This window comes from Pseudomonas sp. GM25, assembly GCF_000282255.1.
Lineage (GTDB): Bacteria > Pseudomonadota > Gammaproteobacteria > Pseudomonadales > Pseudomonadaceae > Aquipseudomonas > Aquipseudomonas aphyarum.
This window is the reverse complement of the sequence record NZ_AKJQ01000035.1, coordinates 281735-338222: the sequence shown is the minus strand read 5'-3', so window position 1 is coordinate 338222 and position 56488 is coordinate 281735. Positions and strand designations below refer to the sequence as shown.

Genomic DNA, 56488 nt, shown 5'->3' with positions numbered 1-56488 from the left:
ATGTACTCGAACACCTGCTTCTCGACCCGTGGGTGAATCAGCTCCACCGGCCGCCGGCCGTTGGGGCACGGCAAGGTCTGGGTGGTGCCGAACAACCGGCAGATCAGCGGCCGCTCGTCATACACCGTGCAGCCATTCGGCCCCAAATGCACACAGTTGAGCTCTTCCATCGCTGCGTCCTGCTCGGCGCGGGTCTTGCGCGGCAGGCGGGACATTTCCTCAGGCGAGGTGGTCACCGGCCCGCAACAGTCATGACAGCCCGGCACGCATTCGAACGTGGGAATCTGCTGACGCAGGGTGCGGATTTTCTGACTGTTGCAGCTCATTGAAGCGGTAACCGGAGCGAAATAGGCGGCAATTGTGCCGCAAAAGCCGTGATCCAGACACCGTGGGCCGACCAATGTTGCCCGGCCTCGGGCCTGCGGCTTATGCTCCGTCAAATTTTCTCGACACCCGCTCAGGATGACGCCCATGAATGCCCGCGCCCAAGCCACCGCGAGCCAACCCCACGTTGCCTCTTATTACGCCGCCAGCAGCCTGCCGCAGCCCGATCATCCGGTGCTGCAAGGTGAACAGATCGCGGACGTGTGCGTGGTCGGTGGCGGTTTCTCCGGGCTGAACACCGCGCTGGAACTGGCTGAACGGGGTTTGAGCGTGGTGTTGCTGGAGGCGCACCGGATCGGCTGGGGCGCCAGCGGCCGCAACGGCGGGCAACTGATTCGCGGGGTCGGTCACGGCCTCGATCAGTTCGCCAACGTGATCGGCGCCGACGGCGTGCGTCAGATGAAACTCATGGGCCTGGAAGCGGTGGAAATCGTCCGCCAGCGCGTCGAAAAATTTCAGATCCCCTGCGACCTGACCTGGGGTTACTGCGATCTCGCGAACAAACCTTCCGACCTTGAAGGATTTGCCGAAGACGCCGAAGAACTGCGCGGCCTCGGTTACCGCTACGAAACCCGTCTGCTGCAAGCGAACGAGATGCACACCGTGGTTGGCTCCAAACGCTATGTCGGCGGTTTGATCGACATGGGTTCCGGGCACCTGCACCCGTTGAACCTGGCGCTCGGCGAAGCTGCGGCAGCGCAGCAACTCGGGGTGAAGCTGTTCGAGCAATCGGCGGTCACCCGCATCGACTACGGCCCGGAAGTCCGGGTGCATACAGCGCAAGGTTCGGTGCGGGCGAAGACCCTGGTGCTGGGCTGCAATGCCTATCTCAACAATCTGAATCCGCAACTCAGCGGCAAGGTACTGCCGGCCGGCAGCTACATCATCGCCACCGAACCCCTGAGCGAAGAACAGGCCCACGCCCTGCTGCCGCAGAACATGGCGGTCTGCGACCAGCGGGTGGCGCTCGATTACTACCGCCTCTCGGCGGACCGTCGCCTGCTGTTCGGCGGCGCCTGCCATTACTCGGGGCGTGATCCGAAAGACATCGGCGCGTACATGCGGCCGAAGATGCTCGAAGTGTTTCCGCAGCTCGCTTCAGCGAAGATCGCTTATCAGTGGGGCGGGATGATCGGCATCGGTGCCAACCGTCTGCCACAGATTGGCCGGCTCGCGGATCAGCCGAATGTGTATTACGCCCAGGCTTATTCCGGTCACGGCGTGAATGCCACGCACCTGGCGGGCAAGCTACTGGCCGAGGCCATCAGTGGTCAGCACAGCGGCGGCTTCGACCTGTTCGCCAAAGTGCCACACATCACCTTCCCCGGCGGCAAGCATCTGCGCTCGCCGCTGTTGGCGTTGGGGATGTTGTGGCATCGGCTTAAAGAGTTGGTCTGATGTTTTTGTCGAGGCCCTGAATACGCCTTCGCGAGCAAGCTCGCTCCCACAGGTGACCGCGCTCCACCTGGAGAACACGGTCGAATGTGGGAGCGGGCTTGCTCGCGAAGGGGCCGAAACAGGCACCGAAGATTTCAGATCCGCCAGAACGGCTTCAACCCCTCCTCCAGCGCCTGCTCGCGGGTCAGCCCGATGTCCTTGAGCTGTTCCGGCGTCAGGCGCAACAACGCCTTGCGCGTGTGCAGACGATGCCAGAACAGGCCCCAGCGACTCAGGCCGGACGGCGCGTTGCGCATGATCTCGTTGCGCGCGTTGTCCTGTTGCCCTGCCTCCAGTTCCTGACTGTGTAACGTCAGCCGCACATCGCTCAAACCGTTCATTTTCATTGCTCCTGTTTACTTGGGTAGCCAGAGATTCCATGATGCGCGGGCGAGCAAAAGCATTACAGATTCAACACATCTGTATTATTTCCATACAGATTTGCTGTCTCTGAGACTGAATTGTCGATTTACGCCGCATCTGTACTGGTTTAACGAATCATCTGCATCGAGGCAGTGCCATGACGCTCTATGTGAATCTCGCCGAACTGCTCGGCACCCGCATCGAACAAGGCTTCTACCGTCCTGGTGATCGCCTGCCGTCGGTGCGCGCCTTGAGCGTAGAACACGGGGTCAGCCTGAGCACGGTGCAGCAGGCCTATCGGATGCTGGAAGACAGCGGCCTGGCCACGCCGAAACCCAAGTCCGGGTATTTCGTGCCGGTGGGGCGTGAGTTACCGGAGCTGCCGGCAGTCGGACGCCCGGCGCAACGGCCGGTGGAAATTTCCCAGTGGGATCAGGTGCTGGAACTGATTCGCGCCGTGCCGCGCAAGGACGTGGTGCAACTCGGTCGCGGCATGCCGGACATCTCGTCACCGACGATGAAACCGCTGCTGCGCGGGCTGGCCCGTATCAGCCGCCGTCAGGACATGCCCGGTCTGTATTACGACAACATTCACGGTACCCTCGAACTGCGCGAACAGATCGCCCGGCTGATGCTCGATTCCGGCTGCCAGTTGAGCGCCAGCGATCTGGTGGTCACCACCGGTTGCCACGAAGCGCTCTCCACCAGCATCCACGCGATCTGCGAACCCGGCGACATCGTCGCGGTGGATTCGCCGAGCTTCCACGGCGCCATGCAAACCCTCAAAGGCCTGGGCATGAAAGCCCTGGAAATCCCCACCGACCCGCTCACCGGCATCAGCCTCGAAGCCCTGGAACTGGCGCTGGAACAATGGCCGATCAAGGTCATCCAGCTCACGCCCAACTGCAACAACCCGCTCGGCTACATCATGCCGGAGTCGCGCAAACGCGCCCTGCTCAACCTGGCCCAGCGCTTCGACGTGGCAATCATCGAGGACGATGTGTATGGCGAACTGGCCTACACCTACCCGCGTCCGCGCACGATCAAATCCTTCGACGAAGACGGCCGTGTCTTACTCTGCAGTTCGTTTTCCAAGACCCTCGCGCCGGGGCTGCGCATCGGCTGGGTCGCGCCCGGTCGCTACCTCGAGCGGGTGCTGCACATGAAATACATCAGCACTGGCTCCACTGCGCCACAGCCGCAGATCGCCATCGCCGAATTCTTAAAGGCCGGGCACTTCGAACCGCATTTGCGGCGGATGCGCACGCAATACCAGCGCAATCGCGACGTGATGATCGACTGGGTAACGCGCTATTTCCCGGCCGGGACCCGCGCCAGCCGCCCGCAAGGCAGCTTCATGCTCTGGGTCGAACTGCCGGAAGGTTTCGATACCCTGAAACTGAATCGTGCGTTGCACGATCAGGGCGTACAGATTGCTGTCGGCAGCATCTTTTCCGCCTCGGGCAAGTACCGCAATTGCCTGCGCATGAACTACGCGGCCAAACCGACAGCACTGATCGAAGAGGCCGTGCGCAAGGTCGGCGCGGCCGCGATCAAACTGTTGGCCGAGGTCGATTAGCCCACCGTAAATGCGCCCTGACCTTCAAACCGCTCCGGATCGACGGGGCGGCTTGAGGCGTCATCGACCCGCGCATCCAGTTCCATCTCCACTTCCAGCAGGCTGCCCCGGGCACCGGCGTCCGCCTGCCACGGCACAACATGAATGCCCGGTCGCAGGAAATCACCTTCGACCGGTTGGCCGCTGTCCAGCCGCCAGTTCACCGCCGCACCGTCGAGACGCACAGCCACGATACGCAGTTGCAACGTGCCCGCCGCCCAACGGAAACGTTGCGGATCAGCCGGGGGCGCGGCGAAAGCCCAGCGCATCAAGCGCACGTCGGGACAGTGCACCCGCAAGTGCACGCTGCGCAGACCAAAGCCCGGGCCCCGGCCATCAAGCGCCGTGCGTTGCAGCAGGTCGGCGCGCGTTACGCTACCCAGGTTCACGCTCGCGGGCGACAGGCTCGACTGACACGCTTCGGCGCCCGACGCCGGTTCAAATACCAGGCACAGCAGCACGACCAGGACCAGCAGAAATTTCATCAGATGCACTCGTTCAGGACAGCTCGGCCGGCGCGCAGGTGGCATCGACCCGCTCGATGAGCGCACTGTCGTCAGGGGATTCGGAAAGCGGGAAACGCAACTCGCACTGCGTGTTGTCAGGGAGCTGCACATGCAGGCGCTGACCCGCTTTTGCGTCCGGCAGAAAAATCGTTCCGGCGTCCTGGACCGTTGTCAGGTAGCGGCCCTGCTCATCGTGAACACTCAACCCCTTGGCCAGCCATTGCCGGTCGACGGTCATGGCGTTGAGCAACAATCGCCGGACGGTGACGAGGGAAAAGTCCAGATGCTGCACCGACCCACGGGCCGGCTGCACTTCCTTCACCCCGTCGAGCACTTCGACGTTGCGCGACAGGCTGAGCGGGTCGACTTCCAGCCGTGCCGTCGACCAGGCCGGCAGGCTCGCCGCGACTGCGTGACCCGAACCATCGGTCCAGACCGGCCCTTGAGGCGTGTTCAGTTTTAAACCCGATCGATCACCGGCCTTGAGTACGCCGAAGGTGTCGCGCAGGGGATAAGGCGACAAGGTTGCGCCGTCGCGATGCAGCGCCACACCACCGCGCAGCCCCACATCGTAATCGGTCGCGCCGGATCGCTGGCCGACGCCAACGTCCAGGCTGGTGTAGCGCGGCAGCGCATTGAAACGCACGCCGTAACTGGCCGCAGTCTCATCGCGGTACTCCGCGTTGGCGTTGTAGGCCAGGTTTTCACCCAGTACGTCGCTGACGGCCACGCCCCGGCGCAGGCCGGATCGATCATCACGGCGCAAATAGCCGCGCAGCCTTCGCTGGCCACCGAGCGCCATTCCCAGCGTCAGGTAAGCGGAGTTGCCCAGGCGATCAGATGCCGTGTCGCCGATGGCACGTTCCAGGTTCAACGACAGGCTGATGCGCTCAGGTAATGTGCGCGACCACGACAGGCCAAGACGCGACTGCGACGGTTCATTCTGGGTCGAATATCGCGACCAGGTCGCCCCGAATGCCCCCCATTGATCCACCGATCCGGTGAGAGAAAACACCAGGTGATCGCGACCGGGGGATTCGGCCCGGTGGAGCTCCTGATCCCAGCCGGTGTCTGACAGCGTGCGAAAATTCCGGCTCTGTCGCACTGCGACCAGGCTCGTCGACAGGCTCTCGGACAGCGGCGCACTGAGCGTCAGTTGTGTCTGGCTGCCTCCCGCGCCACTGGAGCGGTCATCGGACAGCACCTGTCGCAGGCCCATTGCGTAGCCGCCGGCCCACTGCCGCTGCAGGCCCCAGCCTGTCGACAGGTAGTCGGTTGCCGCGAGCAAACCGGCGCTCAGTCGGGTGGCCTGCCCCCAATCCCAATCCTTGCTGAGCGCCGTGAAAGAAGGCGTCTTTCGGTCGTCCGAGCCCAGCCGTCGCACCGTGCCCAGCGCAAAGTTGAACCCGCTCGGCCCGGCCCATTGTGCTTCGTGGAGGCTGGCCGCCGGCACGCGCAAGCGCCGCGCCTGCCCATCCTGTTCGTGGACAGTCACCTCCAGATCAATCCGGTTGCTCAGCAGCGGCAGTGCTCGCAGCGTGAACGGCCCACTCGGCACCATGGTGGTGTAGATCAACACGCCGTTCTGCCGGACTTCAATGCGGGCCGGCGAATACGCGACACCTTCCACCTGCCCGCGCGCGCCGTCCTGCGCCGCGCGCAACTGGGTGAATGCCGCTTCCGGCACGATCTGCACGCCGTTGAAGGATTCGCCGGCAAACAAGCTCGACGCGAGATTCAATTGCCCGACCTGCAGGCTGGCTTCGGCGTCCTCCAGGGTTCGCGCACCGTAGGCATACAGGTGCTCGAACCGTGAGTTGCCGGAGGTCGACGTGTAAGACTGCCGGCTGCGCAACACCCAGTCCCCGGCATTCAGGCCGACCTCCGAACCGAGGCTTTGAAACCTGTCGTGCCGACCTTCATGCTGACTGCCGACCATCAACGCGTCGTAATTGAAAACGCCGGCCGTACCACCATGGGCGAAGTTGTTTGGCGCACGCTCCGCCAGCATCAGACTGTCGGTCGGTACCAGCAGGTCAATCCGTTCGCGTCCCGGGTCCAGTCGCACGATTGCTTCGGGAAATCCCTCCGCCAGCGTCATGCACTGCTCCGGTCGCAACTTGTCCATCGAGGTTGGCGGGCGTACTCCAGCAACGTTCAGCCATTGGGGGTGCAGGCACAGTTCACCGCGCTCGTTGAACGATACCCGCACACGGCCTCTGGCCTGTCCGTTGACCTCAAGCGCCACGGAATGCTCGCCTTGGATGAAGCGCGGCGCCTCACGAAAGTACGCCGCCAACGCGGGATCGATGCCACGGTCTCTCAACACACGGGCGTCGAACTCCAGTGACTCGGCCGCCAGCGCACTGCAGTGGGCCGCAAGCAGCAACACGCTCCAACGAACGCAGACCTTCATCAGCGGGTAACCGGCGCGTCGTAATGGTCGACCGCAAAGCCGTAGGTGGTGGCCGGGAAGATCCTCACCGCCATCGTCTGGGCCGAGGTGTGCAAGGGCAACTCGGCGTGCATTCGCTCGCCGGGCAGGATGTAAGTCTTGGGCAGGTTCACCGAGCGGGTGCCCGGCAGAGGCACAATCGTTTTCGCCAGCCGCACCACGTAGGGGCTCGAATTGACGACCTGTACACCGTTGGCATCCATTGACCAGGTCAGCCGCTTCCAGGGTTCACGTTCGACCGGCAACCCGGCAGGGCGCAAAATCACTGGCAGGTTCTGGCGTACACCGAGAGCAACCCGGGCTCCGGCAGCGTCACTGGCCGGACTGATCCCCTCAAAGATCACCCGTTTGAGGCGTTCGGTTTTCAACGGTTGCCGGTTTTGCAGAATGAATCGCACTTGCTGAATACCGCCCGGTTCGACCCGGGCAATGGGCGGGGTGAAGATCAGCAGTACATCGTCGCGGTCCTCGATGTTCTCAACAGTGGTGTGCAGCAGTGCGGGATGCGTGTCGGTATTGCGCACGTTCATCACCGCCTCACCCATGCCCTCCTCGACCAACAGCACGGGCGTCTGCGGAACCATTCCGGCGGCGTGGGCCAGCGGCATTGAAAACCATGCGGACAGGCACAGCGGCGCCGTCCTGAGAACAGACTTGAAAGAAATGAGCATCGGGATAATCCGTGAAATCCTGGATGCGATCCGGCAGATGCCGGACCGCGCTCGCGTGCGTCAGTCAGTCCCGGTGCGTGAGAGGCACCGGGACGCCGCCGTCAGAGGTAGAACATGTCGAATGTCACGGAGCCGTCCAGCGGGATTTCGTTGGCAATCGGTAGAGCGTTGCTTGGCCCGATGATCGGCAGCAGGTGCATCGGGAAACCGTGGTGACGGGCGGCAACCGGACCGGTCGCGGCGCTGGCGCCCCACGAGTACAACTGCGGTGCATTGCTGACCAGCGTACTGGTCGGCACACGCCATGTCGGGACCGCCAGCGTCCGGGTCAGCAATGTCTGCGCATTGCCGTCAGTCTCGGGAATGCCGTGACGCAAGGCGAAACCACCAATGGGCGTACCGTTGATGTCACCCAACCCGTAGAACAGCGCCGGATCACTCTGCCCGGCACCATCACTGATGCCCGGCAGCTTGGTGCCGGCTCGGTTATCGCGCACCGATACTTCCACAGGAGCCGGTGCATCGCAATTGATGTGCAGGGACACATCGCGACCGGCCAGCAAGGTCTGGGTGGTCGGATTCAAAGTCGCCGCCGAAATCTTGCGCAGATCCACCGTGCTGCCACCGGCGAAGGCCGGAATGCAGGACGTCGGAATAATGGTGCCGATGACATTCAGGTCAACGCTTTCTGCCATTGCCATTGTTGGCAGCAGCGCCGCCGCCAGTACTGCAAGACGGTATGTCTTTTTCATAAGCCGTAATCTTCCATTTGATTGACAGTTCAGTCCCTACAAACTTGGTATGTAAGTAAGCGGGCTGATGATTGCGGCTTATGAGAGATAAATCTGTAGGAAACGGGAGCGCTTAAACAGCGAAATCACGACTGGTTCAATAGGTAATTTGAGCTTGGTGGCGGGATCCTACGCTGCCGTGGCCCGATGCTTTGAACCGCCATGTTTCCGGGGTCCGAGATTCAGTACGCCTGAAAGCGCAGATCGATCCCGAACCGGGTCAGATCGGCAACCCGGGTCTGCGCTGACCCTACCCGTCCTTCAAGTTCCACTTCGACGTCCATGCGCTGACCTTCCAGTGCAACGCCCGCCCGCGCGGGAATCAGGCTTTGCCCGGCGGGCCAGACAGCCGCGCCGGATGCGACACCCGGTTCAAATCCAAGCCACTGCACGGCCTTGCCATCCACCCGGACAGCCATCACATGGACCCTCAACGCCCCCGCGCCAAACCGATAGTCCACGGTATCCGCGGCCGGCGCCGCCAGGTCGAGTCGCAGCGCAACTGTCCGTTCACACTGAACGGTGATCTGCACCCGTCGGCGCCCGAAACTCAGCTGGTCATTGTCCAGGGGCTGCTGCAGCAACTGACCGCGCGTCATCGCTCCAAAGTCGATGGAAGGCTGCCCCAGCCTGACTGCACAGCCCGACTGCGCCTGTGCCTGATCGGCGATAAACACGGCACTGAGCAATGCCAGACCAATCGTGCCGGTATTCAAACGATGCATGGTGACTGACTCCTAAACCGCGTGGCAGGTGGCTTGAGCTGTTTCGTACAGCGATTGGGTGTCGGGGGGTTCGCCGAGGCTGTAGACCAACCGGCAGCGAATGCCATCGGGCAGCACCACGTGCAAACTCGTGTCTGGCCGGACATCGGGCAAGAAGATCGTGCCGGCCTCCAGTACGTTGGTGATGTACTGTCCCTGCGCGTCGAAAACGGCTCCGCCCTTGCGCAGAAGAACGTTGTCGGCGGTGCGCGCCTGCAACAGCACGCGCCGCGCGGTGACCATGTCGAACGCCAGATGCGCGAAGGCGCCACGCCCGGCTTCGACCTCTTGAAAAGCGTTGTGCACATCGACATTGCGCCCCAGGCTGGCCGTGTCCAGCTCGACCCGCCCTTTGCTGTACGCCGGCAGACTCGCTGCCACGGCGTGCCCGGAATGATCGGTCCAGACCGGGCCACGCGGGGTGTTCAACCTGACGCCGGCGCTGTCGCCGGCCTTGAGCAAGGCGAAGGTTTCGCGCAGCGGATAAGGCGACAGCGTTACGCCACCACCGTGCACCAGCGCACCGCCACGCAGGCCGATGTCATAGTTCTGGCTATCCGCATCACTGCGCGAATAGCCCATATCCAGCTGGCTATAGCGGGGCAACAGATTGACCCGTCCGTTGAACCCGGCGCTGCCGTCATCCGGTCGCTCGGCGCCGATGCTGTAGGCCAGGGTGTCGCTGAGCTGTTCATTGAATCGCAGACCGCTGCGAGTGCCGCTCACGTCGTCGTTACGCACGTAACCGCGCAAGGTCTGGCGCGCGCCCAGAGGCAAGCTGACACTCAGATAGGCTGCTGTGCCACGGGCATCGTCGGAGGCCCCGGCGACATCCCGTTCAACCGTCAATGTCACATTGGCCCGCCGAATGCTCTGCGACCAGGCCAGGGCGACTCTGGACGTGGCCGTCCCATCAAACATGGAGAAGCGCGAGTAGCTGGCAGAAAAGCCTCCGTACACCGGACTGCTGGTGCTGAGGTTTGCCGTCAGTTGATTGCGTACTCGCTGGAACGGTCGATCATTGCGCGAATCCCAGGTGGTGTCCGACAGCGTGCGGAAACCCTGGGTCTGCTGGGTCAGCGCAACACTTGTCGACAACCGTTCACTCAACCGACCGCTGGCCGTCCACTGCAATTGCGTGCCGGACACGGCCTGATCCTGTGCCCGGGAAATCACCTGGCGCCCACCGAGTATCAGCCGATCACCGATGCCGCCCTGCATTGCCCAGCCCAGCGACTGATAGCCTGTGCCAAACATGGCGCCGGCCGTGACCTGCCCGCGCGAGCCCAGCCGCCAGTCCTTGCTGGCAGCGGCAAAGGACGGCGCATCACGCTCGTCACCGGCGTAGCGCCTCACCTGACCGACCGCCAGCCCATAGCCTGCCGCCCGGCCCGTCATCCCGCCCCGCAACTGCGTCGCCGGCACAATGAAACGCCGCTGCTGACCGTCCTCTTCGTGCACCGTCACTTCCAGGTCCACGCTCTGGCTGAGCAGCGGCAAACCCACCAGCGTGAACGGCCCACTGGGCACCACCGTGGTGTAGATCAACGCACCGCTCTGGGTGACTTCGATTCGCGCGGCGGAATAGGCAATGCCTTCAACCCGCGCACCGGAGCTGTCATCGTCCAGCGCCATCAGGGCCAGTTCCGGTTGCACCTGGAAGCCGTTGAAGGCCTCACCGGAAAACAGCGGCGAGACCATGTTCAACTGACCCAGTTGCAGGTTGGCCTGATAGCGTTCCGAAGTGTGCGAGGCGTAGGCATACAAATGCTCGAGGCGATTCTCTCCGGCGAACTCGCTGTACACCTGGCGACTGCGAAACGACCAGTCCGCCGCATTCAGGCCCAGCTCGGCATTCAGATTGCGGAACTGCGAAGACTGGCCGGCGAAACGGCTGCCCAGCAGCAAGGCGTCGTAGTTGAACAGACCTGCCGTACCCCCGTTGAGGAAGCTGCGACGAACCGGGCGATCAGGCACCAGCGCATCGGTGGGCAACAGCAGCGAGATATGTTCCTGCGACGGATCGGCTTGTACCACCGCACCCGGAAAGTACCGGGCGAACAGTTCGCATCCCGAATCACCCGTCGACTCGACGTGATCCGCCGCCCGAAATCCGCCCCGCTCCGGAAGTGAAGGCGTGAAACACAACTCGCCTTCGGCATTGAACGTCACCTGCACCCGCCCCTTCGGCACACCGTTGACCGACAGCGCAACCGCCTGCACGCCCTCGCGAAAGCGCGGCGCCTGGCTGAAATATTCGGCCAGGCGCGGATCCAGCCCACGGGATTTCAGTACATCCGGATTGAACTGCACGGATAGCCCTTCGGCGCTTCTGGCGACAGGGGCGGTGCCGAGAACGATGATCAACGCGGCGCCGGCCAGACAACCTCGGTGCATCAATCCGTCACCAAAGGAGCATCGAAGTGCGCAATGGCGAAACCGTAGGTGGTCACTGGAAACAGCCGTACCTGAAGCGGTGCATGACCCGGATCAGGCGTTCCGCTCAAGGTCAGCTGCTCGCCGGGCAGCACATAGGTGCGGCCCAGATCCATCTCTTTGTTGTCGGGCAGCAGCGTCACCGAATGGCCCAGCCGCACCACGTACGGGCTGGGATTGCGCACCTGGATATCAGTGCCTTGTCGCGTCCACACCAGATGCTTCCAGGGCTCGCGGTCGACCGGCAGATTCGCCGGACGCAGGATCGCCGGAATGTTCTGGCGCAGGCTCAGACTCACCTGCGCCTTGCCCGTCGAGTCCTGCGGAGCGATCCCCTCGAAGATCACGCGCTTGAGACGCTCGGTCTTCAAAGGCTCCGCACTGCGCAGAATGAAACGCACGCGCTGCGTTGCCCCGGGCTCGACCCGTGCCACCGGCGGTGTCAGCAGCAGCAATGACTCGGTATCTTGCGGCACGTCTTCGACAGACGTGTGCAGGAGCGCGGGATGCGACTCGCTGTTGAACACATTGATACCGGCCTCACCCACGCCTTCGTCGAGCACAACGACAGGCGTCTCGGGAACCATTCCCGCCGCCCGGATCGGGCCGGGCACCCAAAAAGAAACCAGCAGCACACTGGCGATGGCTTTTCGCACAAAGGCGTTCATGACGTTGTCCACGGGCGAGCGCGCAGCCGGCATCCGTGCCGGGCCACAGGCCAGCCGATAACATTGATTGGAAAGGACAGGCCCCGGAAGCGACCGGTGCCTGTCGATGATTGGCGCGTTGCGCGCTCTGTCAGAGGTAGAGCAGCTCGAACGTTGCCGAGCCGTTGAGCGCGATTTCAGAAGTAATCGGCAGGTTCGCCGACGGGCCGATGACCGGCACCAGCGTCATGGGAAAGATGTGCACGACGCCCGGCGTCGGGCCTGCGGCCAGGGATCCTCCCCACGAATAGCGAAGATTGCCGCCATCCGCATTTTTTCCGACCAGCGTGGCCGTATCGGGGGTGTCCCAGTTGGCCATGCCCCCTTGCTTGTACATGATCATCGACGGCTTGCCATCGACGGTGGGTGTACCGTATCGCAGGCCGTAACCACCGATCTTGGCGCCCGCGACTTGTCCGATTCCGTAGATGTACATCGCCCAATCGGTGCCATCCACGACGATACCGGGCAGTTGGGTATGTGCCTGGTTGTCATGCACTTTGATGGCCATCGGCGCATTTGCCGAACAACGGATGCTCAGCGTTACATTGCGGTTTTGCAGCTCGGTCTGCCGGTCGCGATTCAGTGACCCGGCGGGGATATCCCCTAACTCGACCGTATTACCGTCAGCAAAGGACGGCGTACACGAGGTCGGGATGATGGTGCCGGTGATGGTCAGGTCTGCACCATCGGCCATGGCCAGTGCCGGACACAGGGCGCTTGCGACAGCGATTGCACGAAAGGTCTTGCGCATGAAAATTCTCACTCCATAAGAATCGAAAGATGACAGCCAGCTGCGCTTCTTCTGCTGAAAAACAGGAAACGTCCTGCTTCAGAATCAGCGTTGTCATTATTCCGATTGCCTCCCGGCAGTGATGTAAGGCGAGGGTGTATTGCGCGCTGGAAAAATCGCTGCGGGGCGTAGCTGATGAGAGCCGGAAAAATCCGCCATTTGTTTAAAAAACTGCGTCCTGCCGACAGCCATGAGCTACAAACCGCTCTGCTTCAGGGATCGGATTGACTGCTCTTTCGAACAGGCAACAGGCGGCGTGCGCCGTGCCATACTCCTGACCTCGCCCACACCCGGAACGACCCGACTTGAGCCCCAGACATTCCCTGCCATTTGCACTGATGTTCGTCCTGCTGCTCGCCGGGTGCGCTTCGCTGGATGTCCCGCGCGAACCGAGCCAGGCACTGCCGGCGTCCGACTCCGCGTTCGGTCGTTCGATCCAGGCCCAGGCGGCGCCCTACAAGGGCCAGTCCGGTTTTCGCCTGCTGTCCAACAGCACCGAAGCCTTCACCGCCCGCGCCGAGCTGATCCGCAACGCGCAACGCAGCCTCGACTTGCAGTACTACATCGTCCATGACGGCATCAGTACGCGAATGCTGGTGGAAGAAGTATTGAAGGCCGCCGACCGGGGCGTGCGGGTGCGGATCCTACTGGATGACACCACCAGCGACGGCCTCGACCTGATCATCGCCACCCTGGCGGCACATCCGCAGATCCAGATCCGCCTGTTCAATCCGCTGCACCTGGGGCGCAGCACCGGCGTGACCCGGGCGGCCGGGCGACTGTTCAACCTGTCGCTGCAACACCGGCGGATGCACAACAAGCTGTGGCTGGCGGACAACAGCGCAGCCATCGTCGGCGGGCGCAATCTGGGCGACGAATACTTCGATGCCGAGCCCAACCTGAACTTCACCGATATCGACATGCTCAGTGTCGGGCCGGTCGCCGAACAGCTCGGGCACAGTTTCGATCAGTACTGGAACAGCGCCCTGAGCAAGCCGATCGACGAGTTCCTCTCCAGCAAACCCTCGGCCAAAGACCTGCAGAACACCCGCACGCGCCTGGAAGAATCACTCGAAGAAACCCGCAAACAGAATCACGCGCTGTATCAGCAGTTGATGACCTATCGCACCGATCCGCGCATGGACATCTGGCGCAAGGAGCTGATCTGGGCGTGGAACCAGGCGCTGTGGGATGCGCCGAGCAAGGTGCTGGCCAAGGGCGAACCCGATCCGCAACTGCTGCTGACGACCCAACTGGCACCGGAGCTGACCGGCGTCAGCAAAGAACTGGTGATGATTTCTGCCTACTTCGTGCCGGGGCAGCCGGGGCTGGTCTACCTGACCGGCCGCGCCGATGCCGGTGTGTCGGTGAGCCTGCTGACCAACTCGCTGGAAGCCACCGACGTGCCGGCGGTGCACGGTGGTTATGCGCCGTACCGCAAGGCGTTGCTGGAACATGGCGTGAAGCTGTTTGAGCTGCGGCGCCAGCCTGGGGATAACTACGGCAGCGGCCCGCACCTGTTTTACAGCAAGTCCTATCGCGGCTCGGACTCGAGCCTGCACAGCAAGGCGATGATCTTCGACGGGAAGAAGTCGTTCATTGGCTCGTTCAATTTCGACCCGCGCTCAGTGCTTTGGAATACTGAAGTCGGCGTGTTGGTGGACAGTCCCGAACTGGCAGCCCACGTGCGCGAACTGGCCTTGCAAGGCATGGCGCCGGCGCTCAGCTACGAAGCGAAACTGCAGGACGGAAAAGTGGTGTGGGTCACCGAGGACAATGGCCAGATGCACACGCTGACCAAGGAGCCGGGGAGTTGGTGGCGGCGCTTCAATGCGTGGTTCAGCACCACCGTGGGACTGGAGCGGATGCTGTAGCAGCCCGCTCCAACCGTATCAAGCAGGCTCCGGCACCTTGCCGAACGCCCCTTGCCGCGACAGCAGTATCACCAGCCCGAATGCACCGGCCGCCATCAACCACGGCAACGCATGCCCGCTGATCCACTGACTGCCGGCCCCCGCCATCAACGGCCCGATCAGACAACCGACGCCCCACAGCTGCGCGACATGGGCGTTGGCGCGCACCAGCGCATCATCGCGGTAGCGCTCGCCGATCAGGATCAACGACAGGGTGAACAGGCCACCGGCACTGGCGCCGAACAACACCCACAGCGGCCAGATCAGCAAAGTGTCGAGCAGCATCGGGATCGCCAGACTCGACAGCATCAGCACCACAGCGCAGCCGGTGAACAGGGTCCGCCGTGACAGATAATCGGCCAATGCGCCGATGGGCAATTGCAGCAGTGCATCACCCACCACCACGGTGCTGACCATCGCCAGCGCGATTTCGGCGGTGAAGCCTTGTTGCAGGCAATACACCGGCAACAGGGTCAGGATCATTGCTTCGAACGCGGCGAACAGCGACACCGCCCAAGCGATGGCCGGCAGCTCTCGAGCGAAACCCCACAGATCGCCGAAGGTCACGCTGCTGGCCTCGCTGCTGGGCGCGCCGCTGCGACCCAGCAGCAGAAACGGCGAAGCGATCAGCAGACCGACACCCACCCAGAAACCATAATCGTGATCGGTGCCCAGTGCGCCCAACAGCAACGGACCAGACAGTTGGCTCAACGCATAACTGCTGCCATACAGCGCCACCAGTCGCCCGCGCCAGTGCTCGACCACCAGTTGATTGATCCAGCTCTCGCCAAGGATGAACACGATGGTCAGGATCACGCCGATCATCAGCCGCAGCACCAGCCAGATCGGGTAGCTCGGCAGCAGCGCCAGCAGGCCGATGGACAGTGCCCCGGCCCACAGGCACAGGCGCATCAGGTTCGCCGTGCCGAAACGCGCCGCCAGATGACTGGAAATCTTCGCCCCCAGCAACACGCCAATGGCCGGCATTGCCGCCATCACACCAATGGCGAACGAGCCGTAACCCCAGCCCTCCAGGCGCAACGACACCAGCGGCATGCTGACACCGAGGGCCAGGCCAACACTCAAGACAGACGCCAACACGGCGAAATACGTCGCCCAACGCATGGTCCACGCTCCTGTGGATAATTTTTATGTGCACCACAAAACACTGTGGGAGCGAGCTTGCTCGCGATAACGGTTTCACATTCAGCAAATGTGCTGACTGATACACCGCTTTCGCGAGCAAGCTCGCTCCCACAGGGATCTTTGTATCGTTCGGGAGCCCGCCTCGGCAGGCTCCCTCAGCGATTTACAGCTTGATCCAGGTCGCCTTCAGCTCGGTGTATTTGTCGAACGCGTGCAGCGACTTGTCGCGGCCGTTGCCCGACTGCTTGAAGCCGCCGAACGGTGCGGTCATGTCGCCGCCATCGTACTGGTTGACCCACACGCTGCCGGCACGCAGCGCCTTGGCGGTCAGGTGCGCCTTGGAGATGTCCTGAGTCCACACCGCTGCCGCCAGGCCGTAAGGCGTGTCGTTGGCGATGTTGATCGCTTCCTCGGCTGTGTCGAAGGCAATGACCGACAGTACCGGGCCGAAGATCTCTTCCTGGGCAATCTTCATCGCATTGCTCACGCCGTCGAAAATCGTCGGCTCGACGTAGGTGCCACCGGTTTCCTGAAGAATGCGCTTGCCGCCGGCCACCAGTTTGGCGCCGTCGGTGTGGCCCGACTCGATGTAGGACAGCACGGTGTTCATTTGCTGGGTGTCGACCAGCGCGCCAACGTTGGTGGCCGGGTCCAGCGGGTTGCCGGGTTTCCAGGTTTTCAGCGCCTCGATCACCATCGGCAGGAATTTGTCCTTGATCGAACGCTCGACCAGCAGACGGGAACCTGCGGTGCAGACTTCGCCCTGGTTGAAGGCGATGGCGCTGGCGGCGGACTCGGCGGCGGCCTGCAGATCCGGGGCATCGGCAAACACGATGTTCGGGCTCTTGCCGCCGGCTTCCAGCCAGACGCGTTTCATGTTCGATTCGCCGGAATAGATCATCAGCTGCTTGGCGATCTTGGTCGAACCGGTGAACACCAGCGTGTCGACGTCATTGTGCAGCGCGAGCGCCTTGCCGACGGTGTGGCCATAGCCCGGCAGCACGTTCAGCACGCCTTTCGGAATGCCGGCCTCGACCGCCAGTTCGGCGATACGGATGGCGGTCAGCGGGGATTTTTCCGACGGCTTGAGGATCACCGAGTTACCGGTCGACAGGGCCGGGCCGAGTTTCCAGCAGGCCATCATCAGCGGGAAGTTCCACGGCACGATGGCGCCGACCACGCCCACTGGTTCACGGGTTACCAGACCCAGCTGATCGTGCGGGGTAGCGGCGACTTCGTCGTAGATCTTGTCGATCGCCTCACCGCTCCAGCTCAACGCCTGCGCAGCGCCCGGCACGTCGATGTACAGCGAATCGCTGATCGGCTTGCCCATGTCGAGGGTTTCTAGCAGGGCCAGTTCTTCGGCGTGCTGCTTGAGCAGGCCGGCGAAACGGATCATGGTGGCTTTGCGTTTGGTCGGCGCCAGGCGCGACCAGACGCCGGAATTGAAGGTGGCGCGGGCGTTTTCCACGGCGCGCTGGGCGTCGGCGGCGTCACAGCTGGCAATCTTGCCCAGCAGACGGCCATCGACCGGGCTGATGCACTCGAAGGTCTCGCCGGAGACGGCATCGGTGTACTCGCCATTAAGGTAGGCGCGGCCTTCGATCTTCAGGTCGCGGGCGCGTTGTTCCCAGTCGGCACGAGTCAGGGTGGTCATTCGAGTGTCCTCCTCTTGTTCAATACGAGCGCCGCGATCGTCGCGGTCGTCCTCAGGAATACTGCCCGGCCAGCCTGCTTTTCGGCCCAAGGCATCCGCCACCCTAAACCAGCGGCCGGGGTTGTTTCAATATATTTGACATAAGCTCGCCATACGGCCTTGCGGCGTTCAATTTAATCAACATAGACTTTGGCCCTTTCACGCCATCGCGCCGTCATCACGGGAGAAAACAACAATGAACATCCAGAACGTCGTCGACATCAGCCTGACCACAACCGAAGCCGAACGCTATCGCCCGGACCCGGCCAAAGTGCTCAAGGGCGATCCCGAGCAAGCGGTGTTCAATCAATACGACAGCCCATGCGGGCAAATGGGCGTCGGCGTTTGGGAAGGTGCGGTGGGTCAGTGGACGGTGAATTACACCGAACACGAATACTGCGAAATCCTGCAAGGCGTTTCGGTGCTGCGTGATGGCGAAGGCAATGCCAAGACCCTGCGTGTCGGCGACCGCTTTGTGATTCCGGCCGGTTTCCGTGGCACCTGGGAAGTGCTGGAGGCTTGCCGCAAGGTCTATGTGATCTTCGAACAGAAGGCCTGATCCGACACAAGTGGTGACTACGCGAGTAAGACGCGTGCAGTGCTTCTGAGTGAAACTTCGCGGCAGCGCTCATACATCGGGCAATTTCCTACCGAGGCAGGATGTCTCGGCAGGACTGACCGGCGAGCGCTTCCAACCGAATGAAACGCAAGGAGGCACCGTGCCTGATTTCTGCAATATCAACGCCGCGCAATTCGCTGTCGGCCAAGTCGCAACCCCTGAAACCCTGAGCGCCATCCGTATTGCAGCCGGGGTGCAAAAGCATCGGCTGGAACGGCCGGAGGATCTGTTCAATCTCCTGCCCAAACCTGACCGGATCAGGGTACTGGTCAACGAACGCAATGAGATCGATGAACTGATCTGCGGTTGATCATCTGGCAACAAAAAAGGCCCGTATTTTCAGATACGGGCCTTTTTTGTTGCCAGATGATCCGCACAGGGAAGCACCGCGGGCGCAAAAAATAACTATATACCGCAGCCCCTGCCGAAGCCGGCCACACACTTGGTGAGTTCAGCCAATGGACATCTCAATCACGCAAAGGAAATGCGAACATGAACAATGAACAAGTAACTCACCAGGTACGCCATATGATTGGCAGTCGCTACGTAGCCAGCGTCAAAGCTTATCTTGCCGAGCTGACCGGCCGGGACGTACGCGGTGGTACCGGGTATCTCACCGCAGATCTCAGCCCTGGACGCCTGACAATTCACCTTGATGCTCAAGGCAACATCGAGGCGATCGAAATTGATCGCTCCAACGAGCAAAAAGCGTGAAGCTTCGGATCAACCGGGCAAGACCAGCTGGAGCGTGAGTCGACTGCACTGAATCACGCGTAACAAAAAAGGCCCGTATCGTGAGATACGGGCCTTTTTCGTAAGTCGGGAAAAATCAATTACTTGATTTTGCCTTCCTTGTAGATCACGTGCTTGCGAACAACCGGATCATATTTCTTGATCTCGATTTTGTCCGGGGTAGTACGCTTGTTCTTGTCGGTAGTGTAGAAGTGACCAGTACCGGCGCTCGAGATCAAACGAATCAATTCACGCATGATTAGCTCCCTTAAACCTTGCCGTCGCGACGCAGCTCGGCCAGCACAACGCTGATGCCACGCTTGTCGATGATACGCATGCCTTTGGCGGAAACGCGCAGGCGTACGAAACGTTTCTCTTCTTCAACCCAGAAGCGGTGATGCTGCAGGTTCGGCAGGAAACGACGACGGGTTTTGTTGTTTGCGTGGGAAATGTTGTTCCCAGTCACCGGACCCTTACCGGTAACTTGACATACTCTAGACATGCCTCAGCCCTCTAAAACCACATGCCCAACCCGGCATGGGTTGGCCGCTTAATCTCTAGTCATTGTGGCGCCAGGCGCCGCGATTCTTTAGAGGTCTTACCGGCTACACCTACAAGCGAAGGAACCGGGCCCCTAGAAAAGAGCGCTGCTTTATACCAGAAAGACCACGGAGCAACAACTTTCCGTGTGCAAAGAATGGCTAAAAAGCCGCTTTTTCTGGCTGGGAGCGCCTTAGGCAAAGGCTGCCGGCAATTTTTACCATTCGTCGCAGAGAACCAGCTTCGACAGTGATTGCGGATTTTAACGCAATCGTTTCCTACAGATCTCGCCAGCGTCACGCCCCGAAAATGCAAAAAGGGGATAGTCATTTGCAATCGCGACCACTAGGGTAGGCCTTTTCCAGACTGCACTTGCAGATGGGCCTTCGATCTGTAAAGGAAGCCGACCATGCGCCTCGCTGCCCTCCCCCTGCTCTTCGCCCCGCTGTTACTGAGTCCACTGGCCCAGGCCGCCGCCCTGAGCGTCTGCACCGAGGCCAGTCCCGAAGGCTTCGACGTGGTGCAGTACAACTCGCTGACCACCACCAACGCATCGGCCGACGTACTGATGAATCGCCTGGTGGACTTTGACACCGCCAGCGGCAAGGTCGTCCCGAGCCTGGCCGACAGCTGGGAAGTCAGCACCGATGGCCTGACCTACGTATTCAAGCTGCACCCGCAGGTGAAGTTCCACACCACCGACTACTTCAAGCCGACCCGCGAACTGACCGCCGAAGACGTCAAGTTCAGCTTCGACCGCATGCTCGACCCGGCCAACCCGTGGCACAAAGTCGCCCAGAGCGGCTTCCCGCACGCCCAGTCGATGCAGTTGCCGAGCCTGATCAAGAAGATCGACGCGCTGGACCCGCTGACCGTGCGCTTCACCCTCGATCACCCGGACTCGACGTTCCTCGCGACCCTGAGCATGGGCTTCGCCTCCATTTATTCTGCTGAATACGCCGACAAGCTGCTGAAGGCCGATGCCACCGACAAGCTCAACAGCCAGCCGGTCGGCACCGGACCGTTCGTGTTCACCCGGTTCCAGAAAGACGCGTCGATCCGTTACAAGGCCAACCCGGACTACTTCCGCGGCAAGCCTGCGGTGGACCCGCTGATCTTCGCCATCACTCCGGACGCCAACGTGCGCCTGCAAAAACTGCGGCGCAACGAGTGCCAGATTGCCCTGTCGCCAAAACCACTGGACGTACAGGCGGCGAAGCAGGAGCCGACGCTGAAAGTCGAAAAGACTGACGCGTTCATGACCGCATTCGTCGGCATCAACAGCCAGCATCCGCCACTGGACAAACCGGAAGTGCGCCAGGCGATCAACCTCGCCTTCGACAAGGCCAACTACCTCAAGGCTGTATTCGAAGACACCGCCGAAGCCGCCAACGGTCCATATCCGCCGAATACCTGGAGCTACGCGAAAAACCTGCCGGGTTACGCCCACGACGTGGACAAGGCCAAGGCACTGCTCGCCAAGGCTGGATTGAAGGACGGTTTCCAGACCACCATCTGGACCCGCCCGTCCGGCAGCCTGCTGAACCCGAACCCGAGCCTCGGCGCGCAATTGCTGCAATCGGATCTGGCGGAAATCGGCATTCAGGCAGAAATCCGCGTGATCGAATGGGGCGAACTGATCCGCCGCGCCAAAGCTGGCGAGCATGACCTGCTGTTCATGGGCTGGGCCGGCGACAACGGCGACCCGGACAATTTCCTGACCCCGCAGTTTTCCTGCGCGGCGGTGAAGTCCGGCACCAACTTCGCCCGCTATTGCAACGCCGATCTGGACAAACTGATCAGCGCCGGCAAGACCACCAGCGAGCAAGGTGTGCGCACCAAACTCTACGAACAGGCGCAGGCGCAGATTCAGCAGCAGGCGCTGTGGCTGCCGCTGGCTCATCCGACGGCATATGCGCTGACGCGTAAGGACGTGCAGGGTTATTCGGTGAGCCCGTTCGGGCGGCAGGATTATTCCAAGGTCACCCTCAAATAACCCGCCACAACACAGAACCTTTGTGGGAGCGGGCTTGCCCGCGAATGCGGTGGATCAGCCAACACAGTTGTCGACTGACACTCCGATTTCGCGGGCAAGCCCGCTCCCACAGGGATTAGCGTTTGTACTAGAAAGCTACATCCAGCCGCACTCCGCCATCGACAACGGTTCCCCATCGCCAACGATGAAGTGATCCAGCACCCGCACATCGATCAACTCCAAAGCCTTCTGCAAACGCTTGGTCAATAATCGATCAGCCTGACTCGGATCGCTGTTCCCCGACGGGTGGTTGTGGCACAGGATTACCGCCGCCGCATTGTTGGCCAGCGAACGCTTCACGACTTCTCGGGGATGTACGGCGGTGTTGTCGATCGAGCCGCGAAACAGCGTCTCGAAGGTCAGTACCTGGTGTTTGGAGTCGAGAAACAGGCAACCGAACACTTCGTGCGGTTCGTGGCGCAGCATGGCTTTGAGGTAATCACGGACCACCTGCGGGTTTTCCAGCGCCGTTTTCTGGCGCATGCGCTCGGCCAGGTGTCGCCGGCCCATTTCCAGCACGGCCTGCAACTGGGCAAACTTCGCCGGGCCCAGGCCCAATTGCTCACTGAACGTTGCGAGATCAGCCTCAAGCAAGGCTCGCAAGCTGCCGAACTGACCCAACAGGTGTCTCGCGACATCCACTGCGCTTTTGCCGGATACACCCGTGCGCAGAAAAATCGCCAGTAATTCGGCATCGGAAAGACTTCCCGAGCCCTGTTCCAACAGCTTCTCCCGCGGCCTTTCCGCCGCCGGCCAATCGCGAATACTCATACACCTTCCTTGTCTGTGGGCGCCGCTGTTCCGTAGCGGTCGCTGTGATATCGTAGCCCATCTTTTTTGCGGGCGAATTCACCCTGGGGAGGGGGTTTCGCCACGTATGTCACCAACGAAATGAAAGGCAGACCTATGCAGCGGCTGTATCGGAAACGCATCGTTCTGGGCGTCGGCGGCGGTATTGCTGCCTACAAGAGCGCCGACCTCGTGCGCCGCCTGATCGATCAGGGCGCCGAAGTGCGCGTGGTCATGACCCGTGGCGGCAGCGAATTCATCACCCCGCTGACCATGCAGGCGCTGTCCGGCCACCCGGTTCACCTGGATTTGCTCGACCCGGCTGCTGAAGCCGCGATGGGCCACATCGAACTGGCCAAATGGGCCGATCTGGTGCTGATCGCCCCGGCCACCGCCGACCTGCTGGCCCGTCTGGCCCAAGGCATCGCCAACGATCTGCTGACCACGCTGGTGCTGGCCACCGACGCCATCGTCGCTGTCGCTCCGGCCATGAACCAGGCCATGTGGCGGGATCCGGCGACCCAGGCCAACCTGCAACTCCTTGAAAGCCGTGGCCTGAAAACCTTCGGCCCGGCCTCCGGCAGCCAGGCCTGCGGCGACGTCGGCATGGGCCGCATGATGGAAGCCACCGATCTGGCCCAGCTCGCGGCGGACTGCTTCCAGCGCCAGGCGCTGACCGGCAAGCACGTGGTCATCACCGCCGGCCCGACCCAGGAAAACATCGACCCGGTGCGCTACATCACCAACCACAGCTCCGGCAAAATGGGCTTCGCCCTGGCTGAAGCGGCGGTGGAAGCCGGCGCCCGCGTGACCCTGATCAGCGGCCCGGTACACCTGCCGACCCCGGATCGGGTCACCCGGATCGACGTGGTCAGTGCCCGCGACATGCTCGCTGCGTGCGAAGCCGCGATCCCTTGCGACATCTTCATCGCCTCGGCGGCGGTGGCGGACTACCGTCCGGAAGTCGTCGCCCCGCAAAAATTAAAGAAAGACCCTACGAGCGGTGACGGCTTCGTCCTGCAAATGGTGCGTAACCCGGACATCCTGGCCACCATCGCGACCCGTCCCGACCGTCCGTTCAGTGTCGGCTTCGCCGCCGAGACCGAACACCTGCTCGACTACGCTGCACGCAAGCTGAAGGGCAAGAATCTCGATCTGATCGTCGCCAACGACGTCGCCAACCCGAGCATCGGTTTCAACAGCGAAGAAAACGCCTGCAGCGTCATCGACCGTGCGCTGCACGCCACGGTTTTCGCCCAGACCAGCAAGAGCAAGATCGCTCGCCAGCTGGTCACTTTTATCGCCGAACGTCTGAACCAGGTTTAATTTACATGCACGCTTTGCAAGCCAAGATCCTCGACCCACGCATCGGTACCGAATTCCCGCTGCCGCAATACGCCACACCGGGCTCCGCCGGCCTCGACCTGCGCGCCATGCTGCAAGAGGACATCGTGATCAAGCCGGGTGAAACCGTGCTGATCCCGACCGGTCTGTCGGTCTACATCGGCGACCCAAACCTCGCCGCGCTGATCCTGCCGCGCTCGGGCATGGGCCATAAGCACGGCATCGTGCTGGGCAACCTCGTCGGTCTGATCGACTCCGACTACCAGGGCCCGCTGATGGTGTCCTGCTGGAACCGTGGCCAGACCGAATTCACCATGCCGGTCGGCGAGCGCCTGGCGCAGCTGGTGCTGGTGCCGGTGGTACAGGCGCACTTCGAGATGGTTGAAGAGTTCGTCGAAACCGAGCGCGGCGCTGGCGGTTTCGGCCATTCCGGCACCAAGTGATTGGTTTTGTGGCGAGGGAGCCTGCTCTCTCGCCATAAAAATACGCAGAATCATCTGGAAGCTTTAACGCTGAAAATCAAGGCATTGGCTGGCCAAAGCCAGGCCGCACAAGGCGTCATGGCCCTTTCACACCACGAACTCTCTGTGAAAACCGCCGTCATACCCTTCAGTTTGAGCTTGCCGTCGAATGAGTCGTCGGTGTGTCCAGCCACTTTCGAGATGGAGCATTTTCGCAGATGAGCACCCCCGCCCAAGTCGCCCCGAAGCTTCCCGACAGCATCTTCCGCGCCTACGACATTCGCGGCACCGTGCCGGAATTCCTCAATGCCGAAACCGCCTACTGGATCGGCCGCGCCATCGGCTCCCAGAGCCTGGCCCAGGGTGAACCGAACGTGTCCGTCGGCCGTGATGGCCGCCTGTCCGGTCCCGAACTGGTTGCAGAACTGATTCGTGGCATCGCCGAAAGCGGCTGCCATGTCAGCGACGTCGGCCTGGTGCCGACGCCTGCGTTGTACTACGCCGCCAACGTGCTGGCCGGCAAATCCGGTGTGATGCTCACCGGCAGTCACAACCCGTCGAACTACAACGGCTTCAAGATCGTGATCGCCGGCGACACCCTCGCCAACGAGCAGATCCAGGCCCTGCACGAGCGCCTCAAGACCGGCAACCTGAGCAGCGGCACCGGCAGCGTGACCCAGGTTGAGATCCTCGACCGCTACAACACCGAAATCGTCCAGGACATCAAACTGGCCCGACGCCTGAAAGTCGTGGTGGATTGCGGCAATGGCGCGGCCGGCGTGATCGCCCCGCAACTGATCGAAGCGCTGAACTGCGAAGTCATCCCGCTGTTTTGCGAAGTCGACGGCAACTTCCCGAACCACCACCCGGATCCGGGCAAGCCTGAAAACCTCGTCGACCTGATCGCCAAGGTCAAGGAAACCAATGCTGACATCGGCCTGGCCTTCGACGGCGACGGCGACCGCGTCGGCGTGGTGACCAACACCGGCACCATCGTGTTCCCGGACCGTCTGCTGATGCTGTTCGCCCGTGACGTGGTGGCGCGCAACCCCGACGCGGAGATCATCTTCGACGTCAAATGCACCCGTCGCCTGATCCCGCTGATCAAGGAATATGGCGGTCGGCCGCTAATGTGGAAGACCGGTCACTCGTTGATCAAAAAGAAAATGAAACAGTCCGGCGCACTGTTGGCCGGCGAAATGAGCGGGCACATTTTCTTCAAGGAACGCTGGTTCGGTTTCGACGACGGCATTTACAGCGCCGCACGGCTGCTGGAAATCCTCAGCAAGGAAAAATCTTCGGCCGAGGAGCTGTTCGCGACCTTCCCGAACGATATTTCCACGCCGGAAATCAATATCCATGTGACCGAAGAGAGCAAATTCAGCATCATTGATGCACTGCACGATGCGCAGTGGGGCCCAGGCGCCGACCTGACCACCATTGACGGCGTGCGGGTCGACTACGCCAAAGGCTGGGGCCTGGTGCGCGCGTCCAACACCACACCGGTGCTGGTGCTGCGCTTCGAGGCCGATGACGAGGCTGAATTGCAGCGCATCAAGGCTGTGTTCCATGCCCAACTGAAACGCGTTGCACCTGATCTCCAACTACCGTTCTGATTGCTGATTCACCCGGAGCCCTGAATGACCCTCGAACGCGATGCCGCCGCCAACACTGCCAAGGTCCTGTCCGAAGCGCTGCCTTACATCCGCCGATACGTCGGCAAGACCCTGGTGATCAAATACGGCGGCAACGCGATGGAAAGCGAGGAGCTGAAAACCGGCTTCGCCCGCGACATCGTGCTGATGAAGGCCGTGGGCATCAACCCGGTGGTCGTGCACGGCGGTGGCCCGCAGATCGGTGATCTGCTCAAGCGCCTGTCGATCGAAAGCCATTTCGTCGACGGCATGCGCGTTACCGACGCCGCGACCATGGACGTGGTGGAAATGGTCCTCGGCGGTCAGGTCAACAAAAGCATCGTCAACCTGATCAACCGTCACGGCGGCAGCGCCATCGGCCTGACCGGTAAAGACGCCGGGCTGATTCGTGCGAAGAAGCTCACCGTCACCCGCCAGACCCCGGAGATGACCCAACCGGAAATCATCGACATCGGCCATGTGGGCGAAGTGGTCGGGATCAACACCGAACTGTTGAACCTGCTGGTCAAAGGCAACTTCATCCCGGTGATCGCGCCGATCGGCGTGGGTGAAAACGGCGAGTCGTACAACATCAACGCTGACCTGGTGGCCGGCAAGGTTGCCGAAGCGCTGAAAGCCGAGAAGCTGATGCTGCTGACCAACATCGCCGGCCTGATGGACAAGTCGGGCACCGTGCTGACCGGCCTGAGCACCCAGCAGGTCGACGACCTGATCGCCGACGGCACCATCTACGGCGGCATGCTGCCGAAGATCCGCTGCGCACTGGAAGCGGTTCAGGGCGGTGTCGGCAGCTCGCTGATCATCGACGGCCGCGTACCGAACGCGATCCTGCTGGAAATCTTCACTGACACCGGTGTGGGTACGCTGATCAGCAATCGCAAGCGTCCGTAAGCGTTCGCGCAAACAAAAAGACCCCGCTCAGCCTGGCTGAGCGGGGTCTTTTTTTTGCCTGAAGCTGCGATCAGACGCCGAACTGGGCGCGATAGGCTTCAACGGCTGGCAGGTGCTGCTTGAGCTGCGGATCGTCAGCCAGGAACTCCAGCACCTGGTTCAGCGACACGATGCTGATGACCGGGATGCCGAAATCACGCTCGACTTCCTGGATCGCCGACAGCTCGCCGTTGCCGCGCTCCTGACGGTTCAGAGCGATCAGCACACCGGCAGCCTTGGCGCCGTCCTGGGAAGCGATGATCTGCATCACTTCACGGATCGCGGTGCCGGCGGTGATCACGTCGTCGATGATCAGCACTTCGCCGGTCAGCGGCGCGCCGACCAGGCTGCCGCCCTCGCCGTGGGCCTTGGCTTCCTTGCGGTTGAAGCACCATGGCAGATCACGGTTGTGGTGTTCGGCCAGCGCCACGGCAGTGGTTGCCGCCAGCGGGATGCCTTTGTAGGCCGGGCCGAACAGCACGTCGAACGGAATGCCGCTCTCGGCGATGGCTGCGGCGTAGAAACGACCCAGCTGCGCCAGTGCGGAACCCGAGTTGAACAGGCCGGCATTGAAGAAGTAAGGACTGGTGCGCCCGGACTTCAGGGTGAACTCACCGAAGCGCAAAACGCCGCGATCGATGGCAAAACGAATGAAATCGCGCTGATACGCTTGCATGAAAAAAACCCCAAATACCACGGATTTAGCTAATTAGCTTGACGCCGTGTATCATACACGCACGCGATTTTTGGGGCCATTTATGCGGATCATCAGTGTGAACGTCAATGGTATTCAGGCTGCAGTCGAGCGCGGTTTGCTCAGTTGGCTGCAGGCACAGAATGCCGACGTCATCTGCCTGCAGGACACCCGTGCCTCCGCCTTTGAACTGGACGACCCAGCCTTCCAACTGGATGGCTACTTCCTTTATGCCTGCGATGCTGAAGTCCCTGCCCAAGGCGGTGTGGCTTTGTATTCGCGGTTGCAACCGAAGGCTGTCATCAGCGGTCTCGGATTCGAGACGGCCGACCGCTACGGGCGCTACCTGCAAGCAGATTTCGACAAAGTCAGTATTGCCACCTTGCTGCTTCCTTCGGGAATGAACGGCGATGAGGACTTGAACCAGAAGTTCAAGCTCATGGACGACTTCGGCAAGTACCTGGACAAACAGCGGCGCAAACGTCGCGAGTACATTTATTGTGGCTCGCTGTACGTCGCGCAGCAGAAGCTCGACATCAAGAACTGGCGCGACAGCCAGCAATCCCCGGGTTTCCTGGCGCCGGAACGCGCCTGGATGGACGAGATTGTCGGCAACATGGGCTACGTAGATGCCCTGCGCGAAGTCAGCCGCGAAGGCGACCAGTACAGCTGGTGGCCGGACAACGAACAGGCCGAGATGCTGAATCTGGGCTGGCGCTTTGACTACCAGATCCTGACCCCGGGCCTGCGGCGCTTCGTGCGCAGTGCACGCCTGCCGCGTCAGCCACGGTTCTCGCAGCACGCGCCGCTGATCGTCGACTACGACTGGACGCTGACCATCTAAGCGGCCTTTCGCAGACACAAAAAAACCGACATCTCTGTCGGTTTTTTTGTGGGCGATCGTTCGTTATTTGATCAACCGCCAGGTGAACGGATAACGGTACGGGAAACCTTCGTTGGCTTTCACCCCGCCGATAATCGTCAACACCAGCGCCGCAATGGCCAGCAGGCCAAACAGCACGAACCCGATAAGCAACAGCATCAGCACGAAGCAGATCATCGAAGCGATCGCCACGGTGATCTGAAAATTCAGCGCTTCTTTACCCTGTGCATCGATGAACGGATCCGTCTCGCGCTTCATCTGCCACAGGACCAGCGGCCCGATCAGCGTACCGAACGGAATCCAGATCCCCAACAAGGCGGACAAGTGACAAAACATGGCCCATTGGCGAACCTCCTGGCTCGGCTTGGGCAGCAACTCTTGCTCATCACTCATCGCGTCCTCCTTGCGGGTTACGAACCTGCTCAGTCGGCCAGTGCAGCCTTTTGCAGTTCGAATATCTCGTTCATGCCTTTCTTGGCCAGTTCCAGCATCGCGTTCAGCTCTTCAGGCTGGAACGGCGCGCCTTCGGCGGTGCCCTGCACCTCGATGAAACCACCGGTGCTGGTCATCACCACGTTGAGGTCGGTCTCGGCAGCGGAATCTTCAAGATAGTCCAGATCCAGCACCGGCTCGCCCTGGTACATGCCCACGGAGACGGCGCCGATCATTTGCTTGAGCGGGTCGCCACCTTTCAGGCCGCCACGCTTCTTGATCACTTTCAGTGCATCGACCAGCGCAACCATGGCGCCGGTGATCGACGCGGTGCGGGTACCGCCATCGGCCTGGATCACGTCGCAGTCGACGTACAGGGTGACGTCGCCCAGCTTGGACATGTCCAGCGCGGCGCGCAGGGAACGACCGATCAGGCGCTGGATCTCCAGGGTACGACCGCCCTGCTTGCCACGGCTGGCTTCACGCTGGTTACGCTCGCCGGTGGCGCGCGGCAGCATGCCGTACTCGGCGGTCAGCCAACCCTGGCCCTGGCCTTTGAGGAAACGCGGCACGCCGTTTTCGACGCTGACGGTGCAGATGACTTTGGTATCACCGAATTCGACCAGTACGGATCCCTCGGCGTGTTTGGTGTAGTTGCGGGTAATGCGGATCGAGCGGAGCTGATCGGCAGCGCGACCACTTGGACGTTTCATAGGAGATACCTGTACTGGGGACGGAAAACTGCGGAGCATTATAGAGCCGCGCACCGCGCCTGGGCACTCGTTAAAAAATCCGGCCGACGACCGAAGGCCCTGAAACGCACTTCGCCGACGGCCTGCAGCCCTTTGTCACACCGTGTGTTTGGGCGCATCTGCCGCACTGCGCTACAATCCTGCGCCTTTGCTGCCAGTCGGCTTAAATTCATTGATATCGAGCTGCGGAGCTTCAATTCGCGCCGATCTGTATCGCGAGGTCACCCCATGGTGCACAGCATGACCGCCTTCGCCCGCGTCGAAAAAGCCGGCGTTCAGGGCACCCTGAGCTGGGAGCTGCGCTCGGTCAACAGCCGCTACCTGGAACCCCACCTGCGCTTGCCGGAGTCGTTTCGCGACCTCGAAGGCGCCGTCCGCGAAGCCCTGCGCCAGGGCCTGTCGCGCGGCAAACTGGAATGCACCCTGCGCTTCACCGAGGAAAGCACCGGCAAGCCGCTGCAAGTGGATCGCGAGCGCGCTGCACAACTGGTCGCAGCCGCCGAAACCGTCGCCGGCCTGATCAAGAACCCGGCCGCGCTGAACCCACTGGAAGTGCTGGCCTGGCCGGGCGTACTGGTCGCCGACGCCACCGACCCGCAGGCGTTGAACGCCGAGGCGCTGGCCCTGTTCAATCAGGGCCTGAAAGACCTCAAGGCCGGCCGCGAGCGCGAAGGCGCGGAGCTGGCCCGCCTGATCAACGATCGCCTGACCTCCATCGAGGAAGACGTGGTGACCCTGCGCGAACTGGTTCCGCAGATGCTCGCCACTCAGCGCCAGAAAGTCCTCGACCGCTTCGCCGACATGAAGGCCGAGATGGACCCGCAGCGCCTGGAACAGGAAATGGTCATGCTCGCGCAGAAGAGCGACGTGGCTGAAGAACTGGATCGCCTGAGCACCCACATCATCGAAGTTCGCCGGGTGCTGAAATCCGGCGGCGCCGCCGGTCGGCGCCTGGACTTCCTGATGCAGGAGCTCAACCGCGAAGCCAACACACTGGGCTCCAAGGCCTTCGACCCGCGCAGCACCCAGGCGGCGGTCAACCTCAAGGTGTTGATCGAGCAGATGCGCGAACAAGTGCAGAATATTGAGTAAGGCTACCCCGACATGACCCACAGCACCGGCACCCTGTACATCATTTCCGCCCCTTCGGGCGCGGGCAAGAGCAGTCTGGTCAAGGCCCTGACCGACGCCAACCCGGAAATCCGCGTCTCGATTTCCCACACCACCCGCGCCATGCGCCCGGGCGAAGTGGACGGCGTGAACTATCACTTCGTGACCCGCGAAGAGTTCGTGAAGATGGGCGAACACGGCGATTTCCTCGAACGCGCCGAAGTCTTCGGCAACTTCTACGGCACCTCGCAAAGCCGCCTGCAGCAGACCTTGGACGAAGGCCACGACCTGATTCTGGAAATCGACTGGCAAGGCGCCGAGCAAGTGCGCAAGCTGATGCCGCAGGCTCGCTCGATCTTCATTCTGCCGCCATCGCTGCAGGCCCTGCACCAGCGCCTGACCAACCGTGGCCAGGACAGCGACGAGATCATCGACGGCCGGATGCGCGAAGCCGTCAGCGAGATGAGTCACTACGTCGAGTACGACTACCTGATCATCAACGACGATTTCGCCCACGCGCTGGACGATCTGAAGGCGATTTTCCGCGCCAATCAGCTGCAACAGAAACGCCAACAAGTGCGTTTCGGCAAATTGCTGGCGGAATTGCTGGGCTGAAACAGCACTTCCCAAAACCGCTGCAAGGGCTTTACATTGGCACTTGCAGCGCGTTGAAGAGTCTGGTCAAAAAATCAGCGCTTCCCTAATCGCTGGTGATTTTTTAAACTGTTGAGTCCGCTCGCCCAACCGGGCAGCGCGCATATTGCATTCGCTCCGAGGAATACCATGGCCCGCGTAACCGTTGAAGACTGCCTAGAACACGTGGAAAACCGCTTTGAGCTGGTCATGCTCTCTACCAAGCGTGCCCGTCAACTGGCCACCGGCGGCAAAGAGCCCCTGGTTCAGTGGGAAAACGACAAACCGACCGTAGTTGCGCTGCGTGAAATCGCTGAAGGCCTGATGAGCTACGAGTTCATCGCCGAGCAGGAAATCGTCCACGAAGACCCTGTCTTCGCTGCGTTCGAGGACGAGTCCAACGAGGCCGTCTAAGCCTATGCCTGGTCGACGTAGCACGGCGCGGGATCACAGCCTACGGCAGGAGACATCATGCCGAGCATAGACGCCCTCGCCGATCGCTTATCGACCTACCTCGGCAATGACCAGGTCAACCTGGTCCGCCGAGCGTATTTCTACGCCGAACAAGCCCACGACGGCCAGCGCCGCCGCAGCGGCGAGGCGTACGTCACGCATCCTCTTGCCGTGGCGAATATTCTTGCCGACATGCACATGGACCATCAGAGCCTGATGGCCGCGATGCTGCATGACGTGATCGAAGACACCGGTATCGCCAAGGAAGCGCTGCAAGCGCAGTTCGGTGAAACCGTGGCCGAACTGGTCGACGGGGTCAGCAAACTGACCCAGATGAACTTCGAGACCAAGGCCGAAGCCCAGGCGGAAAACTTCCAGAAAATGGCCATGGCCATGGCGCGCGACATTCGCGTGATCCTGGTCAAGCTTGCCGACCGCCTGCACAACATGCGCACGCTGGAAGTGCTGTCCGGCGAAAAACGCCGGCGCATCGCCAAGGAAACCCTCGAGATCTACGCACCCATCGCCAACCGATTGGGCATGCACGCGATCCGCATCGAATTCGAAGACCTCGGCTTCAAGGCGATGCACCCGATGCGTTCCGCGCGGATCTACCAGGCCGTCAAACGCGCCCGGGGCAACCGCAAGGAAATCGTCAACAAGATCGAAGAATCCCTTGGCCACTGCCTCGCCATCGACGGCATTCAGGGTGAAGTCAGCGGTCGCCAGAAACACCTCTACGGCATCTACAAGAAAATGCGCGGCAAGCGTCGGGCCTTCAACGAGATCATGGACGTCTACGCGTTCCGGATCATCGTCGACAAGGTCGATACCTGCTACCGCGTGCTGGGTGCTGTACATAATTTGTACAAACCGTTGCCGGGACGCTTCAAGGATTACATCGCGATCCCCAAGGCCAACGGCTATCAGTCGCTGCACACCACTCTGTTCGGCATGCACGGTGTACCGATCGAGATCCAGATCCGCACCCGTGAAATGGAAGAGATGGCCAACAACGGCATCGCCGCCCATTGGCTGTACAAATCCAGCGGTGACGAGCAGCCGAAAGGCACTCACGCCCGCGCCCGTCAGTGGGTCAAGGGCGTGCTGGAAATGCAGCAACGTGCCGGCAACTCGCTGGAATTCATCGAGAGCGTGAAGATCGACCTGTTCCCGGACGAGGTCTACGTGTTCACGCCCAAAGGCCGGATCATGGAGCTGCCCAAAGGCTCCACGGCGGTCGACTTTGCCTACGCGGTGCACACCGACGTCGGCAACAGCTGCATCGCCTGCCGGATCAACCGTCGTCTCGCACCGCTGTCCGAACCGCTGCAAAGCGGCTCCACGGTCGAGATCGTCAGCGCTCCCGGCGCACGACCGAATCCGGCGTGGCTCAACTTCGTGGTCACCGGCAAGGCGCGCACGCACATACGCCATGCGCTGAAACTGCAACGCCGCTCCGAATCCATCAGCCTCGGCGAACGCCTGCTGAACAAGGTGCTCAACGGCTTCGACAGCGCGCTGGAACAGATTCCGGCCGAACGAGTGAAGGCGATGCTCACCGAGTACCGCCTCGAACTGATCGAAGACCTGCTCGAAGACATCGGCCTGGGCAACCGCATGGCCTATGTCGTGGCACGCCGCCTGCTCGGCGAAGGCGAGCAACTGCCAAGCCCGGAAGGCCCGCTGGCGATTCGCGGCACCGAAGGCCTGGTTCTCAGCTACGCCAAATGTTGCACGCCGATCCCGGGCGACCCGATTGTCGGTCACCTGTCGGCAGGCAAAGGCATGGTCGTGCACCTGGACAACTGCCGCAACATCAGCGAAATCCGTCATAACCCGGAAAAATGCATCCAGCTCTCGTGGGCCAAGGATGTCACCGGCGAATTCAACGTCGAACTGCGCGTCGAGCTGGAACACCAGCGCGGCCTGATCGCCCTGCTGGCCAGCAGCGTCAACGCAGCCGACGGCAATATCGAGAAAATCAGCATGGACGAACGCGATGGCCGCATCAGCGTTGTCCAACTGGTGGTCAGCGTCCACGACCGTGTGCACCTGGCCCGCGTGATCAAGAAACTGCGCGCCCTGACCGGGGTGATCCGCATCACCCGCATGCGTGCATAACCACCCCATTACAAGGAGTCATTCATGACCAAAACCGTTATCACCAGCGACAAGGCCCCGGCCGCCATCGGTACTTACTCTCAGGCGATCAAGGCCGGTAACACCGTTTACATGTCGGGTCAGATTCCCCTCGATCCAAAAACCATGGAACTGGTCGAAGGCTTCGAAGCCCAGACCGTCCAGGTGTTCGAGAACCTGAAAGCCGTGGCCGAAGCCGCCGGCGGTTCGTTCAAGGACATCGTCAAGCTGAACATCTTCCTGACCGACCTGAGCCACTTCGCCAAGGTCAACGAGATCATGGGCAAGTACTTCGACCAGCCGTACCCGGCGCGCGCCGCCATCGGCGTGGCAGCCCTGCCAAAGGGTTCGCAGGTTGAAATGGATGCCATTCTGGTCATCGAGTAATGCGCACGGCGCGGCCTCAGACGCCGCGCCGACTGCTCTGCGGTAAAGAAAAGGTTTTGAAAGGATTCCACCATGCGCAAAGCGCTTGCTCTCTCGCTGCTCGCCATTTTCCTCGGCGGTTGCGCCAGCAACCCTGCCGACCGTGACATCAGCGGCACCTGGATCAATCAGGTCGCCATTGATGCCGCTGCCAAGGGCGGCCCCCTGCGCGAAGCGCTTCAGGCTTACGGCCCGAACCTGGAGTGGGACGTCAACACCAAGGCCGGCCAGGCCCGCTACACCAACGGTTTCGAAAACGTCGAAGGTCGCTTGCTCGGCGAACAGTCCGGTGCCTGGAAAGTCGACTTCTATGGCAGCTCCGCCAGCGAGCTGAAACGTGACGGTGGCCAACTGCAACAAGCCGCCAACGAAAACGAACCGGAACAGGTCTTCGATCGCGCGCAGATCCCGGTGCCGGAAGGCGCACCGATCGGCGCCAGCTTCGAACGCGCGCTGTATTCCGCTTATCTGGGCGGCAACTGGACGATCACCAGCGGCCAGGGCGAAGGCGCCACCGTGCAATTCCAGGCGGACGGTCAAGTCTCCGGCCTGCCGGGTGCCGACCGCTATGCGCTGTGCCTCGCAGGCGATTGCGCATCGATGAGCAGCGGCAACGACAGCATGTGGTTGCAGCAGAACGGCCAGGGCAATAACTGGATCTTTGTGCGCAAGGGCAAAGAGCTGGAAATTCTGCAGGCCGTGAACACCGCGCTGGCGGACGAACAACCGCAGTTCACCCCGGGTGAACGCAAGTGGTTGCTCGAGAAGCAATAACCCACCTTTGAAAACACAGTAAATCGAATGTGGGAGCGGGCTTGCTCGCGAATGCGGTCTGTCAGGCAATCAAGATGCCGCCTGACACGACGCCTTCGCGAGCAAGCCCGCTCCCACATTTACTGTGCAATGCCTGAAAGTCAGCAGCGCCCCTCAAGAATCGCGGCATACCCCTCGCGATAACTCGGATACTTCGGCACCCAACCCAGCGCCTTCGCCCGGGCATTGCTGCAACGCTTGCTGCCGGTGCGACGCACGCTCTCGTCTTCCGACCATTCGGTGACGCCGAGATACTCACGCAACCACGCCACCACTTCGGCCAGCGGCGCTGGCGCATCGTCAACGCCGATATAGATGTCATCCAGCGACCCGCCTTTGCGAGCTGCTTCCAGCAGAAACGCCATCAACCCCGCCGCATCATCGGCATGGATGCGATTGCCATACAGCGGCGGCTCGACCGCAACGCGATAGCCACGACGTACCTGAGTCAGCAGCCATTCACGGCCGGGGCCATAAATACCCGTCAGGCGCACGATACTCGCCGGAATGCCGCTGTTGAGCGCAACCTGCTCGGCCTCCAGCATCACCCGACCGGAATAACCCGCAGCGACGGTTTCGGATTTTTCATCAACCCATTCGCCGTTCTGCTGGCCATAAACACTGCTGCTGGAAACGAACAGCAGCCGCTCAGGCTCCTGACCGTAATCGTTCAGCCAACCCAGCACATGCTGCAAACCCTGCACATACGCCGCGCGATAACCGGCCTCATCGTGATCGGTGGCCGCCGCGCTATACACCAGGTAATCGATAGCACCCACTGGCCACGTCTCGGGGCAATCCTCATTGAACAAGTCACCGGCCACACCGATAACGCCGTCCGGCAAACGCGAAATATCACGGCGCAGGCCATAGACCTGGAAGCCGGCAGCCAGCAATTGCGTGGCCAGACGGCTGCCGACATCACCGCAACCGGCGATCAAAACAGAAGGCGCGGACATCAAAAATCTCCCATCGGAAAGCGACAGACTAGCCTCGGCAAGGGACGAGCGGCTAGCAATGAAGGAAAAAAAGCAACTCTATTACTTCTGTTAACAAGAATTACTTGCAATAATGCACGCCACTTTTGTTCTCGGCCTCACGAGGCCTGGAAGAGCATTACCGTTTTTCTATCTCAGGTCCGGCCAGCATGACACGCATTCAAAACTCCGCTTCGCCAACCAACCGACCTCGCGCCTGGAGCGCCGTGGCTGCCCTGCTGCTCAGCCTGATGCTGGCGCCAGTTGCCGCATTCGCTGACGCCCAGGCCCCGGCCGCGCCAGCCGCCACCGAGCAAAGCGCTCCGGCCGCCGCACCTGCCGCGACCGACCCGGTGCAGGCCGTAGAGGCCAGCGCCGCCGACGCGCCGGAAGTCCTCGAAGCCGACAACACCCTGGGCATGGCCCACGACCTGTCGCCATGGGGCATGTACCAGAACGCCGACGTGATCGTTAAAGCCGTGATGATCGGCCTGGCCATCGCCTCGATCATCACCTGGACCATCTGGATCGCCAAGGGCTTCGAGCTGATGGGCGCCAAACGCCGCCTGCGTGGCGAGATCGCCGCCCTGAAAAAAGCCGCCACCCTCAAAGAAGCCAGCGCCACCGCCGCGAAGGAAGGCACCCTCGCCAACCTGCTGGTTCACGACGCGCTGGAAGAAATGCGCCTGTCGACCAACGCCCGCGAGAAAGAAGGCATCAAGGAACGCGTCAGCTTCCGCCTCGAGCGTCTGGTTGCCGCCTGTGGCCGCAACATGAGCAGCGGCACCGGCGTTCTCGCCACCATCGGTTCCACCGCACCGTTCGTCGGTCTGTTCGGCACCGTGTGGGGCATCATGAACAGCTTCATCGGCATCGCCAAAACCCAGACCACCAACCTTGCCGTCGTAGCACCGGGTATCGCTGAAGCGCTGCTGGCTACCGCACTGGGTCTGGTTGCCGCGATTCCTGCCGTGGTCATCTACAACGTCTTTGCCCGCTCCATCGCCGGTTACAAGGCTCAGGTGTCCGATGCGTCGGCTCAGGTGCTGCTGCTGGTCAGCCGCGACCTCGACCACCAGCCTGAGCGCAACAGCTCGCAACCGCACATGGTGAAAGTGGGGTAATCGGCCATGGGCCTGCATTTGAAAGAAGGCGCAGACGACGATCTGGCCGAGAACCACGAAATCAACGTCACGCCGTTCATCGACGTGATGCTGGTGCTGTTGATCATCTTCATGGTGGCCGCGCCGCTGGCCACCGTGGACATCAAGGTTGACCTGCCTGCCTCGACCGCCAAACCGGCGCCGCGGCCGGAGAAACCGGTGTTCCTCAGCGTGAAGGCTGACCAGCGCCTGTTCCTGGGCGAAGACGAAGTGAAAGCCGAAACCCTCGGCGCCGCACTCGACGCCAAGACCCAGGGCAAGAAAGACACGACGATCTTCTTCCAGGCCGACAAAGGCGTGGATTACGGCGACCTGATGAGCGTGATGGATAACCTGCGCGCCGCCGGTTACCTGAAGGTCGGTCTGGTCGGACTCGAGAGCGCAGTCAAGAAATGATCACGACGCGCCATAAGCTGACGCGTTACAGCGGTAGCCTGGCCGTGGTGCTGGGTGTTCACGCGCTGGCCATCGCGCTGGCGCTGAACTGGACCGCCCGCCCGCCCATCGAATTGCCGCCGCAGGCAATGATGGTCGAGCTGGCACCGGTTCCGGCCCCGCCACCGCCCGCACCGCCGAAAGTCGTCACGCCACCGCAGCCACCGGCTCCGGTTGAAGAACTGCCGATCCCGAAACTGGCCGAAGCGCCAAAAGCCGAGATCGCGGTGCAGAAACCGAAACCCAAGCCGAAACCAAAACCGCCGAAGCCGATCGAGAAAAAACTGCCCGATCCGCCGAAGGAGAAACCGTCCGAAGAGAAGCCGGCCGATACCCAGCCGACTCAGGCCCCGACGGAGAAATCCGCCCAGCCTGCACCGGGCCCGTCGCCTGCACAAATGGCCGCCAAGGCCAGCTGGCAAGGCACCCTGCTCGCGCACCTGGCCAAGTACAAGAAGTACCCGGCCAGCGCTCAGGCGCGGGGCAAGGAAGGCTTGAACCGGTTGCGTTTCGTGGTCGATGGCGAAGGCAACGTGCTGTCGTTCGAACTGGTGGGCCGCTCCGGCAACGCCGATCTGGACCGGGCCACCCTGGAAATGATCCGCCGCGCCCAACCGCTGCCCAAGCCACCGGCCGACATGCTGACCAATGGCGCGATCGAAATCGTTGCGCCGTTTGTGTACTCGCTGGAACGCCGCCGCTGATCCGCACCCGTGGAGCCCGGCCTGATCCAGCCAAAAAGGCACCGAAAGGTGCCTTTTGCTTATCCATCCACGGCAAACCGGCATTGCCCGGTGTCGCATTCATCACTCAGTCTGATAACGTGCGTCTATCGATTGCAGCCGGTATGCTTGGCCCGCATCTTCATGGACGCTTGCTATGACCCTCACAGAATTACGCTACATCGTTACCCTCGCCCAAGAGCAGCATTTCGGCCACGCGGCCGAGCGTTGCCACGTCAGCCAGCCGACCCTGTCGGTGGGCGTGAAAAAGCTTGAAGACGAACTCGGTGTGCTGATTTTCGAGCGCAGCAAAAGCGCCGTGCGCCTGACCCCGGTCGGCGAAGGCATCGTCGCCCAGGCGCAGAAAGTGCTGGAGCAGGCCCAAGGCATCCGCGAACTGGCCCAGGCCGGCAAGAACCAGCTGACCGCCCCGCTGAAAGTCGGCGCGATCTACACCGTCGGCCCGTACCTGTTCCCGCACCTGATTCCGCAACTGCACCGGGTCGCCCCGCAGATGCCGTTGTACATCGAAGAAAACTTCACCCACGTGCTGCGCGACAAACTGCGCAACGGCGAGCTGGACGCGATCATCATCGCCCTGCCGTTCAACGAAGCCGACGTGCTGACCCTGCAACTCTACGACGAGCCGTTCTACGTCCTGATGCCGGCCCAGCACCCGTGGACCCAGAAAGAATCCATCGACGCCGCCCTGCTTAACGACAAGAGTTTGCTGCTGCTCGGCGAAGGCCACTGCTTCCGCGATCAAGTGCTGGAAGCCTGCCCGACCCTGACCAAGGGCAACGACGGCGCCAAGCACACCACGGTCGAATCCAGCTCGTTGGAGACCATCCGCCACATGGTCGCGTCCGGTCTGGGCATTTCGATCCTGCCGCTGTCGGCGGTCGACAGCCATCACTACGCCCCGGGCGTGATCGAAGTGCGTCCGTTGTCGGCACCAGTGCCGTTCCGCACGGTGGCCATCGCTTGGCGCGCCAGTTTCCCACGGCCGAAAGCCATCGAGATCCTCGCCGACTCCATTCGCCTGTGCTCGGTCGCCAAACCTGCCGCGCCGGTCACGGCCGGTTAAGCCAGCGTCATGACTGAGCTGTCGCAGGTCTCGGTAACCGCACTCAAGGGTGTCGGTGAGGCCATGGCCGAAAAACTGGCCAAGGTCGGTCTGGAAAATCTCCAGGACGTGCTGTTCCACCTGCCGCTGCGCTATCAGGATCGCACCCGCGTGGTGCCGATCGGCGCGTTGCGGCCGGGGCAGGACGCCGTGGTCGAAGGCACCGTTAGTGGCGCCGACGTGGTCATGGGCCGGCGGCGCAGCCTCGTCGTGCGCTTGCAGGACGGCACCGGCGGACTGAGCCTGCGCTTCTATCACTTCAGCAATGCGCAGAAAGAAGGCCTCAAGCGCGGCACGCGGATTCGTTGCTACGGCGAAGCCCGGCCCGGCGCCTCGGGGCTGGAGATCTACCACCCGGAATACCGTGCCATCAACGGCGACGAGCCGCCGCCGGTGGATGAAACCCTGACCCCGGTCTACCCGCTGACCGAAGGCCTGACCCAAGCCCGTTTGCGCCAGTTGTGCATGCAAACCCTGACCCTGCTCAAGCCGGCCACCCTGCCCGACTGGCTGCCGACCGAACTGGCCCGCGACTACCAATTGGCGCCGCTGGCCGACGCGATCCGCTACCTGCACAACCCGCCCGCCGATGCCGACGTCGACGAACTCGCCCTCGGTCATCACTGGGCCCAGCATCGCCTGGCCTTCGAAGAACTGCTGACTCACCAGTTATCGCAGCAGCGCCTGCGCGAAAGCATGCGCTCCCTGCGCGCACCGGCGATGCCGAAAGCCACGAAGCTGCCAGCGAAATACCTGGCCAACCTTGGCTTCAACCCGACCGGCGCGCAACAGCGAGTCGGCAACGAAATCGCCTACGACCTCAGTCAGCACGAACCGATGCTGCGGCTGATTCAGGGCGACGTCGGCGCGGGCAAAACCGTGGTCGCCGCCCTCGCCGCGCTGCAAGCGTTGGAAGCGGGTTATCAGGTCGCACTGATGGCGCCGACCGAGATCCTCGCCGAGCAGCACTTCATCACCTTCAAGCGCTGGCTCGAACCGCTGGGCATTGAAGTGGCGTGGCTGGCCGGCAAGCTCAAGGGCAAGAACCGCGTCGCCGCGCTGGAACAGATCGCCAGCGGCACGCCGATGGTGGTCGGCACCCACGCGCTGTTCCAGGACGAAGTGCAGTTCAAGAACCTCGCGCTGGTGATCATTGACGAACAACACCGCTTCGGCGTGCAACAGCGTCTTGCGCTGCGGCAGAAAGGCGTCGGCGGGCGCATGTGTCCGCATCAACTGATCATGACCGCCACGCCGATTCCCCGAACACTGGCGATGAGCGCCTACGCCGACCTCGACACCTCAATCCTCGACGAACTGCCGCCCGGTCGAACCCCGGTCAACACCGTCCTGGTCACCGACACCCGCCGCGTCGAAGTCATCGAACGGGTGCGCAGCGCCTGCGCCGAGGGCCGTCAGGCCTATTGGGTGTGCACGCTGATCGAAGAGTCCGAAGAGCTGACCTGTCAGGCCGCCGAAACCACTTTCGAAGACCTGACCGCCGCACTCGGCGAGTTGAAGGTCGGGCTGATCCACGGCCGCATGAAGCCTGCCGAGAAAGCCGCCGTCATGGCCGAATTCAAGGCCGGCAATCTGCAACTGCTGGTCGCCACCACCGTGATCGAAGTCGGCGTCGACGTACCCAACGCCAGCCTGATGATCATCGAAAACCCCGAGCGCCTCGGTCTCGCGCAACTGCACCAGTTGCGTGGTCGCGTCGGTCGGGGCAGCGCGGTCAGCCATTGCGTGCTGCTCTACCATCCGCCTCTGTCACAGATCGGCCGTCAGCGCCTGGGCATCATGCGCGAGACCAACGACGGTTTCGTCATCGCCGAAAAAGACCTCGAACTGCGCGGCCCCGGCGAAATGCTCGGCACCCGCCAGACCGGCCTGCTGCAATTCAAGGTCGCCGACCTGATGCGCGACGCCGATCTGTTGCCCGCCGTGCGCGATGCCGCCCAGGCCTTGCTCGAACGCTGGCCCACCCACGTCAGCCCGCTGCTCGACCGATGGCTGCGACACGGGCAGCAATACGGCCAAGTGTGAGCACCGTCGCAGTTTCTCAAAGCTCGTTCCAATCAAGCTGGTTATACTCCAGCAATTGTTTCAAAAACGGATACAGACCATGACCGAAGCTGCTCTCGCCCCCGAACTCCCGCACGCTCCGTCTGTTATTCGGCTGCTGCTCAACAAACTGGGCATCGCCTACGAAGAAGTGCTCGACCACCACGGCCTCAATGCCTCGCGCAAAGTGCAGGCCGTGTTGCTGGACGACGCGGTCGGTGCGCTGATGGTGCTGTTTCCACAGAGCCAGTTGCTGGATCTCAACCGCCTCGCCGAGCTGACGGGCCGTCGCCTGACCGCCGTGTCCACCGAGCGCCTGGAAAAGATGCTCGGCAAACACAGCCTGAGCCTGCTGCCGGGCCTGCCGGCGCTGACCAGCTCGCCGTGCCTCTACGAAGAAAGCCTGCTGCGCGAGCCGAAGTTGCTGATCAACTCCGGCGAGCCGGGCCTGCTGCTGGAAATCGCCAGCGAAGACTTCAAGACCATGCTGACCAAGGCCAGCGCCGCCAACTTCGGCGAAGCCCTGAGCAGCATCCGCCCTAACCTCGACCGCCCGGACGATGACCGCGAGGAAATCACCCAGGCCGTGCAGGCGTTCACTGCGCGGCGCATCCAGCAGCGTCTGGAAGCGACCATCGAGATTCCGCCGCTGGCCGAAACCGCGCAAAAAATCATCAAGCTGCGCGTAGACCCGAACGCCACCATCGACGACATCACCGGCGTGGTCGAAACCGACCCGGCGCTGGCTGCGCAAGTGGTGAGCTGGGCGGCATCGCCGTACTACGCCTCGCCGGGCAAGATCCGTTCGGTGGAAGACGCGATCGTGCGCGTGCTCGGCTTCGATCTGGTGATCAACCTGGCGCTGGGCCTGGCCCTCGGCAAGACCCTGAGCCTGCCAAAAGATCATCCGCAACACACCACGCCGTACTGGCAACAGTCGATCTACACCGCCGCCGTCATCGAAGGCCTGACCCGCGCCATGCCGCGCGCCCAGCGCCCGGAAGCCGGCCTGACCTACCTCGCCGGCCTGCTGCACAACTTCGGCTACCTGCTGCTGGCCCACGTGTTCCCGCCGCACTTCTCGCTGATCTGTCGCCACCTGGAGGTCAACCCGCACCTGTGCCACAGCTTTGTCGAGCAACACCTGCTGGGCATCAGCCGCGAACAGATCGGCTCCTGGCTGATGCGCTACTGGGACATGCCCGACGAACTGGCCACCGCCCTGCGCTTCCAGCACGACCCGAACTACGACGGCGCCTACGCCGAATACCCGAACCTCGTCTGCCTGGCCGTGCGCCTGCTGCGCAGTCGCGGCATCGGCTCCGGCCCGGATGAAGACATTCCGGATGCGCTGCTGGAACGCGTTGGCCTGACGCGTGACAAGGCCAATGATGTCGTCAGCAAAGTGCTTGAGGCTGAAGTGTTGCTGCGGGAACTGGCTTCGCAGTTCAGCCAGGCCTGACTTACGCTCATAAAAAAGGCCCCACACTCAACCGAGTGTGGGGCCTTTGTATTTGATCGTTCCCACGCTCTGCGTGGGAATGCAGCCCGTGACGCTCCGCGTCACAGCCTCACACAATACTCAAGCAGCCTTGGCCTTCGCCTTCCGCGGCTTCAAATACTTCATCAACCCCTGAAACCACATCACCAGCGCCGGATTCCCCTTGAGCTGAATCGACTTGTCCTGAATCCCCTGCATGAACGCCAGTTGCTTGTTCTTCGCCTGCATCGTGGCAAACCCGAACGCCGCGTCTTTAAACGCAATCGCAAACGCCGGCTCCGCCACCACCCCGGACTTGCTGGTAATGCGCTGATCCTTCACCACGAAATGCCGCGCCACTTTCCCGTCCAGAGTCTGTAGCTGAAACACCAGATCCTTGTCACCCAACTGCTGCTGGAACGCAGGATTTGTACGACTGGCCTTACCCATCAACAGACCCAGCATCCACAGTAGAAAACGAAATTTCATGCGCACAGCCTCAAAAGGAAAATGAACGGCTGGGGGAGTGTAAGGGATTCGGACGGATTCGCCACTATCTAGGATTGATAGAAGACGATGTAGGTCTTTTCCTGCCAGATGACTACCAAGTCACGATTTCCATCCCTAGCCTTGATCGTTCCCACGCTCCGCGTGGGAATGCATCCCGTGACGCTCCGCGTCACACCATCCTCCCGTCCTACACCTGAAGAAACACATTCCTGTAGGAGCAGCCGATAGCAGTGGTTTCTTGTTCCTCTACCCCGCAAATCCTTGGGAAATCTCCTTCAAACTGCGGTGCTGTCCATGAACTAGGCGTGTTCGGAGTTCATCGATAACCTCTGTCCGTCACCGCAAAATCGGTGACTCGGACGTGCAAGTCCGGTTCAGGTGCACAATCGCAATGGCATTTCGCCGAGCCTTTTCCTATGCTCGCGGATCGTTATGGCGGCTGTGCGTCGGAGACCTTCGGGTCTGCCGGGCACCTGGACCGGTCTTGCACACCAACGCACAGCTGCCACCTATTTCGAAGTGCAAAGCGAAACGGTGTCAGCGTCTTAACTCCAGGGATGACATCCATGATCAAACCAACACCCAATCCACCAGAAACACCAGAAATCTCCCCCTACGAATCCCCCGATTCAAAGAAACTCCACGAAGCCGCCGAGCGCGCCCTCGACCACCATTTCAAACCCACCACCCCACGCCCCAAACGCCTGGGCGGCCTGTTCGCCCTCTGCCCCAATGCCGACGCTGAAGCCCTCATGGCCAACGCCTCCGAAGACCTCCTGTCCATCAGCGCCTTCGCCGCCAACCTGGCCGACGACCTCGACGGTCCCCGCCGCTCGATGGCACTGGGCCTGAGCAGAATGGCGGATGGCGTGCGCTTGATGGTGGAAGGCACGCTCGATCACATTGAGTTTCGGGAGTATCAGGCCAAGCCGTAGCTGAATCGCGGGCGGAAGAAAGGGGACGTTGAGTCCCCTTTCTCAAATACGTGAGTCACCACTGACAGCCGGTTTCAGGCAAAACACTCATATTGCTATCGTGCTCGAATATGTATTTCGTTCCGGACTTGCGGTTTGTGTAAACGATTCCGTAAATGAAGGGATCTTGACTCGCCATTACATAATCCCCAGTCACCATGCCTCCGGACACCTCCACCCACTTCGTCGTGATTTCGGGAGGACGGTTAGGGTTCGGAGACTCTTCTTCCGCGCCGCCATAAACGAGCGTAATCGCCTCTTTCGACTTGCTGTACTTGACGCTCGCGCCTTGCCATTTGGCGGTCGAATCGTAATAGGTCCGCAATTCAAAATTGATGCTCTTGCCCTCTTGTGAGCGGAAGCAATAGACCTCCGTTTTGACCTCGCTGTGAGCCATCACAGGAAAGAGGAACAACAGCGTAACGAACAATGCGCGCATTGATTTCAAACCGGTCATCCCTTCAACGGTTCAGAGGCAGCTGAAAGCGCATTCGCGCCGTGCAATAGACTGAATCTTCCCGGAGCAAACGCTCGCTCATTTCGCAGTGTCCATTAGCGTATTGCTTAAATAGCGGATCATCGAGCTCGGCCCCTCCCAATCGCTCGAATGAAGCCGCCATTTTCCTCTCCCGGTTCTCACCGATACCGGCCATCACGGATGCCGCTTTGTAGAAGCCATCAATCATCATGCCAGTCTGTAGAGCAACCAACTCCCCCAACCGGGCATTGGTTGTTTGCACAAGGCACCCAAGCTTTTCGATGGGCGCCTCTGCACCGGGCAAGGCCGACTGATAGATATCCTCGCAATACGCCTCTTTGAAGCGCACCCACTTCTTTTGCACATCAGTCAGTTGCTTCTTGTCGGCGGGTGCCAAACTGACCAGCGCTTTCTTGTATTGCTCATTCAACACTGCGTCGACTTTCTCGAAAGACTGCTGACCACAAATGATCAAATCGGGATTGGAAAAACTGTCGGGATTGCAGATTTCCTTGGCATGCGCAGGAACCAGCAAAGCAGCCAAAGAAACACCCGCGACCAGTTCAAGGAGCGCCTTGAGTTTGATCATGATCCGGATACTCCGGTGCTGCGCTCAGCTACCCGAGCAGGAATCTTCGAAGCCTTTCCCGCGTCCGACATACGCGATGCGTATTGCTTGTACGCTGGCACCGCTCGCTCTTTATCGTTCATGGCCCAATAGCTATCTGCGAGATTCAGGTAAGCCACCGTCCGTTCCGGGTTGTGGGCAATCACCGCATTCAGCAACTGGATAGACTCCATGTAGTAACCCGCCTCGCCCAGCAGAAAACCGACGTCGTTGGACCAACCAGGTTGCTGCGAGAAGAAGTACTTTCCGACGATATAACTTTCCGGAGAGCACGCGCCATGCGAGTCATTTCCCATCAACATATTACTCATCACTTCCTTGAACGAGCTGCTGTCGCCCTTTCGATAGGCTGCCAGTGCTTTATCCAGCAGGTCAGCCGAACCGACTGTCATCAGTTTTTTATAACCGCCCTGAGGACTGCCAACGTTTGCAGCCCGCAACTTTTTAAGCGCTTCGAGGCCGTTGAATGAAGCCAGAGTGGTTGGGCCCAGCGTCTCAATCGGCAGCTCCGCTACGCTCATAAGCGAGCGATCGCAGTAGTGGTTATTGACCACTTGCAGCACTTTCTTCAGCTCAAACTGCTTGGAGCCGTTATTGAAGGTGAACAAAAGATTGAAGTTAAAAACAGCGTTGTCTTCTTCGTTGGTCACCAGCGCAATGTAGTCCTCCGCCTCAACGAACCGTTGCTTGACCAGAACCTCTTCCTCTAGTGGATCCGCAACTGTCATGGCTCCAGGCCGGCCGTTGAAAACCCGCACGCTAAAACTATCCAGAAGATCAGACGAGTACTGACTCTTCGTAAGAGGCAAAGCCTTGGACGTATCGAGCAATATGTCCTCATTGCGCCCTTGAACCGGCGCGATCAACAACCGGTTGGATGCCTCGTCCGCGTCTCCCGCCAGAACGAACACGTTTTGCCGTGACCCATCCCCCAATAGGCTTGCCGGGATTTCCTTGAGGACTTGGGGTGCTGCAAACGCGTGTGGTGCGAAAGCCACGGACGCGGCAATGGCCAGAAGGCCACCGAGTAGAACTGAACATCCTTTCACGCTGTAACTCCGTTCGGTCTTCGCAGGCTTACTCAAAAGCCATGCTGCGCACCGCTGTTTTGATTTGTTCAAAGCCTTCGGCGCTGATCGCCAATGAGGTTGATGAACCCGATTCTGCCGAACCGATCAGCACCTGTTCGTTATGCATCAAGCAGAAGGTGATACGGCTGAACTGACGTGGATTCTTGCCGTGGTAACCAATGACGAATCCTGATGAACTTGCGCTCTGCAGGGATTCGAAAGTGAAGGATTGCGGATCACCGGCCAACAACGTCGGCTCCCAACCATGATCGGTCAGGGTTGCCGGGCATTTACGGTCGTTACTCTCTCGCACAAGTTGCAACTCAATCGTGTCATCAAGCGGCGGCTTCTGAATGGTGAGCGCAGAAAAGTTGTTGGCGTTTTCACACATGACACCGAACCAGGGCTGGCTCAGGTTTGTGGGCTTTTCGAAATTCCACTCATAACCCGTTGAGGTCTGAGCTTGCGATAAACGCGGAGCGCTAGAGGTTTCAGGCAGTTGTTTGGTCGCAGTGAATACCAGATCAGGCATATTGAACTGCAACCATTGATCTTTCGAGAGCGTCATTGAGAACCGACAAGGTGCCATATCGACCGCAGCTTCGGTTGGGCCTTGCGCGATCTGCGACTGACCCGACGCACTACCCACCGAGACAACACTTGCGGCGGCATGACTGGCCTGCGCGAAAGCAGCAACGCTGATCAGCAATACCCGCAGATATCGACGTCTCACGAAACCCGGAATCGACAAGTCAGGCACAGTTCCACTCACTTGGAATTTAACGGCAAAGAATCGCGACGCATCCGCACCCGAGTTTCAAATACAATGGCTCGCCTTGATCGGCTCTGGAACTAGCGACTTCAATCGCGCCACGCTGTCGACGCCCGACCGATAACCTTTGTCAGCCGCCATTTGATAACAGGCTAACGCCCGAGACATATCCTTCGTTCCCAACTCGCCACCCTCAAAAGTAGATGCCAGATAAAACATCGCTTCCTTGGAGCCCATGTTAATCGCCCGAATGACCTGCTCTTCTGCCTGCTTGGGATGGAGGCAAGGACCGTTATAGTCGGTGGAGTTTCCTGAGCAAAGAAACGTGGCGTAGCCCAACGCACCACTCGGTATTTTCGAGGCCGCTTTGAACAATGCCTCGACTTTGCCGGTTTCCAACTGAGACGCCATCTGCGAAAGGCTCAAGCTTGCCGCTGAGAGACTCGCCTGTGGGTCACCCGAGTCTGCCGCACAGACATAATTTTCCAGGGACGCTTCTAACAATTCCGCAGTCAGACGGTATTGCTCAAGCGAACCCAGCCCTCCCAAAGCCTCGGCACGCTGATCACAGAAGTTCTCGGCACGGCTCATTGCGGGGTTACGTGTGGCGACAAGATCCTTCTCGCTGATCGACCAGTCTTCAACGCCTTCAAGCACCCAGCACGCCTGACGAGAGAAATTGAAGATTTTTACATTGCTGTTGCCCGCCCGCTTATCGACCACGTTGACGTGACTGTCATCGACCTCTTCAATCTCGACTCCAGGCGTCTTGCCGGGTGTGATGGCAGCCATCAGCGGGTAGGTGAAGGAAGCTCCGCTGACGCCCGAGGTCGAAGGCTCAAAGGTACTACGGTCCTTGCCGGCAACCGGCTTCAACACCAGCGACTTGACCGTCATCGCAGTGAGACGGCGCTGTGATTCACTGCTGGCGGAAAACGCTGTCAGGAAAGCAGGGAATTCCTCCGAAGGACAAGCGCCGTTGGCCGGCGCCGTCGAAGTGCTCTTGTCGGATGCAAGAACAGGGACGATCTTGTCCAGGTACGCCGAGCGCTCGCGACTCATTCTGGCGATGCACGAATTAACCGCGAACACATGCGCCGGCATCCCCGTCTCGATCTCGAATGCTTCCAAAGGGCAGTTCGCATCGCGCAATTTCAGCCATGCACGTTGCGACTCTTTGACCTTCGCCGCGTACTCCGCGCCCAATGCCGGATCCGCTCGATAATCAGATTCAAGCCGCGCCATTAATTGCTTGTAGCGGAGGTTTAACTGCGTATCGGCAGCCTTCTTCGCCGCCTCCGAGCAGGGCACCATTTCCAGGCTTGAGGCGACTTGGCTGCAGTCATCCTGCGCGTACACCGCTGTGACAGGCAGCAGTATGGCCAGCAGGGTAAAAACAAAACGTTTCACTGTGTTCTTCCTTGAGTCATTCAGGCTTTGCGTTTGGCGAACCGGGTGACGCATTGCTCTGGCCCGTTCACGCCCCAATAAGTGCTGAGCAACGCCTTACGCTTTTTGTCTACGCGCAGGTTGACGAAGCCATCGCCGCAATCCGGCCGCAATTCTTCGAAGGTGCCGGTTCTGGCTTGGTAGATGAACACCCGGTAGTAGTCGTAAGTGCCCATGCCGTCATCGAGTTGCCGGATCGCGAAATCCTTGGCACCGTCGAAATTGAAATCATCGATCTGCAGATGGAGTTCGTTTTCGGCTTGAAAATCGATTGTCCGCGACTCGCTATGTGCTTCGCTTTTAACCGCGACACTCAGCTTGGAACCTTCGAGAACCAGCGTCGCATCGACGCCTTTGGTTGGGCTGAAGATAGTTGTTTCGGCTAACACCGGCATCGTCCACAGCAGGCCGAGCAGTGATACTGCTAGAGTTTTTGATCTCATGTGTTCGCCCTACTCCCACTTGCATCCGGACTCTAGAGAGGAGTCGACGCTGGTGTTATTTCCGAAATAGTAAACCTTGCCGTTGGACTTCTTCGTGTACGTCATCGAGACGATCTGCGTTCCTTGAGTCACGAGCTCGTAGGTCCCTGAGACCTTGCCGCTGATGACTTCAGACCAGCTTCTGGTGCTCTGCCAAGGGGCATCGGCGCCGAGCATTTCGTTCTGGGTATCCGTCAACACAATGGAAATTGGCTCACTGGACTTGGCGTACTTTACGAACCCGCCTGACCATTTGCTGGAGGCGTCGTAAAAGGTACGGAACTCAAACTTTACCGGACTGGTTTCGGATAGTTCGAAGCAGAGTGATTCGCTGATGACTGCGCTGTGGGCGGCGAAAGGAAATAACGCCAAAAAACCAAAATATGACTTTTCATATTTATCGAAACTCGTTAACCACAGAAGATGCCTTCAACTGCTATAAAAGAGTGGACAGATTTATTTAAGCCCCCCGTCAGACGTTAATAACGTCGAGCCAAATAATTAAATCTGCCCCTTCTCGATTCAGCTCACTCCCCCACACTGCGCTCGAAAGCCTTCGCAGGAATAAGCTTTGTTTTTCCGGCTTCAGTCATCAGGTCAACATAACTCTTGTAATAGGCGGTGGATCGGGCCTTATCCATTTCCCACAATACATCAGCAATATTGAGTTTCAGAACAACTCTATCAGGAAAACTTTTTTCGACCTGAGCCAATAGCTGATAAGCCTTTTCGTACTCACCCGCCTGTGCCAAAGCATAACCAAAATCATTGTAAGCAACGACTGTAGAAGACCCAAGAGGATAATCCGATTTCAACTGCTCCAGTCGTTCAGGCCTCAAGTAAGACTTAATGGCATCGTAATCCATATCCTTCAAACGGACTAGAACAATGTTATGCGCCAACACCAGAGAGTCAGCAGTTTTGCCAGATTCAATTTCAGTTATTTTCTCGGTGGCAAGCTTACGTTGCGTATACCAAGCATAGCTGTTGCCGCCCTCCTCAAGGCTACCCTCATAGGCGGACAGATACTGTGACATCGATTGTATTTTTTCGAGTGAAGTCAAGCCGCTCGCGGTGTAAACAAAGGTCTCAAACTGTTTCCCATTAAGTCCGATACCCGAATGCTGAACAGGCCACACACAAGTAAACAAAAAATATGTTTTTTTGCCTTTAACCGTGAAGGCGTCATTCAGTTCAGCATCCCCGCCCTCCGGTTCACAAGCATCTGGAAGTTCATGACTCTTTCCATTCTGAGCTATAAGTCTTCCCTTTAGCGTTTGCCCGCGATCGCCTTCGACCGTTACGAATTCTGCTTTTCCAGCTGTGTTGAATGCCGGATCCAAGGTATAGACTTTACTTTCCGCCGATGATAATGCTGAATATCCAAAAAACAGACATAAAATAATTTTCTTCATTAATTCAGCTCCGACTCGACCATTCCACGCAGATTATTAAACAAGGTTACCCTTTCAGCCAAACCGATCGTTCCGCCATTCACCTTCGTCGAAACGTCGGCCACGTGGAGAGAAATATTAGCTTCTGTTCGGGCCGCATAAGAATTCGCAATAAAATCATTCATCCTGTTCATGTCCCACCAAACAAAAGCCGATTCAATTCCGTACTTCAACTCGTTAACGATCAAATCAGGATCGGCTACAAAGTCCTTCGGATCTGAAGGATCCCTTTGATTATGGATACGCGTGTATTCTTGGTAATTCGACTTACCCGTCAATTGAATGATTCCCCTCCCGCGAAACTTGTAACCTTCCTGACTTGCCTCGTCCCCGTTACCGTTTCTGCCAGCGTAAACATAACTTCCAAGATTTAAAGCATTATGTGCGTATGTCGCAGCTTCGCTCCATAGCTTTGGACGTAGTCTCGGCAAAATAATACATTCATCCTGTGCCGCATTATAACCACTCTGATTATTTCGACAGCCAAATATCTCCCTCATTCGAACAGCGTTATAGTTAAGGTTTTCCTGCCTGATCTTAAATCCGCTTTCATGCCCAACTTGAGCCAAAAGGTGAGCAATCCTTAAAGGAGTATCAATCCTGTATAACCTTGCATATTTATTCAAGAACGGGAGTATCGATTCGCAATAATCATCAGTAATACTAGGCTTGGCAGTTTTCAACATTGCTCGAGTTATCAGCTCTCGCTCCGACTTTCCAGCAAAATTCCCAATTAACGCTACAGGATGGATATGCCACACCTTTGAGTCATCGATAGCGTGCTGGCCCGCCAACTTGTCCCACCATCCCAAGCGTTCAATTCGGAATTTTTCTTCTTGCCAGGCTTTATTCGGATCAGAATCCGTATGCCCCATTATTTCATCGAGTGCGTTCCATTTTCCGGGCTCGTAGAGCCACTCGTTCTCGTAACGCGTCACCATAAGAGAGATTGGTTGAGAAAACCATGGTTTTCCCAACGCTGCTTTTATTTCATCGGTAGTGAGTTTTTTGTCCCCGTTCCCATCAAGGATTTTATATAAACGTTGTTTCGTGGAGCCTTCTTCAGCGTTGCCGATGTTTGGTGAATAGGTGGCTCGCTCTTCTTCACTCAGACTTTCCTGCGCATGAAGAAAAGCAGAAAGGTGATCCACGTTGCTACCCACTTCTTCTATGAAACTGAAACCTTCCCATTCAAATGGGGAGTGGCGTGAGAGAGAAGTGTCCGGCTCTGCAAACCAGCCGCTGATTTCATTCCCCTCGGCATCACCCAGCAATCCATCCAAACGCCACCAAAACGTATAGGTGGTCGTTCCCCCCATAACCACTGGAGCTTTTATTTTTTTCTCTGCGGGCAACGAATTCAACACTCCGACAGGAACAAAAAAATCGTAGCCAACCGTTTTGTTCGGATCTGTCACTTTAGGGGGAGTTGTCGCGTTCATTCCTTCCTTGTGGGTAACTAAAACGCTGCCTTTCGGAATTTTGACCAACGTTTTTCCAGCGGCAGGCATTCCCGCCGCTTTTTCTTTACTCAACTCGGTGAATGCCTTCACGTCTTCGCAGCTAAATACCTCAACGTGCAGCAGATTCTTTGGGGCCGAATCCGAATGGTTCTGATACTTGCCTACGTGCCCGATCAGACTCCCCGCCGTAATCGGGAATGGCGTGGTCAGAACGTGCACAGCGTCCTTTGCGGCCGGCTCACTTTTGCCTTCAAGCTGCCCCTCCCAGACATACCCGAGCATCTCGGCAGGTGCCAGTGGAGGAACAGCATTCCCGCTGACGATCTCTAAAAGTTTCTGGTACTTCCCACGCGTCCCGTCGCTCCCGATTCTGACTTGCGTGCCGTGGGGCAAGATGGCTTTAGCCGCGCCTGACTGACTTGCAGAAGCCCGAACAACGAGACCTTTTTGAGGTGGATCCATCGGGTCTTTTGCAGAGGTGCCAATGACGTAAGTGTTGGGTGTCGGACCCGCCGTCATTTCTCGTTTGAAGACCCAGCCTGCACCGGGCAGAAGATCGGTGTTGGCCGGCGTGACGCTGACCACTTTGAGCCAACCATTTTGTTCTTCGCCCGTCTCGACCACCGTACCCCGGTTCAAAACCGTTAACACGGTTGCATACCCTGGCTTACCACGCGGTTCCTGGCGAACACGCAAACCGAGGATTTCGTCGTCGGCGGTTGCTTTGACCTGCAACGCTCCTCCCCCCCAAAAGGCTGGCCTTGGCAAGGCTGAAGTTTCTTCGTAGTTTTTCCACTGCAACAAATGCATGTAAAGACTAAAAAAGGTCAGGCTTGGACCAGATGCTGGTGGCGGAGCGGGCTGTCCAGCAGCAGTTGGAGATGCTGGCTGCACGGGCACTTCCAAACGGTGTTTAACCAATACAAAACCAGTCGAAAACTCAGCCTCAGCCGTACTGTAGGCGGATTTCGGGTACGTACTATCAATACGGTAAGCAACTACTTCACCGTCAGCGATGCATTTAACTTCCGCCAAATCCTGCACCAAGCCCGAGGCTTCATCGAAATGAACGCCACCATGCCAAAGACCATTGGCCCCCAATGGGTAGTAACCATCCTTCGCTTTAGCTAACGCTTTGTAGAACTGCTGTGGATCGGTCGCTTCGGCTGTCCCCACTTTCAGGGGATACGACCATTTTTGAATTTTGTTCGTTGTCTCTGTCATTACCAATTACCTGAATTCTGATCCCTGGTGGCTTGGATTGCCGTCGATGTCTTACCCGGAAAAATTGAGCATTCGTTTCGGCTTGCGTTTGACCTGTTCTTCAGGCGCATTCAACAACGCCTGATCCATCAAACTCCCCGCCTTATCCTTATCCGCCGCCCCCGGCAGCACCGGCGGTTTGATCCCGATCCCGGTGCCACTCCCCGCCGACCCGCCAGCATTAATCTTCACCACCGGCCCAACCACCGTCACACCACCGCCATCGAGCTTGATGAAACTGCCGCCGCCGAGAATCGTCAGCTCAGTCCCCGCCTCAATGACAATCTTGTCCCCAGCCTTGATGTGAATCTCTTTCCCGGCACTGGTCAGTTGCGCAGTCCCGAGCTTCACATGCTGGTTCTCACCAATGGTCAGGTGGTCGTCCATCCGTGCTTCGATCTTGCGGTCGCTGATGGTGGTGCGGTGTTCTTCGGCCTTCAGCTCGGTGTAGGTGTTCTTCACCACGGTGTCATGGCGTTCATTGCCGACGCGGATTTTCTGGTCGTGCTCAACGTTTTCATCCCAGTCGCGCTGGGCGTGGATGAAGATTTGTTCGGCGCCTTTTTTGTCTTCGATGCGCAGTTCGTTGTAGCCACCGCCGCCCGGGGAGCTGAGGGTTTTGAAGACGCTGCGGGTCTTGTTCGCCGGGAGGGCGTACGGCACCGGGTTTTCCTTGTGGTACAGGCAGCCGGTGACCAGTGGCTGGTCGGGGTCGCCTTCGAGGAAGGTGACGAGGACTTCCATGCCGATGCGCGGGATGGAGATGGCGCCGTAGCGGTCGCCGGCCCAGGAGCTGGAGACGCGTAGCCAGCAGCTGGTTTTGTCGTCGGCCTGGCCTTCGCGGTCCCAGTGGAATTGCACCTTGATGCGGCCGTATTGGTCGCAGTGGATTTCTTCGCCTTTGGGGCCGGTGACCATGGCGGTCTGGCTGCCGAGCACGCGGGGTTTCGGGTGTTCGAGGGCCGGGCGGTAGAACACGTCCCACGGGGTGGCGAGGAAGGTGTTGCGGTAGCCCTGGTGGAAGTCGTCCTTGTTGTCGGTGGTATCGCTGGTCACCGACTCTTCGAGGACTTGCGGCTGTTTGCCTTCGTGGAAGATTTCCGTGAGCAGCCACAGGTCGTTCCACTCGCTGCGCGGGTGGTCGGACATTTCCATGAAGTGGCCGCTGACCAGTTTGGTCTGGTCGCCGCGACCTTCGGCCTGGCGGTAGTCGGCGCGGTGGCGTTCGAGGGCGCGCTGGCTGAGGAACTTGCCGCGCGCGCGATCGATGAAGCGGCCGGGATAGTCGTAGTCTTCGAGATCCGGTTCAGTGCTCTCGCCGTCCGGTTTGTAGGCCGCTTCCATTTGCAGGCGCGGTTTTTCGAAGTCGTAGTCGCGTCGGGTGGTGCGGCTGGTGCGGGTTTCCAGGCGCAGCTTGAAGCCTTTGATCACCGGCTCTTCGGCGACCATGCCGCTGCCCTGCACATAGGCTGTCGGCTGGCCGAGGTTCGGGAACACGGTCTGGTCATCGCCGAACACCAGCAAATGGCCCTTCTTGCTGTGCTGGAAGTGGTAGTGAATGCCTTCTTCTTCGCACAGACGCTGGACGAAGTGCAGATCGGTTTCGTCGTACTGCACGCAGTAGTCGCGGTCCGGGCACGGCTGGCTGAGCTGGAAGCTGTAGGCATTGCCCTTGATGCCGTGCTCGTCGAGGATCAGCGCGATGATTTTCGGCGCCGACATCTGCTGGTAGATGCGCTGGTTGGTGCGGTGATGCAGGTATTGCAACTGCGGCACCAGCGAGACTTTGTAGCGGGTCAGGCGCTTGCCGGCATCACCCTGGGCGACGCGGTAGATCTGGCCGTGGATGCCCGAGCCCTGCGGATCGAGGGCGAGGAACGCCTGTTTGTGCAGGAGTTTTTCCAGGTCCAGATCCGGGTTTTCGCTGACCAGTTCCAGGTCGAAACGAAACGGCTGGCTGATGCCTTCAGTGCCGGTGAACGACAGCACTTGCAGGTCGCCTACGTAATCTTCAACGGTCAGGCTGAAGTGCGTTTCGTTAGCTGGGTTGAACATAAAGTGCTCCCTGTTCGAATGTCATCCGTTACGCCCGCAGTCGCAAACGCTGCAGCCAGGACGAAGTGGCGCCCAAGGCGTCACGCAATTGGTCGGCAGAAATGTTGCGCTCTGCCGCGTCAAAGGCCAGCGCGGTGCGCAGCGCGGGCCAGCAGTGTGTCGGCAGATGTGCCGGGGCTTGCAGTTCGCGATCCAGGTGTTCGTCTCGGGCCTGGGTCGAGGGCAAGCGGCGGAACGGGTGTTTGCCGCCCGCCAGTTCATAGATCACGCAAGCCACGCCGTACACGTCCGCGCTGGCCGACAGCGGTTGGCCCTCAAGCAGTTCGGGGGCGGCGTAGCCCGGGGTCCAGGCGTTGAAGCGCTCGCGGCTCAGGTGTGGCAGGCCGGGCAGGATGCCCTCCTCGGCTTGCCCGAGACCGAAGTCAAACAGGCGCACGCCGTCTTCGCAGAGCATGACGTTGCTCGGCTTCATGTCACCGTGCAGCACGCCGCGACGGTGGGCGTAGGCCAGCGCGTCGAGCAGCGGCAGCGCGATGTCGCGCAGTTCTTTCCACGGCAGGCCCAGCGGCCGCTCGCAGAGCAGTTTGTCCAGGGTCAGGCCACGCATGAGTTCCATGGTGATGAAGGCCCGCTGGCAATCGGTGTCCACTTCGAACGTGTGCGGTCGCAGCACGTTGTCGTGGCGCAGGCGTCGGGTCAGGGCGAACTCGCTGTAGAGCAAGGCACTGGCGTCCGGCGACTCGGCAAATTCCTCGCTGAGGATTTTCAGCGCAATGTAAGGATCGGGATCGCCGAACTGT

The 56488-nt window shown here is 60.1% G+C and carries 54 protein-coding genes and 1 pseudogene (2 of these 55 cut by a window edge); 25 read left to right on the top strand and 30 right to left on the bottom strand.

The window, feature by feature from the left end; all coding sequences use genetic code 11:
- A protein-coding gene (locus PMI24_RS12845; protein WP_007954485.1) for a YkgJ family cysteine cluster protein crosses the window boundary here: on the bottom strand, nt 1-326 show its 5' portion. Its footprint begins 28 nt before the window's first position; 326 of the gene's 354 nt are visible here — the first part of the coding sequence; its start codon is at nt 324-326; the stop codon falls past the left edge of the window.
- A 145-nt stretch (nt 327-471) separates the two neighbouring features.
- On the opposite strand from PMI24_RS12845, the gene PMI24_RS12840 reads away from it, so the two are divergent.
- Complete coding sequence (locus tag PMI24_RS12840) at nt 472-1782, top strand: NAD(P)/FAD-dependent oxidoreductase (protein ID WP_007954483.1); 1311 nt, start codon at nt 472-474, stop codon at nt 1780-1782.
- A 134-nt stretch (nt 1783-1916) separates the two neighbouring features.
- On the opposite strand, the gene PMI24_RS12835 is transcribed toward PMI24_RS12840, so the two are convergent.
- Nucleotides 1917-2162: a DUF1127 domain-containing protein gene (locus tag PMI24_RS12835; RefSeq protein ID WP_007954481.1), complete on the bottom strand. Its 246-nt coding sequence runs from the start codon at nt 2160-2162 to the stop codon at nt 1917-1919.
- Between the two features lie 179 nt (nt 2163-2341).
- Between PMI24_RS12835 and PMI24_RS12830 the strand changes: the two genes are divergently transcribed.
- Entirely contained in the window at nt 2342-3763 is a 1422-nt protein-coding gene (locus PMI24_RS12830; RefSeq protein ID WP_007954479.1) for an aminotransferase-like domain-containing protein, read from the top strand.
- Here the strand turns inward: PMI24_RS12830 and PMI24_RS12825 are convergent.
- The 8 genes from PMI24_RS12825 to PMI24_RS12790 all read right to left on the bottom strand — a co-directional run bounded on the left by PMI24_RS12825 (nt 3760) and on the right by PMI24_RS12790 (nt 12886).
- Nucleotides 3760-4287 carry a hypothetical protein gene (locus PMI24_RS12825; RefSeq protein WP_007954477.1) on the bottom strand — a complete coding sequence of 176 codons (528 nt, stop codon included), beginning with the start codon at nt 4285-4287 and terminating at the stop codon, nt 3760-3762. The two genes, PMI24_RS12830 and PMI24_RS12825, sit on opposite strands and share 4 nt — an antisense overlap.
- 13 nt (nt 4288-4300) lie before the next feature.
- The gene (locus PMI24_RS12820; protein ID WP_007954468.1) at nt 4301-6724 is read right to left on the bottom strand and encodes a fimbria/pilus outer membrane usher protein; all 2424 of its coding nucleotides are present in this window, start codon (nt 6722-6724) and stop codon (nt 4301-4303) included.
- Complete coding sequence (locus PMI24_RS12815) at nt 6724-7434, bottom strand: fimbria/pilus chaperone family protein (RefSeq protein ID WP_007954467.1); 711 nt, start codon at nt 7432-7434, stop codon at nt 6724-6726. The genes PMI24_RS12820 and PMI24_RS12815 overlap by 1 nt, the downstream gene beginning before the upstream one ends.
- Before the next feature lie 101 nt (nt 7435-7535).
- The gene (locus tag PMI24_RS12810; RefSeq protein WP_007954466.1) at nt 7536-8186 is read right to left on the bottom strand and encodes a DUF1120 domain-containing protein; all 651 of its coding nucleotides are present in this window, start codon (nt 8184-8186) and stop codon (nt 7536-7538) included.
- A 221-nt stretch (nt 8187-8407) separates the two neighbouring features.
- Nucleotides 8408-8950, bottom strand: coding sequence for a hypothetical protein (locus tag PMI24_RS12805; RefSeq protein WP_007954465.1), 543 nt, complete (start codon nt 8948-8950; stop codon nt 8408-8410).
- A gap of 12 nt (nt 8951-8962) precedes the next feature.
- The gene (locus PMI24_RS12800; protein ID WP_007954463.1) at nt 8963-11386 is read right to left on the bottom strand and encodes a fimbria/pilus outer membrane usher protein; all 2424 of its coding nucleotides are present in this window, start codon (nt 11384-11386) and stop codon (nt 8963-8965) included.
- The gene (locus PMI24_RS12795; protein WP_007954461.1) at nt 11386-12093 is read right to left on the bottom strand and encodes a fimbria/pilus chaperone family protein; all 708 of its coding nucleotides are present in this window, start codon (nt 12091-12093) and stop codon (nt 11386-11388) included. Before PMI24_RS12795 ends, PMI24_RS12800 begins: the two co-directional genes overlap by 1 nt.
- Before the next feature lie 130 nt (nt 12094-12223).
- Nucleotides 12224-12886, bottom strand: a complete 663-nt coding sequence (locus PMI24_RS12790) for a DUF1120 domain-containing protein (protein WP_007954459.1) — start codon at nt 12884-12886, stop codon at nt 12224-12226.
- A gap of 377 nt (nt 12887-13263) precedes the next feature.
- Between PMI24_RS12790 and PMI24_RS12785 the strand changes: the two genes are divergently transcribed.
- Nucleotides 13264-14799 (top strand): phospholipase D family protein, encoded by a 1536-nt coding sequence (locus tag PMI24_RS12785; RefSeq protein ID WP_007954458.1) that lies wholly within the window; start codon nt 13264-13266, stop codon nt 14797-14799.
- Between the two features lie 18 nt (nt 14800-14817).
- Here the strand turns inward: PMI24_RS12785 and PMI24_RS12780 are convergent, their stop codons facing one another.
- The gene (locus PMI24_RS12780) at nt 14818-15963 is read right to left on the bottom strand and encodes an MFS transporter (RefSeq protein ID WP_007954456.1); all 1146 of its coding nucleotides are present in this window, start codon (nt 15961-15963) and stop codon (nt 14818-14820) included.
- Between the two features lie 184 nt (nt 15964-16147).
- A complete protein-coding gene (locus PMI24_RS12775) occupies nt 16148-17641 on the bottom strand; it encodes an aldehyde dehydrogenase (protein WP_007954454.1) in 1494 nt (497 codons plus the stop codon).
- A 235-nt stretch (nt 17642-17876) separates the two neighbouring features.
- Here PMI24_RS12775 and PMI24_RS12770 point away from each other — a divergent pair, with 235 nt between their 5' ends.
- The 3 genes from PMI24_RS12770 (at nt 17877) to PMI24_RS12760 (ending at nt 19013) form a co-directional block, all read left to right on the top strand.
- Nucleotides 17877-18239: a cupin domain-containing protein gene (locus PMI24_RS12770; protein ID WP_007954453.1), complete on the top strand. Its 363-nt coding sequence runs from the start codon at nt 17877-17879 to the stop codon at nt 18237-18239.
- 49 nt (nt 18240-18288) lie between these two features.
- On the top strand, nt 18289-18609 hold the full coding sequence (locus tag PMI24_RS12765; protein ID WP_177323246.1) for a hypothetical protein: 321 nt from the start codon (nt 18289-18291) through the stop codon (nt 18607-18609).
- 182 nt (nt 18610-18791) lie between these two features.
- Nucleotides 18792-19013 (top strand): hypothetical protein, encoded by a 222-nt coding sequence (locus tag PMI24_RS12760; RefSeq protein ID WP_007954451.1) that lies wholly within the window; start codon nt 18792-18794, stop codon nt 19011-19013.
- Between the two features lie 119 nt (nt 19014-19132).
- On the opposite strand, the gene rpmG is transcribed toward PMI24_RS12760, so the two are convergent.
- Both rpmG and rpmB read right to left on the bottom strand, forming a co-directional pair.
- Complete coding sequence (gene rpmG / locus PMI24_RS12755; protein WP_003177274.1) at nt 19133-19288, bottom strand: 50S ribosomal protein L33; 156 nt, start codon at nt 19286-19288, stop codon at nt 19133-19135.
- Nucleotides 19289-19299: 11 nt separating this feature from the next.
- Entirely contained in the window at nt 19300-19533 is a 234-nt protein-coding gene (gene rpmB, locus PMI24_RS12750; RefSeq protein ID WP_003177273.1) for a 50S ribosomal protein L28, read from the bottom strand.
- A gap of 447 nt (nt 19534-19980) precedes the next feature.
- Here rpmB and PMI24_RS12745 point away from each other — a divergent pair, with 447 nt between their 5' ends.
- Entirely contained in the window at nt 19981-21567 is a 1587-nt protein-coding gene (locus PMI24_RS12745) for an ABC transporter substrate-binding protein (RefSeq protein ID WP_007954449.1), read from the top strand.
- Nucleotides 21568-21702: 135 nt separating this feature from the next.
- Here the strand turns inward: PMI24_RS12745 and radC are convergent, their stop codons facing one another.
- Nucleotides 21703-22377 carry a RadC family protein gene (gene radC, locus PMI24_RS12740; protein ID WP_007954447.1) on the bottom strand — a complete coding sequence of 225 codons (675 nt, stop codon included), beginning with the start codon at nt 22375-22377 and terminating at the stop codon, nt 21703-21705.
- A gap of 135 nt (nt 22378-22512) precedes the next feature.
- Between radC and coaBC the strand changes: the two genes are divergently transcribed.
- The 4 genes and pseudogenes from coaBC to argB all read left to right on the top strand — a co-directional run bounded on the left by coaBC (nt 22513) and on the right by argB (nt 26746).
- Complete coding sequence (gene coaBC / locus PMI24_RS12735; RefSeq protein WP_007954446.1) at nt 22513-23721, top strand: bifunctional phosphopantothenoylcysteine decarboxylase/phosphopantothenate--cysteine ligase CoaBC; 1209 nt, start codon at nt 22513-22515, stop codon at nt 23719-23721.
- Between the two features lie 5 nt (nt 23722-23726).
- Entirely contained in the window at nt 23727-24182 is a 456-nt protein-coding gene (gene dut, locus PMI24_RS12730) for a dUTP diphosphatase (RefSeq protein ID WP_007954445.1), read from the top strand.
- Between the two features lie 257 nt (nt 24183-24439).
- Nucleotides 24440-25816, top strand: a pseudogene (locus PMI24_RS12725) (phosphomannomutase/phosphoglucomutase); the annotation flags it as partial.
- Nucleotides 25817-25840: 24 nt separating this feature from the next.
- A complete protein-coding gene (gene argB, locus PMI24_RS12720; protein ID WP_007954443.1) occupies nt 25841-26746 on the top strand; it encodes an acetylglutamate kinase in 906 nt (301 codons plus the stop codon).
- Nucleotides 26747-26816: 70 nt separating this feature from the next.
- On the opposite strand, the gene pyrE is transcribed toward argB, so the two are convergent.
- Nucleotides 26817-27461, bottom strand: coding sequence for an orotate phosphoribosyltransferase (gene pyrE, locus PMI24_RS12715; protein ID WP_007954442.1), 645 nt, complete (start codon nt 27459-27461; stop codon nt 26817-26819).
- Nucleotides 27462-27543: 82 nt separating this feature from the next.
- Here pyrE and PMI24_RS12710 point away from each other — a divergent pair, with 82 nt between their 5' ends.
- Entirely contained in the window at nt 27544-28323 is a 780-nt protein-coding gene (locus PMI24_RS12710) for an exodeoxyribonuclease III (RefSeq protein WP_007920349.1), read from the top strand.
- Between the two features lie 63 nt (nt 28324-28386).
- Here the strand turns inward: PMI24_RS12710 and PMI24_RS12705 are convergent, their stop codons facing one another.
- Complete coding sequence (locus tag PMI24_RS12705) at nt 28387-28755, bottom strand: DUF4870 domain-containing protein (protein WP_007954441.1); 369 nt, start codon at nt 28753-28755, stop codon at nt 28387-28389.
- Between the two features lie 29 nt (nt 28756-28784).
- Nucleotides 28785-29507, bottom strand: coding sequence for a ribonuclease PH (gene rph / locus PMI24_RS12700; protein ID WP_003229494.1), 723 nt, complete (start codon nt 29505-29507; stop codon nt 28785-28787).
- A gap of 267 nt (nt 29508-29774) precedes the next feature.
- On the opposite strand from rph, the gene PMI24_RS12695 reads away from it, so the two are divergent.
- The 6 genes from PMI24_RS12695 to PMI24_RS12670 all read left to right on the top strand — a co-directional run bounded on the left by PMI24_RS12695 (nt 29775) and on the right by PMI24_RS12670 (nt 35084).
- On the top strand, nt 29775-30638 hold the full coding sequence (locus PMI24_RS12695; RefSeq protein WP_007954440.1) for a YicC/YloC family endoribonuclease: 864 nt from the start codon (nt 29775-29777) through the stop codon (nt 30636-30638).
- Nucleotides 30639-30650: 12 nt separating this feature from the next.
- Complete coding sequence (gene gmk, locus PMI24_RS12690) at nt 30651-31271, top strand: guanylate kinase (protein WP_003229498.1); 621 nt, start codon at nt 30651-30653, stop codon at nt 31269-31271.
- A gap of 168 nt (nt 31272-31439) precedes the next feature.
- Entirely contained in the window at nt 31440-31703 is a 264-nt protein-coding gene (gene rpoZ / locus PMI24_RS12685) for a DNA-directed RNA polymerase subunit omega (protein WP_003229503.1), read from the top strand.
- A gap of 57 nt (nt 31704-31760) precedes the next feature.
- On the top strand, nt 31761-33866 hold the full coding sequence (gene spoT, locus PMI24_RS12680; RefSeq protein ID WP_007954439.1) for a bifunctional GTP diphosphokinase/guanosine-3',5'-bis pyrophosphate 3'-pyrophosphohydrolase: 2106 nt from the start codon (nt 31761-31763) through the stop codon (nt 33864-33866).
- A 24-nt stretch (nt 33867-33890) separates the two neighbouring features.
- The gene (locus PMI24_RS12675) at nt 33891-34271 is read left to right on the top strand and encodes a RidA family protein (RefSeq protein ID WP_003229509.1); all 381 of its coding nucleotides are present in this window, start codon (nt 33891-33893) and stop codon (nt 34269-34271) included.
- Between the two features lie 72 nt (nt 34272-34343).
- Entirely contained in the window at nt 34344-35084 is a 741-nt protein-coding gene (locus PMI24_RS12670) for a hypothetical protein (RefSeq protein ID WP_007954437.1), read from the top strand.
- 140 nt (nt 35085-35224) lie between these two features.
- Here the strand turns inward: PMI24_RS12670 and PMI24_RS12665 are convergent, their stop codons facing one another.
- A complete protein-coding gene (locus PMI24_RS12665) occupies nt 35225-36082 on the bottom strand; it encodes an SDR family oxidoreductase (protein WP_007954435.1) in 858 nt (285 codons plus the stop codon).
- Between the two features lie 188 nt (nt 36083-36270).
- Here PMI24_RS12665 and exbB point away from each other — a divergent pair, with 188 nt between their 5' ends.
- The 6 genes from exbB to PMI24_RS12635 all read left to right on the top strand — a co-directional run bounded on the left by exbB (nt 36271) and on the right by PMI24_RS12635 (nt 43072).
- Nucleotides 36271-37224: a tonB-system energizer ExbB gene (exbB, locus tag PMI24_RS12660; RefSeq protein ID WP_007954433.1), complete on the top strand. Its 954-nt coding sequence runs from the start codon at nt 36271-36273 to the stop codon at nt 37222-37224.
- 6 nt (nt 37225-37230) lie between these two features.
- The gene (gene exbD, locus PMI24_RS12655) at nt 37231-37659 is read left to right on the top strand and encodes a TonB system transport protein ExbD (RefSeq protein ID WP_007954431.1); all 429 of its coding nucleotides are present in this window, start codon (nt 37231-37233) and stop codon (nt 37657-37659) included.
- The gene (locus PMI24_RS12650) at nt 37656-38402 is read left to right on the top strand and encodes a TonB family protein (protein ID WP_007954422.1); all 747 of its coding nucleotides are present in this window, start codon (nt 37656-37658) and stop codon (nt 38400-38402) included. Before exbD ends, PMI24_RS12650 begins: the two co-directional genes overlap by 4 nt.
- A 175-nt stretch (nt 38403-38577) precedes the next feature.
- The gene (locus PMI24_RS12645; RefSeq protein ID WP_007954418.1) at nt 38578-39507 is read left to right on the top strand and encodes a hydrogen peroxide-inducible genes activator; all 930 of its coding nucleotides are present in this window, start codon (nt 38578-38580) and stop codon (nt 39505-39507) included.
- Between the two features lie 9 nt (nt 39508-39516).
- The gene (recG, locus tag PMI24_RS12640) at nt 39517-41592 is read left to right on the top strand and encodes an ATP-dependent DNA helicase RecG (protein ID WP_007954416.1); all 2076 of its coding nucleotides are present in this window, start codon (nt 39517-39519) and stop codon (nt 41590-41592) included.
- Between the two features lie 79 nt (nt 41593-41671).
- Nucleotides 41672-43072, top strand: coding sequence for an aminoacyl-tRNA deacylase and HDOD domain-containing protein (locus PMI24_RS12635; protein WP_007954415.1), 1401 nt, complete (start codon nt 41672-41674; stop codon nt 43070-43072).
- A 120-nt stretch (nt 43073-43192) separates the two neighbouring features.
- Here PMI24_RS12635 and PMI24_RS12630 read toward each other — a convergent pair whose 3' ends face one another.
- Entirely contained in the window at nt 43193-43579 is a 387-nt protein-coding gene (locus PMI24_RS12630) for an SCP2 sterol-binding domain-containing protein (RefSeq protein ID WP_007954413.1), read from the bottom strand.
- A 587-nt stretch (nt 43580-44166) separates the two neighbouring features.
- Between PMI24_RS12630 and PMI24_RS12625 the strand changes: the two genes are divergently transcribed.
- Entirely contained in the window at nt 44167-44535 is a 369-nt protein-coding gene (locus PMI24_RS12625; RefSeq protein ID WP_007954411.1) for a DUF6124 family protein, read from the top strand.
- Between the two features lie 55 nt (nt 44536-44590).
- Here the strand turns inward: PMI24_RS12625 and PMI24_RS12620 are convergent, their stop codons facing one another.
- From PMI24_RS12620 to PMI24_RS12570, 10 genes are all read right to left on the bottom strand, one after another.
- On the bottom strand, nt 44591-45031 hold the full coding sequence (locus PMI24_RS12620) for a hypothetical protein (protein ID WP_238553824.1): 441 nt from the start codon (nt 45029-45031) through the stop codon (nt 44591-44593).
- 4 nt (nt 45032-45035) lie between these two features.
- Nucleotides 45036-45641: a lysozyme inhibitor LprI family protein gene (locus tag PMI24_RS12615; RefSeq protein ID WP_007954406.1), complete on the bottom strand. Its 606-nt coding sequence runs from the start codon at nt 45639-45641 to the stop codon at nt 45036-45038.
- Entirely contained in the window at nt 45638-46729 is a 1092-nt protein-coding gene (locus PMI24_RS12610; protein WP_238553823.1) for a tetratricopeptide repeat protein, read from the bottom strand. The genes PMI24_RS12615 and PMI24_RS12610 overlap by 4 nt, the downstream gene beginning before the upstream one ends.
- A gap of 28 nt (nt 46730-46757) precedes the next feature.
- On the bottom strand, nt 46758-47510 hold the full coding sequence (locus PMI24_RS12605; protein WP_238553822.1) for a hypothetical protein: 753 nt from the start codon (nt 47508-47510) through the stop codon (nt 46758-46760).
- A 57-nt stretch (nt 47511-47567) separates the two neighbouring features.
- A complete protein-coding gene (locus PMI24_RS12600; RefSeq protein ID WP_007954401.1) occupies nt 47568-48932 on the bottom strand; it encodes a lysozyme inhibitor LprI family protein in 1365 nt (454 codons plus the stop codon).
- 20 nt (nt 48933-48952) lie between these two features.
- Nucleotides 48953-49414, bottom strand: a complete 462-nt coding sequence (locus PMI24_RS12595; RefSeq protein WP_007954399.1) for an XAC2610-related protein — start codon at nt 49412-49414, stop codon at nt 48953-48955.
- 566 nt (nt 49415-49980) lie between these two features.
- Nucleotides 49981-50868: a tetratricopeptide repeat protein gene (locus PMI24_RS28560; protein WP_007954395.1), complete on the bottom strand. Its 888-nt coding sequence runs from the start codon at nt 50866-50868 to the stop codon at nt 49981-49983.
- Complete coding sequence (locus PMI24_RS12580; RefSeq protein WP_007954394.1) at nt 50868-53594, bottom strand: hypothetical protein; 2727 nt, start codon at nt 53592-53594, stop codon at nt 50868-50870. The genes PMI24_RS28560 and PMI24_RS12580 overlap by 1 nt, the downstream gene beginning before the upstream one ends.
- 51 nt (nt 53595-53645) lie before the next feature.
- Nucleotides 53646-55688: a type VI secretion system Vgr family protein gene (locus tag PMI24_RS12575; RefSeq protein WP_007954393.1), complete on the bottom strand. Its 2043-nt coding sequence runs from the start codon at nt 55686-55688 to the stop codon at nt 53646-53648.
- Between the two features lie 28 nt (nt 55689-55716).
- Nucleotides 55717-56488, bottom strand: partial view of a serine/threonine-protein kinase gene (locus tag PMI24_RS12570; RefSeq protein ID WP_007954392.1) — the 3' portion only. 230 nt of this gene lie beyond the right edge of the window; the window shows 772 of its 1002 coding nt (coding positions 231-1002); its start codon lies off the right edge, out of view; the stop codon is at nt 55717-55719.

What these genes read in the sequence shown, in the direction of transcription:
- PMI24_RS12840 (WP_007954483.1), top strand. Translation starts at nt 472, where the DNA reads ATGAATGCCCGCGCCCAAGCCACCGCGAGCCAACCCCACGTTGCCTCT.
- PMI24_RS12835 (WP_007954481.1), bottom strand. Translation starts at nt 2,162, where the DNA reads ATGAACGGTTTGAGCGATGTGCGGCTGACGTTACACAGTCAGGAACTG.
- PMI24_RS12830 (WP_007954479.1), top strand. Translation starts at nt 2,342, where the DNA reads ATGACGCTCTATGTGAATCTCGCCGAACTGCTCGGCACCCGCATCGAA.
- PMI24_RS12825 (WP_007954477.1), bottom strand. Translation starts at nt 4,287, where the DNA reads ATGAAATTTCTGCTGGTCCTGGTCGTGCTGCTGTGCCTGGTATTTGAA.
- PMI24_RS12820 (WP_007954468.1), bottom strand. Translation starts at nt 6,724, where the DNA reads ATGAAGGTCTGCGTTCGTTGGAGCGTGTTGCTGCTTGCGGCCCACTGC.
- PMI24_RS12815 (WP_007954467.1), bottom strand. Translation starts at nt 7,434, where the DNA reads ATGCTCATTTCTTTCAAGTCTGTTCTCAGGACGGCGCCGCTGTGCCTG.
- PMI24_RS12810 (WP_007954466.1), bottom strand. Translation starts at nt 8,186, where the DNA reads ATGAAAAAGACATACCGTCTTGCAGTACTGGCGGCGGCGCTGCTGCCA.
- PMI24_RS12805 (WP_007954465.1), bottom strand. Translation starts at nt 8,950, where the DNA reads ATGCATCGTTTGAATACCGGCACGATTGGTCTGGCATTGCTCAGTGCC.
- PMI24_RS12800 (WP_007954463.1), bottom strand. Translation starts at nt 11,386, where the DNA reads ATGCACCGAGGTTGTCTGGCCGGCGCCGCGTTGATCATCGTTCTCGGC.
- PMI24_RS12795 (WP_007954461.1), bottom strand. Translation starts at nt 12,093, where the DNA reads ATGAACGCCTTTGTGCGAAAAGCCATCGCCAGTGTGCTGCTGGTTTCT.
- PMI24_RS12790 (WP_007954459.1), bottom strand. Translation starts at nt 12,886, where the DNA reads ATGCGCAAGACCTTTCGTGCAATCGCTGTCGCAAGCGCCCTGTGTCCG.
- PMI24_RS12785 (WP_007954458.1), top strand. Translation starts at nt 13,264, where the DNA reads ATGTTCGTCCTGCTGCTCGCCGGGTGCGCTTCGCTGGATGTCCCGCGC.
- PMI24_RS12780 (WP_007954456.1), bottom strand. Translation starts at nt 15,963, where the DNA reads ATGCGTTGGGCGACGTATTTCGCCGTGTTGGCGTCTGTCTTGAGTGTT.
- PMI24_RS12775 (WP_007954454.1), bottom strand. Translation starts at nt 17,641, where the DNA reads ATGACCACCCTGACTCGTGCCGACTGGGAACAACGCGCCCGCGACCTG.
- PMI24_RS12770 (WP_007954453.1), top strand. Translation starts at nt 17,877, where the DNA reads ATGAACATCCAGAACGTCGTCGACATCAGCCTGACCACAACCGAAGCC.
- PMI24_RS12760 (WP_007954451.1), top strand. Translation starts at nt 18,792, where the DNA reads ATGAACAATGAACAAGTAACTCACCAGGTACGCCATATGATTGGCAGT.
- rpmG (WP_003177274.1), bottom strand. Translation starts at nt 19,288, where the DNA reads ATGCGTGAATTGATTCGTTTGATCTCGAGCGCCGGTACTGGTCACTTC.
- rpmB (WP_003177273.1), bottom strand. Translation starts at nt 19,533, where the DNA reads ATGTCTAGAGTATGTCAAGTTACCGGTAAGGGTCCGGTGACTGGGAAC.
- PMI24_RS12745 (WP_007954449.1), top strand. Translation starts at nt 19,981, where the DNA reads ATGCGCCTCGCTGCCCTCCCCCTGCTCTTCGCCCCGCTGTTACTGAGT.
- radC (WP_007954447.1), bottom strand. Translation starts at nt 22,377, where the DNA reads ATGAGTATTCGCGATTGGCCGGCGGCGGAAAGGCCGCGGGAGAAGCTG.
- coaBC (WP_007954446.1), top strand. Translation starts at nt 22,513, where the DNA reads ATGCAGCGGCTGTATCGGAAACGCATCGTTCTGGGCGTCGGCGGCGGT.
- dut (WP_007954445.1), top strand. Translation starts at nt 23,727, where the DNA reads ATGCACGCTTTGCAAGCCAAGATCCTCGACCCACGCATCGGTACCGAA.
- argB (WP_007954443.1), top strand. Translation starts at nt 25,841, where the DNA reads ATGACCCTCGAACGCGATGCCGCCGCCAACACTGCCAAGGTCCTGTCC.
- pyrE (WP_007954442.1), bottom strand. Translation starts at nt 27,461, where the DNA reads ATGCAAGCGTATCAGCGCGATTTCATTCGTTTTGCCATCGATCGCGGC.
- PMI24_RS12710 (WP_007920349.1), top strand. Translation starts at nt 27,544, where the DNA reads ATGCGGATCATCAGTGTGAACGTCAATGGTATTCAGGCTGCAGTCGAG.
- PMI24_RS12705 (WP_007954441.1), bottom strand. Translation starts at nt 28,755, where the DNA reads ATGAGTGATGAGCAAGAGTTGCTGCCCAAGCCGAGCCAGGAGGTTCGC.
- rph (WP_003229494.1), bottom strand. Translation starts at nt 29,507, where the DNA reads ATGAAACGTCCAAGTGGTCGCGCTGCCGATCAGCTCCGCTCGATCCGC.
- PMI24_RS12695 (WP_007954440.1), top strand. Translation starts at nt 29,775, where the DNA reads ATGGTGCACAGCATGACCGCCTTCGCCCGCGTCGAAAAAGCCGGCGTT.
- gmk (WP_003229498.1), top strand. Translation starts at nt 30,651, where the DNA reads ATGACCCACAGCACCGGCACCCTGTACATCATTTCCGCCCCTTCGGGC.
- rpoZ (WP_003229503.1), top strand. Translation starts at nt 31,440, where the DNA reads ATGGCCCGCGTAACCGTTGAAGACTGCCTAGAACACGTGGAAAACCGC.
- spoT (WP_007954439.1), top strand. Translation starts at nt 31,761, where the DNA reads ATGCCGAGCATAGACGCCCTCGCCGATCGCTTATCGACCTACCTCGGC.
- PMI24_RS12675 (WP_003229509.1), top strand. Translation starts at nt 33,891, where the DNA reads ATGACCAAAACCGTTATCACCAGCGACAAGGCCCCGGCCGCCATCGGT.
- PMI24_RS12670 (WP_007954437.1), top strand. Translation starts at nt 34,344, where the DNA reads ATGCGCAAAGCGCTTGCTCTCTCGCTGCTCGCCATTTTCCTCGGCGGT.
- PMI24_RS12665 (WP_007954435.1), bottom strand. Translation starts at nt 36,082, where the DNA reads ATGTCCGCGCCTTCTGTTTTGATCGCCGGTTGCGGTGATGTCGGCAGC.
- exbB (WP_007954433.1), top strand. Translation starts at nt 36,271, where the DNA reads ATGACACGCATTCAAAACTCCGCTTCGCCAACCAACCGACCTCGCGCC.
- exbD (WP_007954431.1), top strand. Translation starts at nt 37,231, where the DNA reads ATGGGCCTGCATTTGAAAGAAGGCGCAGACGACGATCTGGCCGAGAAC.
- PMI24_RS12650 (WP_007954422.1), top strand. Translation starts at nt 37,656, where the DNA reads ATGATCACGACGCGCCATAAGCTGACGCGTTACAGCGGTAGCCTGGCC.
- PMI24_RS12645 (WP_007954418.1), top strand. Translation starts at nt 38,578, where the DNA reads ATGACCCTCACAGAATTACGCTACATCGTTACCCTCGCCCAAGAGCAG.
- recG (WP_007954416.1), top strand. Translation starts at nt 39,517, where the DNA reads ATGACTGAGCTGTCGCAGGTCTCGGTAACCGCACTCAAGGGTGTCGGT.
- PMI24_RS12635 (WP_007954415.1), top strand. Translation starts at nt 41,672, where the DNA reads ATGACCGAAGCTGCTCTCGCCCCCGAACTCCCGCACGCTCCGTCTGTT.
- PMI24_RS12630 (WP_007954413.1), bottom strand. Translation starts at nt 43,579, where the DNA reads ATGAAATTTCGTTTTCTACTGTGGATGCTGGGTCTGTTGATGGGTAAG.
- PMI24_RS12625 (WP_007954411.1), top strand. Translation starts at nt 44,167, where the DNA reads ATGATCAAACCAACACCCAATCCACCAGAAACACCAGAAATCTCCCCC.
- PMI24_RS12620 (WP_238553824.1), bottom strand. Translation starts at nt 45,031, where the DNA reads ATGACCGGTTTGAAATCAATGCGCGCATTGTTCGTTACGCTGTTGTTC.
- PMI24_RS12615 (WP_007954406.1), bottom strand. Translation starts at nt 45,641, where the DNA reads ATGATCAAACTCAAGGCGCTCCTTGAACTGGTCGCGGGTGTTTCTTTG.
- PMI24_RS12595 (WP_007954399.1), bottom strand. Translation starts at nt 49,414, where the DNA reads ATGAGATCAAAAACTCTAGCAGTATCACTGCTCGGCCTGCTGTGGACG.
- PMI24_RS28560 (WP_007954395.1), bottom strand. Translation starts at nt 50,868, where the DNA reads ATGAAGAAAATTATTTTATGTCTGTTTTTTGGATATTCAGCATTATCA.
- PMI24_RS12580 (WP_007954394.1), bottom strand. Translation starts at nt 53,594, where the DNA reads ATGACAGAGACAACGAACAAAATTCAAAAATGGTCGTATCCCCTGAAA.
- PMI24_RS12575 (WP_007954393.1), bottom strand. Translation starts at nt 55,688, where the DNA reads ATGTTCAACCCAGCTAACGAAACGCACTTCAGCCTGACCGTTGAAGAT.